Origin of the sequence: Micromonospora costi (genome assembly GCF_003626655.1) — a bacterium.
Taxonomy (GTDB): Bacteria; Actinomycetota; Actinomycetes; order Mycobacteriales; family Micromonosporaceae; genus Micromonospora; species Micromonospora costi.
In genome coordinates this window covers 571,164-627,028 of the sequence record NZ_RBAN01000004.1, presented here as the reverse complement: position 1 = coordinate 627,028, position 55,865 = coordinate 571,164, and the positions used below count along the sequence as shown (strand labels likewise).

The 55,865-nt window shown below is 70.6% G+C and carries 60 protein-coding genes (1 of these 60 only partly in view); 36 read left to right on the top strand and 24 right to left on the bottom strand.

Annotation, left to right across the window (positions count from 1 at the left end):
- Positions 1-862 carry the start of a heavy metal translocating P-type ATPase gene (locus tag D7193_RS24670; protein WP_120781897.1) on the bottom strand. Its footprint begins 1,121 nt before the window's first position, so the window shows 862 of its 1,983 coding nt (coding positions 1-862); its start codon is at positions 860-862; its stop codon lies off the left edge, out of view.
- A 65-nt stretch (positions 863-927) separates the two neighbouring features.
- On the opposite strand from D7193_RS24670, the gene D7193_RS24665 reads away from it, so the two are divergent.
- The 6 genes from D7193_RS24665 to D7193_RS24640 all read left to right on the top strand — a co-directional run bounded on the left by D7193_RS24665 (position 928) and on the right by D7193_RS24640 (position 5,340).
- Entirely contained in the window at positions 928-1,272 is a 345-nt protein-coding gene (locus D7193_RS24665) for an ArsR/SmtB family transcription factor (protein WP_120781896.1), read from the top strand.
- A 113-nt stretch (positions 1,273-1,385) separates the two neighbouring features.
- Positions 1,386-1,655 (top strand): metal-sensitive transcriptional regulator, encoded by a 270-nt coding sequence (locus D7193_RS24660; RefSeq protein WP_120781895.1) that lies wholly within the window; start codon positions 1,386-1,388, stop codon positions 1,653-1,655.
- Positions 1,656-1,789: 134 nt separating this feature from the next.
- The gene (locus D7193_RS24655; RefSeq protein ID WP_120781894.1) at positions 1,790-3,193 is read left to right on the top strand and encodes an MBL fold metallo-hydrolase; all 1,404 of its coding nucleotides are present in this window, start codon (positions 1,790-1,792) and stop codon (positions 3,191-3,193) included.
- A gap of 10 nt (positions 3,194-3,203) precedes the next feature.
- Positions 3,204-3,806: a rhodanese-like domain-containing protein gene (locus D7193_RS24650; RefSeq protein ID WP_120781893.1), complete on the top strand. Its 603-nt coding sequence runs from the start codon at positions 3,204-3,206 to the stop codon at positions 3,804-3,806.
- Positions 3,803-4,702, top strand: a complete 900-nt coding sequence (locus D7193_RS24645) for a sulfite exporter TauE/SafE family protein (protein WP_120781892.1) — start codon at positions 3,803-3,805, stop codon at positions 4,700-4,702. Before D7193_RS24650 ends, D7193_RS24645 begins: the two co-directional genes overlap by 4 nt.
- A 53-nt stretch (positions 4,703-4,755) precedes the next feature.
- Entirely contained in the window at positions 4,756-5,340 is a 585-nt protein-coding gene (locus D7193_RS24640; RefSeq protein ID WP_241563378.1) for a hypothetical protein, read from the top strand.
- Positions 5,341-5,412: 72 nt separating this feature from the next.
- On the opposite strand, the gene D7193_RS24635 is transcribed toward D7193_RS24640, so the two are convergent.
- On the bottom strand, positions 5,413-6,117 hold the full coding sequence (locus D7193_RS24635; RefSeq protein ID WP_120781890.1) for a DUF4386 domain-containing protein: 705 nt from the start codon (positions 6,115-6,117) through the stop codon (positions 5,413-5,415).
- Between the two features lie 179 nt (positions 6,118-6,296).
- Here D7193_RS24635 and D7193_RS24630 point away from each other — a divergent pair, with 179 nt between their 5' ends.
- The 3 genes from D7193_RS24630 (at position 6,297) to D7193_RS24620 (ending at position 9,119) form a co-directional block, all read left to right on the top strand.
- A complete protein-coding gene (locus D7193_RS24630; protein WP_120781889.1) occupies positions 6,297-6,800 on the top strand; it encodes a SigE family RNA polymerase sigma factor in 504 nt (167 codons plus the stop codon).
- Positions 6,793-7,932 carry a hypothetical protein gene (locus D7193_RS24625; protein ID WP_120781888.1) on the top strand — a complete coding sequence of 380 codons (1,140 nt, stop codon included), beginning with the start codon at positions 6,793-6,795 and terminating at the stop codon, positions 7,930-7,932. Before D7193_RS24630 ends, D7193_RS24625 begins: the two co-directional genes overlap by 8 nt.
- Before the next feature lie 227 nt (positions 7,933-8,159).
- Positions 8,160-9,119, top strand: a complete 960-nt coding sequence (locus D7193_RS24620; protein ID WP_120781887.1) for an SDR family NAD(P)-dependent oxidoreductase — start codon at positions 8,160-8,162, stop codon at positions 9,117-9,119.
- Between the two features lie 15 nt (positions 9,120-9,134).
- On the opposite strand, the gene D7193_RS24615 is transcribed toward D7193_RS24620, so the two are convergent.
- On the bottom strand, positions 9,135-9,995 hold the full coding sequence (locus D7193_RS24615) for a hypothetical protein (protein ID WP_120781886.1): 861 nt from the start codon (positions 9,993-9,995) through the stop codon (positions 9,135-9,137).
- Between the two features lie 58 nt (positions 9,996-10,053).
- Positions 10,054-11,250, bottom strand: a complete 1,197-nt coding sequence (locus D7193_RS24610) for an epoxide hydrolase family protein (RefSeq protein WP_120782207.1) — start codon at positions 11,248-11,250, stop codon at positions 10,054-10,056.
- Positions 11,251-11,502: 252 nt separating this feature from the next.
- On the opposite strand from D7193_RS24610, the gene D7193_RS24605 reads away from it, so the two are divergent.
- Positions 11,503-12,000, top strand: coding sequence for a YcxB family protein (locus D7193_RS24605; RefSeq protein WP_120781885.1), 498 nt, complete (start codon positions 11,503-11,505; stop codon positions 11,998-12,000).
- A 30-nt stretch (positions 12,001-12,030) separates the two neighbouring features.
- Here D7193_RS24605 and D7193_RS24600 read toward each other — a convergent pair whose 3' ends face one another.
- Together D7193_RS24600 and D7193_RS24595 are read right to left on the bottom strand one after the other, a co-directional pair.
- A complete protein-coding gene (locus D7193_RS24600) occupies positions 12,031-13,803 on the bottom strand; it encodes a SulP family inorganic anion transporter (RefSeq protein ID WP_377456337.1) in 1,773 nt (590 codons plus the stop codon).
- Positions 13,800-14,165 (bottom strand): ArsR/SmtB family transcription factor, encoded by a 366-nt coding sequence (locus D7193_RS24595; RefSeq protein ID WP_120781884.1) that lies wholly within the window; start codon positions 14,163-14,165, stop codon positions 13,800-13,802. The genes D7193_RS24600 and D7193_RS24595 overlap by 4 nt, the downstream gene beginning before the upstream one ends.
- 24 nt (positions 14,166-14,189) lie before the next feature.
- On the opposite strand from D7193_RS24595, the gene D7193_RS33290 reads away from it, so the two are divergent.
- The gene (locus tag D7193_RS33290; RefSeq protein WP_147434443.1) at positions 14,190-14,429 is read left to right on the top strand and encodes a hypothetical protein; all 240 of its coding nucleotides are present in this window, start codon (positions 14,190-14,192) and stop codon (positions 14,427-14,429) included.
- 84 nt (positions 14,430-14,513) lie between these two features.
- Here D7193_RS33290 and D7193_RS24590 read toward each other — a convergent pair whose 3' ends face one another.
- The gene (locus tag D7193_RS24590) at positions 14,514-15,728 is read right to left on the bottom strand and encodes an ROK family transcriptional regulator (protein WP_158674853.1); all 1,215 of its coding nucleotides are present in this window, start codon (positions 15,726-15,728) and stop codon (positions 14,514-14,516) included.
- Between the two features lie 354 nt (positions 15,729-16,082).
- Here D7193_RS24590 and D7193_RS24585 point away from each other — a divergent pair, with 354 nt between their 5' ends.
- From D7193_RS24585 to D7193_RS24545, 9 genes are all read left to right on the top strand, one after another.
- Positions 16,083-17,141 (top strand): substrate-binding domain-containing protein, encoded by a 1,059-nt coding sequence (locus D7193_RS24585; RefSeq protein ID WP_206611965.1) that lies wholly within the window; start codon positions 16,083-16,085, stop codon positions 17,139-17,141.
- A gap of 122 nt (positions 17,142-17,263) precedes the next feature.
- On the top strand, positions 17,264-18,289 hold the full coding sequence (locus D7193_RS24580; protein WP_241563376.1) for an ABC transporter permease: 1,026 nt from the start codon (positions 17,264-17,266) through the stop codon (positions 18,287-18,289).
- Positions 18,286-19,131, top strand: coding sequence for an ATP-binding cassette domain-containing protein (locus D7193_RS24575; RefSeq protein ID WP_120781881.1), 846 nt, complete (start codon positions 18,286-18,288; stop codon positions 19,129-19,131). Before D7193_RS24580 ends, D7193_RS24575 begins: the two co-directional genes overlap by 4 nt.
- Positions 19,128-19,802 carry a nucleoside/nucleotide kinase family protein gene (locus D7193_RS24570; RefSeq protein ID WP_120781880.1) on the top strand — a complete coding sequence of 225 codons (675 nt, stop codon included), beginning with the start codon at positions 19,128-19,130 and terminating at the stop codon, positions 19,800-19,802. The genes D7193_RS24575 and D7193_RS24570 overlap by 4 nt, the downstream gene beginning before the upstream one ends.
- A gap of 40 nt (positions 19,803-19,842) precedes the next feature.
- Positions 19,843-20,610 (top strand): SDR family NAD(P)-dependent oxidoreductase, encoded by a 768-nt coding sequence (locus D7193_RS24565; protein ID WP_120781879.1) that lies wholly within the window; start codon positions 19,843-19,845, stop codon positions 20,608-20,610.
- Positions 20,607-22,724 carry a transketolase gene (gene tkt, locus D7193_RS24560; protein ID WP_277749918.1) on the top strand — a complete coding sequence of 706 codons (2,118 nt, stop codon included), beginning with the start codon at positions 20,607-20,609 and terminating at the stop codon, positions 22,722-22,724. Before D7193_RS24565 ends, tkt begins: the two co-directional genes overlap by 4 nt.
- Positions 22,725-22,873: 149 nt before the next feature.
- The gene (locus tag D7193_RS24555) at positions 22,874-24,373 is read left to right on the top strand and encodes a SulP family inorganic anion transporter (protein ID WP_241563375.1); all 1,500 of its coding nucleotides are present in this window, start codon (positions 22,874-22,876) and stop codon (positions 24,371-24,373) included.
- Between the two features lie 192 nt (positions 24,374-24,565).
- Positions 24,566-26,005 carry an APC family permease gene (locus D7193_RS24550; RefSeq protein WP_241563373.1) on the top strand — a complete coding sequence of 480 codons (1,440 nt, stop codon included), beginning with the start codon at positions 24,566-24,568 and terminating at the stop codon, positions 26,003-26,005.
- On the top strand, positions 26,002-27,018 hold the full coding sequence (locus D7193_RS24545) for an acetamidase/formamidase family protein (RefSeq protein ID WP_206611964.1): 1,017 nt from the start codon (positions 26,002-26,004) through the stop codon (positions 27,016-27,018). The genes D7193_RS24550 and D7193_RS24545 overlap by 4 nt, the downstream gene beginning before the upstream one ends.
- A 57-nt stretch (positions 27,019-27,075) precedes the next feature.
- Here the strand turns inward: D7193_RS24545 and D7193_RS24540 are convergent, their stop codons facing one another.
- The gene (locus tag D7193_RS24540) at positions 27,076-27,759 is read right to left on the bottom strand and encodes a GNAT family N-acetyltransferase (RefSeq protein WP_147434441.1); all 684 of its coding nucleotides are present in this window, start codon (positions 27,757-27,759) and stop codon (positions 27,076-27,078) included.
- A 170-nt stretch (positions 27,760-27,929) separates the two neighbouring features.
- On the opposite strand from D7193_RS24540, the gene D7193_RS24535 reads away from it, so the two are divergent.
- Positions 27,930-28,553: an HIT family protein gene (locus tag D7193_RS24535; RefSeq protein WP_120781875.1), complete on the top strand. Its 624-nt coding sequence runs from the start codon at positions 27,930-27,932 to the stop codon at positions 28,551-28,553.
- 43 nt (positions 28,554-28,596) lie between these two features.
- Here the strand turns inward: D7193_RS24535 and D7193_RS24530 are convergent, their stop codons facing one another.
- A complete protein-coding gene (locus D7193_RS24530; protein ID WP_120781874.1) occupies positions 28,597-29,193 on the bottom strand; it encodes a TetR/AcrR family transcriptional regulator in 597 nt (198 codons plus the stop codon).
- Between the two features lie 184 nt (positions 29,194-29,377).
- Between D7193_RS24530 and D7193_RS24525 the strand changes: the two genes are divergently transcribed.
- The 6 genes from D7193_RS24525 to D7193_RS24500 all read left to right on the top strand — a co-directional run bounded on the left by D7193_RS24525 (position 29,378) and on the right by D7193_RS24500 (position 33,992).
- Entirely contained in the window at positions 29,378-29,935 is a 558-nt protein-coding gene (locus D7193_RS24525) for a hypothetical protein (RefSeq protein WP_120781873.1), read from the top strand.
- A 118-nt stretch (positions 29,936-30,053) separates the two neighbouring features.
- The gene (locus D7193_RS24520; RefSeq protein ID WP_120781872.1) at positions 30,054-30,668 is read left to right on the top strand and encodes an RNA polymerase sigma factor; all 615 of its coding nucleotides are present in this window, start codon (positions 30,054-30,056) and stop codon (positions 30,666-30,668) included.
- Entirely contained in the window at positions 30,665-31,558 is an 894-nt protein-coding gene (locus tag D7193_RS24515) for a zf-HC2 domain-containing protein (protein ID WP_120781871.1), read from the top strand. Before D7193_RS24520 ends, D7193_RS24515 begins: the two co-directional genes overlap by 4 nt.
- Before the next feature lie 11 nt (positions 31,559-31,569).
- Complete coding sequence (locus tag D7193_RS24510; RefSeq protein WP_147434440.1) at positions 31,570-32,295, top strand: hypothetical protein; 726 nt, start codon at positions 31,570-31,572, stop codon at positions 32,293-32,295.
- Positions 32,292-33,095 (top strand): hypothetical protein, encoded by an 804-nt coding sequence (locus D7193_RS24505; protein WP_120781869.1) that lies wholly within the window; start codon positions 32,292-32,294, stop codon positions 33,093-33,095. The genes D7193_RS24510 and D7193_RS24505 overlap by 4 nt, the downstream gene beginning before the upstream one ends.
- An 18-nt stretch (positions 33,096-33,113) precedes the next feature.
- On the top strand, positions 33,114-33,992 hold the full coding sequence (locus D7193_RS24500) for an ABC transporter ATP-binding protein (RefSeq protein WP_120781868.1): 879 nt from the start codon (positions 33,114-33,116) through the stop codon (positions 33,990-33,992).
- A 171-nt stretch (positions 33,993-34,163) separates the two neighbouring features.
- Here D7193_RS24500 and D7193_RS24495 read toward each other — a convergent pair whose 3' ends face one another.
- The 3 genes from D7193_RS24495 to D7193_RS24485 form a co-directional block, all read right to left on the bottom strand.
- Entirely contained in the window at positions 34,164-36,053 is a 1,890-nt protein-coding gene (locus D7193_RS24495; protein ID WP_120781867.1) for a CocE/NonD family hydrolase, read from the bottom strand.
- Between the two features lie 252 nt (positions 36,054-36,305).
- The gene (locus tag D7193_RS24490) at positions 36,306-36,941 is read right to left on the bottom strand and encodes a GyrI-like domain-containing protein (protein ID WP_120781866.1); all 636 of its coding nucleotides are present in this window, start codon (positions 36,939-36,941) and stop codon (positions 36,306-36,308) included.
- Positions 36,925-37,458, bottom strand: a complete 534-nt coding sequence (locus D7193_RS24485; RefSeq protein ID WP_120781865.1) for a PadR family transcriptional regulator — start codon at positions 37,456-37,458, stop codon at positions 36,925-36,927. Before D7193_RS24485 ends, D7193_RS24490 begins: the two co-directional genes overlap by 17 nt.
- Before the next feature lie 130 nt (positions 37,459-37,588).
- Here D7193_RS24485 and D7193_RS24480 point away from each other — a divergent pair, with 130 nt between their 5' ends.
- Positions 37,589-38,533 carry an acyltransferase domain-containing protein gene (locus D7193_RS24480; protein ID WP_120781864.1) on the top strand — a complete coding sequence of 315 codons (945 nt, stop codon included), beginning with the start codon at positions 37,589-37,591 and terminating at the stop codon, positions 38,531-38,533.
- Here D7193_RS24480 and D7193_RS24475 read toward each other — a convergent pair.
- From D7193_RS24475 to D7193_RS24455, 5 genes are all read right to left on the bottom strand, one after another.
- A complete protein-coding gene (locus tag D7193_RS24475) occupies positions 38,530-38,835 on the bottom strand; it encodes a winged helix-turn-helix domain-containing protein (RefSeq protein WP_206611963.1) in 306 nt (101 codons plus the stop codon). The genes D7193_RS24480 and D7193_RS24475 overlap by 4 nt on opposite strands.
- Positions 38,832-39,251, bottom strand: coding sequence for a hypothetical protein (locus D7193_RS24470; RefSeq protein ID WP_147434439.1), 420 nt, complete (start codon positions 39,249-39,251; stop codon positions 38,832-38,834). Before D7193_RS24470 ends, D7193_RS24475 begins: the two co-directional genes overlap by 4 nt.
- Before the next feature lie 21 nt (positions 39,252-39,272).
- Positions 39,273-40,220, bottom strand: coding sequence for a fructosamine kinase family protein (locus D7193_RS24465; protein ID WP_241563371.1), 948 nt, complete (start codon positions 40,218-40,220; stop codon positions 39,273-39,275).
- Positions 40,221-40,303: 83 nt separating this feature from the next.
- Entirely contained in the window at positions 40,304-41,491 is a 1,188-nt protein-coding gene (locus D7193_RS24460; protein ID WP_206611962.1) for a YbfB/YjiJ family MFS transporter, read from the bottom strand.
- Positions 41,488-42,330 (bottom strand): alpha/beta hydrolase family protein, encoded by an 843-nt coding sequence (locus D7193_RS24455; RefSeq protein ID WP_120781861.1) that lies wholly within the window; start codon positions 42,328-42,330, stop codon positions 41,488-41,490. Before D7193_RS24455 ends, D7193_RS24460 begins: the two co-directional genes overlap by 4 nt.
- A 77-nt stretch (positions 42,331-42,407) precedes the next feature.
- On the opposite strand from D7193_RS24455, the gene D7193_RS24450 reads away from it, so the two are divergent.
- Positions 42,408-43,007: a TetR/AcrR family transcriptional regulator gene (locus D7193_RS24450; RefSeq protein ID WP_120781860.1), complete on the top strand. Its 600-nt coding sequence runs from the start codon at positions 42,408-42,410 to the stop codon at positions 43,005-43,007.
- Positions 43,008-43,083: 76 nt separating this feature from the next.
- Here D7193_RS24450 and D7193_RS24445 read toward each other — a convergent pair whose 3' ends face one another.
- From D7193_RS24445 to D7193_RS24430, 4 genes are all read right to left on the bottom strand, one after another.
- The gene (locus D7193_RS24445) at positions 43,084-44,514 is read right to left on the bottom strand and encodes an MFS transporter (RefSeq protein WP_206611961.1); all 1,431 of its coding nucleotides are present in this window, start codon (positions 44,512-44,514) and stop codon (positions 43,084-43,086) included.
- Positions 44,515-44,622: 108 nt separating this feature from the next.
- Positions 44,623-45,228, bottom strand: coding sequence for a DedA family protein (locus tag D7193_RS24440; protein ID WP_120781859.1), 606 nt, complete (start codon positions 45,226-45,228; stop codon positions 44,623-44,625).
- 150 nt (positions 45,229-45,378) lie between these two features.
- Positions 45,379-46,350 carry a LysR family transcriptional regulator gene (locus D7193_RS24435; RefSeq protein ID WP_120781858.1) on the bottom strand — a complete coding sequence of 324 codons (972 nt, stop codon included), beginning with the start codon at positions 46,348-46,350 and terminating at the stop codon, positions 45,379-45,381.
- 161 nt (positions 46,351-46,511) lie between these two features.
- The gene (locus tag D7193_RS24430) at positions 46,512-46,778 is read right to left on the bottom strand and encodes a helix-turn-helix domain-containing protein (RefSeq protein ID WP_120781857.1); all 267 of its coding nucleotides are present in this window, start codon (positions 46,776-46,778) and stop codon (positions 46,512-46,514) included.
- Between the two features lie 73 nt (positions 46,779-46,851).
- Here D7193_RS24430 and map point away from each other — a divergent pair, with 73 nt between their 5' ends.
- Positions 46,852-47,670 carry a type I methionyl aminopeptidase gene (gene map / locus D7193_RS24425; RefSeq protein ID WP_120781856.1) on the top strand — a complete coding sequence of 273 codons (819 nt, stop codon included), beginning with the start codon at positions 46,852-46,854 and terminating at the stop codon, positions 47,668-47,670.
- Positions 47,671-47,897: 227 nt separating this feature from the next.
- On the opposite strand, the gene D7193_RS24420 is transcribed toward map, so the two are convergent.
- The 3 genes from D7193_RS24420 to D7193_RS24410 form a co-directional block, all read right to left on the bottom strand.
- Positions 47,898-48,503, bottom strand: coding sequence for a hypothetical protein (locus D7193_RS24420; RefSeq protein WP_187356268.1), 606 nt, complete (start codon positions 48,501-48,503; stop codon positions 47,898-47,900).
- Positions 48,504-48,658: 155 nt separating this feature from the next.
- Positions 48,659-49,876 (bottom strand): low temperature requirement protein A, encoded by a 1,218-nt coding sequence (locus D7193_RS24415; RefSeq protein WP_158674851.1) that lies wholly within the window; start codon positions 49,874-49,876, stop codon positions 48,659-48,661.
- A 139-nt stretch (positions 49,877-50,015) separates the two neighbouring features.
- Positions 50,016-50,486 carry a GNAT family N-acetyltransferase gene (locus tag D7193_RS24410; RefSeq protein ID WP_120781854.1) on the bottom strand — a complete coding sequence of 157 codons (471 nt, stop codon included), beginning with the start codon at positions 50,484-50,486 and terminating at the stop codon, positions 50,016-50,018.
- Positions 50,487-50,677: 191 nt separating this feature from the next.
- Between D7193_RS24410 and D7193_RS24405 the strand changes: the two genes are divergently transcribed.
- The 6 genes from D7193_RS24405 to sodN all read left to right on the top strand — a co-directional run bounded on the left by D7193_RS24405 (position 50,678) and on the right by sodN (position 55,786).
- Positions 50,678-51,106, top strand: coding sequence for a Fur family transcriptional regulator (locus D7193_RS24405; RefSeq protein ID WP_120782199.1), 429 nt, complete (start codon positions 50,678-50,680; stop codon positions 51,104-51,106).
- A 23-nt stretch (positions 51,107-51,129) separates the two neighbouring features.
- Positions 51,130-53,406: a catalase/peroxidase HPI gene (katG, locus tag D7193_RS24400; protein WP_120781853.1), complete on the top strand. Its 2,277-nt coding sequence runs from the start codon at positions 51,130-51,132 to the stop codon at positions 53,404-53,406.
- A gap of 138 nt (positions 53,407-53,544) precedes the next feature.
- Entirely contained in the window at positions 53,545-53,904 is a 360-nt protein-coding gene (locus D7193_RS24395) for a hypothetical protein (RefSeq protein WP_120781852.1), read from the top strand.
- Between the two features lie 29 nt (positions 53,905-53,933).
- Positions 53,934-54,761 carry a helix-turn-helix domain-containing protein gene (locus D7193_RS24390; RefSeq protein WP_120781851.1) on the top strand — a complete coding sequence of 276 codons (828 nt, stop codon included), beginning with the start codon at positions 53,934-53,936 and terminating at the stop codon, positions 54,759-54,761.
- Between the two features lie 8 nt (positions 54,762-54,769).
- Entirely contained in the window at positions 54,770-55,147 is a 378-nt protein-coding gene (locus D7193_RS24385; RefSeq protein ID WP_120781850.1) for a VOC family protein, read from the top strand.
- 234 nt (positions 55,148-55,381) lie between these two features.
- Positions 55,382-55,786 (top strand): superoxide dismutase, Ni, encoded by a 405-nt coding sequence (sodN, locus tag D7193_RS24380; RefSeq protein WP_120781849.1) that lies wholly within the window; start codon positions 55,382-55,384, stop codon positions 55,784-55,786.
- The last annotated feature ends 79 nt before the right edge of the window (positions 55,787-55,865 follow it).

The window sequence follows — 55,865 nt, the reverse complement described above, 5'->3', positions numbered from 1 at the left end:
GCGTCGGTTGCAGTTCGGCACCCAGCACCAGCGGGATCACGAACAGGGCGACGGTGGCGGCGACCATGCCGATTGAGTAGCGCTGTTCGACCTTCTCGATGAACAACTGCACCCGCGCCTTGGTGGCGCTGGCTTCGGCGACCATGGCGACGATCCGGGCGATGACCGTGTCGCCGGCAGGCCGGGTCACACGGATGCGGAGCGCACCGGTGCCGTTGAGGGTTCCCGCGAACACCTCGTCGCCGGGGTGCTTGTCGACGGGCAGCGGCTCGCCGGTGATGGTGGCCTGGTCGACCTCACTCGCGCCGCCGGTGACCTCTCCGTCGGCGCCGATCCGCTCTCCGGGACGGACCAGGATGACGTCTCCCACGTGCAGGTCGGCGGCGTCGACGGTCTCCTCGCCGGTCGCGGTGAGGCGGGTGGCCGTGTCGGGTGCGAGGTCCAGCAGACCGCTGACGGAGTCCTCGGTGCGTGTGGTGGCGACGGCTTCCAGTGCGCCCGAGGTGGCGAAGATGACGATGAGCAGCGCCCCGTCGAGGACCTGGCCGATGGACGCCGCGCCGATCGCCGCCAGGACCATCAGAAGGTCGACGTCGAGTTTGCGCTCGCGCAGCGCCCGCAACCCGGCCCAGCCCGGCTCCCACCCGCCCGCGGCGTAGCAGGCGAGGTACAACGCCCACCACACCCAGCTCGGCGCGGGGGACAGGTGGGCCAGCAGGCCGAGCACGAACAGGCCGGTCGCGGCGGCGGCCCAGCGGACCTCCGGCAGCGACCACAGGGCGGTCCGCCGCTGGCCGGCTCGACGGCTGGTGGCCGGCGCTGTGGGCTGGGCAGCGGAGGGGTTCTCGACGCTCGTCGTCACCCGGGCATCTTATATGCGCATACACGCAGATACGCAAGCAATGGAATGGTCGGTATGCTCGGCCCATGCACACGTCGCTGCCCGACTTCGACATGCCCAACGAGGAGCAGGTGCATCTCGCGGCCGAGACGTTCCGACTCCTGGCCGATCCCACCCGGGTCAAGGTCCTGTGGGCGCTCTTGCAGGGGGAGTCCTCCGTCGCCTGCCTCGCCGAGCTCGCCGGAGCCGCCCCCACCGCGGTCAGCCAGCATCTGGCCAAGCTGCGCCTCGCGGGCCTCGTCAAGGGGCGCCGCGAGGGAACATTCGTCTACTACTCCGCTGCTGACGACCACGTCCGGCGGCTCCTCCGGCAGGCTCTGTTCCACGCCGACCACATCGACCGCAACCTGTCCGAAGCGCCCACGGCGTGAGCGAGTAGCGGCTGGTCGCGTTCGCCTCGCCGACGTCGTTCGGCTCTGAGCGAGTCGCGCACCCGGCATACCCCCGGGGGTATGTGTTACCGTCGGAGGCGGAGGGTGATGAGATGAAGATGCGTCCGGAGATGACCGGCGAGGCGCTGACCCGGCTCAAGCGGGCCCGAGGGCAGCTCAACGCGGTCATCGAGATGATGGAGAACGGCGAGGACTGCCGCGAGGCGCTGACCCAGCTCGCCGCGGTGTCGAAGGCGATCGACCGGGCGGGTTTCAAGATCATCGCCTCCGGGATGCGGCACTGCTCCGCTGCCCGTGATCGCGGCGAGCAGCCGGAGATGACCGAAGCGGAACTGGAGAAGCTCTTCCTGGCCCTGGCGTGATCCGCCGAGCCTGACGCTCCGCGCCCGGACGGCGTGTCCGCCGCCCGGGTGGGTAAGCGCGTGTGCGATGTCGACCAGGGGTGACGACTATTCCCGGCATACCCCCCGGGGTATATGTGAGAAGGAGCAGACGGATGACGGTGCAGGTGTCGGTGATCGCGACCTCGTCCCTGGGTGACCGCAGCTACCTGGCGACGGACGGCCGTGTGGCGGTGGTGGTGGACCCACAGCGGGACATCGACCGGGTCGTGTATCTCGCGGGGGAGAAGGGCGTGCGCATCACCCACGTGGTGGAGACGCACATGCACAACGACTACGTCTCCGGCGGCCTGCAACTGGCCCGGCTGACCGGCGCCGAGTACCTCGTCGCGGCCGCGGACAGCGTGACGTTCCACCGGACTCCGGTCTCGGACGGCGACGTCGTCGACGTGTCCGACGCGCTGCGCCTCCGGGTCGTCGGCACGCCGGGCCACACGTTCCACCACCTGTCGTACGTGCTCGACGAGGCCGGCGACGGCGACGGCTGGGTCCCGGTCGGTGTGTTCACCGGCGGCTCGCTGCTGTTCGGCACCACCGGCCGCACCGATCTGCTCGGCCAGCAGCATGCGCACGAGCTGGCCCAGCATCAGCACGCCTCCGCCCAGCGGCTCGCCGACCTCCTGCCCGACGGCACACAGGTCTGGCCCACCCACGGATTCGGCAGCTTCTGCTCGGCCAGCCAGGCCGACGCGCCCGAGTCGACCATCGGGCGGGAGAAACAGGCCAACCCCGTGTTCCGACTCGCCGCGGACCGGTTCGTCACCGAGACCCTGGCCGGCTTGGACGCCTACCCGGCCTACTACGCCCACATGGGCGTCGCCAACGCGGCAGGCCCGGCGCCGGTCGACCTCACCCCGATCAACCGGGCCGACGCCGACGAACTGCGCCGACGGATCGCCGCCGGCGAGTGGGTGGTCGATCTGCGACACCGCAGGGCGTACGCCTCAGCGCACCTGGCCGGCACGGTCGGCCTCGGCCTCGACGGGCCGATGTCCACCTGGCTGGGCTGGCTCATCGACTGGGGTACGCCGATCACACTGCTCGCCGAGACACCGCAGCAGGTCGCCGCCGCGCAGCGTGAGCTGGTCCGGATCGGCATCGACCGACCCGCCGCCCAGTCCAGCGGCGACCCCGAGGACTGGGCGACCGACCGGTCGGATCTCCGCGAGCTGAGCGTCGCCGACTTCGCGGCCCTCGCGGCCGCGCAGGCCGGGGACACCCCGGTCGGCCTGCCTGACCCGCACGTCGTGCTGGACGTGCGGATGACCAACGAGTGGACCGCCGGCCACATCGACGGCGCCGTGCACATCCCGCTGCCCGACCTGCCCAAGCGCCTCCGCGACGTACCAGCCGGCACCGTCTGGGTGCACTGCGGCTCCGGCTACCGCGCCACCGCCGCCGCGTCGCTGCTGGCCAACACCGGCCGCGAGGTCGTCCTGATCGACGACATGTTCGGCCGGGCCGAACAGGCCGGCGTGCGGATGGCTCCCACCTCCTGAAAGGACGCACATGACCACGACCCCGACCAGCCCCGGCACGCTCGACACGGCGACCCTGCGCGAGCTGATCGCCGCCGGCCGGACACCCCGGCTGCTCGACGTCCGCACCCCCGGCGAGTTCGAGACCTCGCACATCCCGGGCTCCTACAACGTGCCGCTGGACCTGCTCACGGAACACCGCGAGGAACTGCGCCGCCACCTCGACGAGGACGTCGTCCTGATCTGCCGCTCCGGCGCCCGCGCCGCCCAGGCCCGGCGGGCCCTCGCCGACGTCGGCCTACCCAACCTCCGCGTACTCGACGGAGGCATCATGGCCTGGCAGGCGGGTCACGCGCCGATCAGCCAGGGCAGGCCCCGCTGGGACCTCGAGCGTCAGGTCCGCCTGGTCGCCGGTGCCATCGTCCTGGCCAGCGTCGTCGCCTCGGTGTTCGTACCCGGCCTGAAGTGGGTCGCCGGCTTCATCGGCGCCGGTCTCACCGTCGCGGCGCTGACCAACACCTGCGCCATGGGCATGCTGCTCGCCAAGCTTCCCTACAACCGTGGCGCCACCTGCGACCTGGGCACCGTCATCGGCCAGCTGGGTGGTGAGTCGGCGGCCCGTCGGCCGGCATGACCGGCAGTCTCGCCCTCACCGTCGGTCTGGCCGTCCTGATCGGAGTCAGCCTCGGCCTGCTCGGCGGCGGCGGTTCGATCCTGGCCGTACCGCTGCTCGTCTACGTCGCCGACCTGCCGGCCAAGGAAGCCATCGCCACCTCGCTGCTCGTCGTCGGCGTCACGAGTGCCGTCGGCGTCCTGCCGCACGCCCGGGCCGGACGCGTCCGGTGGCGCACCGGGCTGATCTTCGGCGTCGCCGGCATGGCCGGCGCCTACACCGGCGGCCGCCTGGCCGGGTTCATTCCCGCCGGTGTGCTGCTGACCGGCTTCGCCCTGATGATGCTCGCCACCGCCATCGCGATGATTCGCGGCCGCCGCGCCGCGGAGACCCGGCCGGTGCCGCACGAGCTGCCCATCCTGCGGGTCATCATCGACGGCGTCGTGGTCGGCCTGGTCACGGGCCTGGTCGGCGCCGGCGGCGGCTTCCTGGTGGTACCGGCACTGGCCCTGCTCGGCGGCCTGCCGATGCCCGTCGCCGTGGGCACCTCACTGGTCGTCATCGCGATGAAGTCCTTCGCCGGCCTCGCCGGCTACCTCTCCAGCGTCAGCATCGACTGGGGCCTGGCCGCCGCCGTCACCACGGCCGCCGTGATCGGCAGCCTGCTCGGTGGCCGGCTCGCCGGCCGGATTCCCGAGAACGCGCTGCGTACGGCGTTCGGCTGGTTCGTCGTGGTGATGGGCGTGTTCGTCCTCGCCCAGCAGTTGCCCCACCAGGTGAGCACCAGTCCCGTGCTGTGGGCCGCGGTCGGCGTGGCCGCGGTGGCGGCGCTCGGGGGCGCGTCGGTGTGCCTCGCGCGCCCGGGGTGCGTCGGTGTCCGCCTCGCGCGCCGGACGGACAGCCGACCGCGTTCGTGATAGACCGCCATGGTGAGGACGACGTCGTGAACCGCCGCTCGTAGGAGATGCACATGCCTGGACCGCGCGCCTTCTGGATCGATGAGCCCTTCGACCGTGAGCACGGCGCGGACGGGCGCGGTCGCTACGAGGCGGAGGTCGTGAGGCGCATCGACGAGTTCGCCGACACGTGGGGGCACATCGCGCCCGTCACCTTCGCGGCCACAGCGTGGCGACTGGCCTCCGAACTGTCACCTGGCTACGTACGCTGGCACCGGCGGATCATCTCCGCGACCTGCCTGGCGAGCCCGTGGGACGGGAGCATGACCTGCGCCGTGTCGATGATCTCCCGGTGGCCCGCCGAGCTCACGTGGACCAGGCAGTGGCAGCGCGACCGGGGTTGGCGGGACTGGCCGCAGCTGTTCGGCCAGTACACGACACCGTCGGACCAGGACGTGACGCGCAGCCCCCACCTGCGGGCGGTGTTGCAGGTCGAGGCGCCGCTTCCCCTCGATGATCTGCCTCCGGCCCCTGACGGCCCGGACGCGTCCGTAGCTCCCGCGGCGCGTCGAGCGGTCACGGTGCTGGCCCGCGAACTCAACGAGCTCCTCGCCCCGATGATCGGCCAGCTGGAAGCCGGTGTACCAGCGGATTCCTGAGTGTCACCGCTGACGCGGTCGGCGCCTTCCACCAACTCTCGGGCTACGCCAACCCGGCCGTGTCGTCGACGCTCAGACGCTGGCGCCCTCGGGGTGCCGGGCCCCGGCGGCCACCATTTCTGCGGTGACCGGGGAGGGCTTGAAGCCTTTGACGATCAGATAGACGCCCAGCGAGAACTCCCACACCGCGATCGGGACGGCCGCGATCGCCGCCACCGGGGACAGCCGATCCCAGAGCCCGAACAGAGTGCCGGCGTCGGCCACGACGAGCAGGGGCGCTCCGACGAGCCCGAGCACGGGGAGGACGCGCGGCACGAGCCGTGACTGGTACAGCAGGGAACCCAGCAACAGGGCGTTCACGGCCGGGATGAGGCTTTGGCTGAGTAGGAAGATCGAGTCGTAGAAGGCGACCAGCGCCTGTCCGGTGACCAGGGCGTCGGCTCCGGCTTCGGCTCGCCGCAGGGCCACGAGCGTCAGGAGGCTCGCGACGCCGACGAAGATGCCGGCCGCTTCGAGGACCCGGGCGCTCACGAAGCCCAGCGCTCGGGCTGCGCCCTGCCGCTTGACCACCGGGTACAGCACGACGGCGGTGCCGATGCAGGAGAGGGCAACGATCACCTCGAGGACGCCGCCGATGACGACGGGGGTCTCCGACGTCGTGCCGACGAGGTAGTCCGCGTCGTGCACCGGACCGTACAGGGCGACGGTCGGAATCGAGACGAAGGTGAGCACGTAGAACACGCCCGCGACCAGCGCGGTCCTCCTGAGTGAGCCCATCGGGGCTCCTTTCGTTGCGGCGTTCAGTCGACGATCGTCTTGCGGTCACCCTCCTGCGAATCGGTGCGATGGCGAATCGGCCGCTCGGGCAATCCTGTTGTGCCGTGCAACAGACGCCGGTACCCGAGTCGTGTATCCCGGTGTGAGCGTGCGGCGCGGCGGGGGAGGGTGGCAGAGGTTTGGATTTCGACGACTACGTACGAGCGCGAGGCGCGGCGCTGGTGCGGCTCGCGCGGCTGTTGACCGGCGACCGGCATCGCGGTGAGGACCTGGCACAGGAGGTGCTGGCGCGGGCGTTCGCGCGGTGGAACCGGATCTCGGCCGCGAACCCTGAGGCGTATCTGCGCCGGATGCTGGTCAACGCGTCGATCACCCGCTGGAGGCGACTGTCGAGCCGCGAGATCGTCGTAGCTGACACCGGCGATCCCGCTAGCCGCCGGGACCTCGAATCGGAGTTTGTGGAACGTGACGCCCTGTGGCGTCACGTGCGGCAGTTGCCCGCCAAGCAACGGGCGGCAATCGTGCTGCGCTATTACGAGGATCTTGACGATGCGTCGATAGCCGCCTTGCTCAGCTGCTCGACGGTGACCGTGCGTACGCAGGTGAAGCGCGCGCTTGCGACGTTGCGGGGCAAGGTGGGTGCTGATGTGGCGCTGACACCAACGGGAGGACGCGATGACTGACCTGGATCGGGCGCTGCACGAGACGTTGACCCGGGTTGCCGACGATGACGTACACGTCGACCGGCTCCTCGCCGGGGCCCGCACGGCGGGCGTCCGCTACCGCCGTCGGCGGCGGTGGGGTCTCGCTCTGGGCGCGACGGGCCTGTCGGCCGGCGCGGGCGCGGTGGTGCTGTCGCTGACCGCGGCGCTGAGCCCGGGTGCCGGGCCGGTGCCGGAGGCGGGGCTCGGGCCGGGCGTGGCGACGCCGTCGCCGCCGCCCTCGCCGTCATCGTCGCCGTCCCCGCGGTCACCGCGCCCTGCGCCGATGACGGTGTTGCCGACACCGCCGGTCGCACCCGGCGCCCCCACGGCCGTCGATTCGGCCGACGCGGTCGGCCAGCCGCTGATGCTGCACCTCGGCCTGGCCCGGTTGCCGTTCCCGATCATCGGTATGCAGTACCAGCAGCTGATCGACGAGCGGCAGGAGAGCCTCGTCATCGACGGTGTCGACGACGACGGTCAGTCCCGAACGCTCATCGTGCGGGTCGGGGCCGACACGAAGGACTTCGAACCGCTGACCGGTAAGCGCACAGCCGTCCGCGTCGCCGGGCGACCCGGCACGTTCGCCCTCGAGGAGGCGGGCGACCGCCGGGCCGCCGTGCTGCGCTGGAAGACCGCCAACGGCCTCTGGATGCAGGTCGCGGGAGCCCGGGGCCAGGACGATGCGTTGGCGGTCGCGGCCAGCGTCCGCCTGGATCGCACCTACCGCTGTGTCGCGCCCTACCGGTTGCGTTCACTGCCGGCCGCGATGACGCCCGAGAGCTGTTCGGTGGTGTTCCGGGACGCCAGGGCCACCAGCATGCTGAGCGTGAGCGACGGATCGTTCCATGTCCTGCTCACCACGGAATCCGGGGGGATCTCCGACGCCAACGACCAGATCGGCGGCCGGCCGGCCCGGGTCGTGGAGCACCGGGGCGACGGCGGCGCCCCCATCATGGAGGTGGCCGTCGACCAGGGGAGCGCCGTCCTGTCGCTGACCGCCTCCGGCCGCTACGACCCCACGTTGGTCCGCCGGATCGCCGCCGACTGCGACTGGACGGGCGGCCCGGACCCCGCGACGTGGCCCGTTGACCCGTTCACCGGCGATCGGTGACCGGAGCAGGCCGGCGCGTGTGCGGCGGTGGACGCGCGAGGCGTCCACCGCCGCACGAGGGGCACCCGCCGCGCTCCGCCGTTCCACCAGCGCGTTGACCGGAACGCGTCTCCCGTGCCTTCTCGACGGCCCCACCGCGGCTCGGCGGACGGCGTGATGAGCGCTGGGACTGATCGTCACGTCCGTGGGTAGATGCTTCATCTCGTTCTGCCGGTGCGGGAGGTGCGATGGTCAGGCGGAGAACGTTCCGCGACGCCGTGGTGCTGGTCACGGGGGCGTCGAGCGGAATCGGCCGCGCGACCGCGTTGGCGTTCGCTGCCGAAGGGGCCAGGTTGGTCCTCGCCTCGCGGAGCCCGGAAGCGCTTGCCGAGGTGGAACACGAGTGCCGGGCGCGGGGCGGGCAGGTGCTCGTCGTGCCGACCGACGTCACCGATCCCGCAGCCGTTGAGCGGTTGGCCCGGCTCGCGGTGCAGCGGTTCGGGCGGATAGACGTCTGGGTCGAAGCGGTGGCCGTCGGAATCGCCGGGCCGCTGGGCTCGGAGTCGGTGGACGAGATCCGTCGGCTGGTGGACACCAACGTCTTCGGCACCGTGCTGTGCGCACGCGCCGCGCTGACACGATTTCACACGCAGGACGATGGTGTCCTCGTGCTCATCGGATCCCTGCTGTCGGTGTTCCCGAACCCGATGGTCCCGCTCTACTCCATGACCAAGTTCGCCCTCAGAGGCCTGGCCCTGAACCTTCAGCAGGCGGTCGCCGGTCATCCTCGGATACGGGTCTGTCTCGTGTTGCCCGGGCCGGTCGACACGCCGTTCTTCGGGCGGGCCGCCAACCACTCGGGCCGCCAACTACGCGCCATCCCGCCCGCGTACGCGCCGGAACGCCTCGCGGCCACGATTCTCGCCTGCGCCCGCCGCCCCCGCCGGCAGGCGACTACCGGGTTGCTCTCACACCTGGCCCTCGCCGCCCACCGGATCGCGCCGCGTGTCAGCGAGTCGGTGGTCGCCCGGTGGGGCGCGACGTTCGTGACCAGGCCGGCCCCTGCCGCGCCCGGGTCGGGATCGCTGTTCGAGCCACCACCGGCCGGGGCGGCGCACGGCGGATATCGCCGCGGCCGGGCCCGCCGCCGGCTCGGCGAATGGCTGGGCGCCGCCCGCGTACGCAGGAATCGACCGGCCCAGCGCTGACCGCCGGTCTCACGGTCAGGGCCGGTTGTGCACGAACCACGCGTCACCGGCGGGCAGGGCGACGGCGACCTCCCACCGCCTCAGGTCGAGGTTCGACGCGAGCCCCTTGAGCTGGCCGGCCGCGATCCACGCCTCGTCACCCGGCGTCGGGCGGCGACCCACCTGGAACTGCAGCATGGTGCCCCACGACGCGACCAGGCGGGCGTCCCACCGGTCACGCCACTGCGCCAACACCTCCGCGAGCGCCTGCCGGTACTCCAGCGTGAGCGCACCGTAGAAGTCCACCCAGTACCCCGAGCTGCGGACGTCGCTGGTCGGCAGCAACATGAGCAGGACGCTGGCAGGCGTGTACCAGTAGGCGGTCTGCGTCACGAACCGCACCCTGCCGAGCACCCGGGCGTGCAGGTCGGCGTCGGCGAGCACCCGGTCGTACAGCGCCCGCTCCAGCGCCTGACGCGGAGCGGGCAGCGCCACATCCGACACCATGGCCCTCACGTCCAGGTCGATGCCGGCCAGGCCGCGCGCGTAGTACTCGGCCTCATCCTCGTCGACCACGTCGTCCTGCATGTAGTGGCGGTAGACCAGCCAGGGCTCGGAAGACTCGGCCTTCTCGGCGAACGCGCGCAGCGCCGACTCCGACGGACCCGGCTGCGGCTCGGGCCGGATCGTCAGCGTGTCACCAAAGTCGTCCGTGACCAGGACGGGCCGGCGTCCGGTGACCGGCACCAGTGCGTCGGCGGCCCGCCAGGCCTCGTGCAGGCGATGAGGGTCGATGCCGGCGACGATGACGGTGCCCGAGGGGCCGTGCCCGATTGGCAGGCCGGCCAGTGGTGTGCCGACGAACGCCGCTTCGATCTGGTCGAGGTCGTTTCGCACGGTGGAAGTGTCGCCGATGATCGACAGCGGCGACAGCCCGTGCCGTGTCGGCGCGGGCTCAGGCGTTTCGCAGCGGCCGGAACGCGGCCCGCACCTCGGTGGAGAAGAGCTCCGGCTCCTCCCAGGCGGCGAAGTGGCCACCCTTGTCGACCTCGTTGAAGTACGCGAGGCCGGGGTACACCGCCTCGGCCCAGCTGCGCGGGGCAGCCCAGAGCTCGTCGGGGAACGTCGTGAAGCCGACCGGAACTCGGACCGGCGGAGGAGCCTGGCCAGACGCAGCGGCTGCGGCTCGGAACCGTCCGAATTCCCAGTACCACCGGGCGGCCGAGGTGCCGGTGCCCGTCAGCCAGTACAGCGTGATGTTGTCGACGATGCTGTCCCGGGTGAGGCCGCCCGCGGGCTCGCCGTCGACCAACGCGCGGGACATCTTGTAGTAGCTGTCCGTGTCGTGGTCGAGCATCCAGGCCGCCAGCCCGACCGGTGAATCCAGCAGGGAGTAGCCGATCGTCTGCGGCCGGGTGGACTGCTCCAGGAAGTAGCCGAAGCCGTCCGTCATGAACGTGTTGAGCGCGTCGAGCGCCGCGCGTTCCTGCTCAGATTCCGCCGGCAGTTGGTCCTTGAGGGCGATCGCCCCGGAGAGCAGGTTGAGGTGGATGCCGAGCAGGCCTTCGGGTGCTTGGCGACCCATCGCGTCCGTGACGTTGGCGCCCACGTCGCCGCCCTGGGCGACGTAGCGCGGATAGCCGACGCGGCCCATCAGCTCCGCCCATGCGCGCGCCATGCGGTTGGAATCCCAACCGAGCTCGGTCGGCTCGCTTGAGAAGCCGTAGCCGGGCAAGGAAGGCAGCACCAGGTGGAAGGCGTCCTCGGCGCTTCCGCCGTGCGCGGTCGGATCGGTGAGCGGGCCGATGACCCCGAGCAGTTCGACGACCGAGCCGGGCCAACCGTGCGTCATGATCAGCGGCAGGGCGTTCTCGTGCCGCGACCGTACGTGGACGAAGTGGATCTCGACGCCGTCGATGGAGGTCGTGAACTGCGGCAGGGCGTTCAGCCTCGCCTCGAACGCGCGCCAGTCGTGGTCGGTCGTCCAGTAGCGGGCCAGCTCCTGGACCGTCGCCAGCTGCACGCCCTGAGAGCGATCGCCGACCAGCTCTCGGGTGGGCCAGCGCGTGGCCGCTATCCGGCGACGCAGGTCGGCAATCGCCTCTTCCGGCGTATCGAGTCGGAAGGGACGGATTTCGTTGTCGTCGGACATGTCCTCCACCTGCCGCGTCGGGTCGACCGGCGCCCGGGCACCGGCGGGGCTGACACTCGCCCAGTCTCGCACCGGCCCGACGACCGGCGGACCGGAACGCGCATTCGCCCTCGCATCCCGCCGGAACCGCCTGCCCGCGACGACCATCAGCTGTCCTCTCCTGCCGGCGGCACCGGGTGGCACCGATGATCCGACCAGCGGGGCGGGAGCCGGGCGCTGCCCGGAGGCGGGTGGGGGCACTATCGTTCTGGCGTGCACATCCGCTTCGACGTCCCCGCCGATCCCGCCTACCCGGGCCGGGTGGCCGCTGCGCTCAGCAGGGTTCGGCTGCGCAGGTACGGCTACATCGGCGCGGTGCTGGTGGCGGTCGGGGCGATCGGTCTCGCCGTCTCGCGGGGGTTCGCGCGGGGCGACCGGATCGTGCCGCTCTGCACGGCGTTGATCGTGGGCGGCCTGCTGTCGATGCTGTACTCGCCGTGGGTGCGATTGCGCGCCCGGCGCCGCTCCGGTCGCTACGCCGTCGAGGGCGCCTACGACATCACCGACGACAACATCATGATGCGTAGCGGCTCGGAGTCCGGCGGCATCGCCTGGGACGGGGTCGCCCAGGTAAGGGACACGCCCGAGTTCTGGATCGTGTACGTCGGCCGGATGCCGGCGACCGTGATCCCACGCAACCTGATGTCCGCCGAGGACGCCGAGACGTTACGAGGCTTCATGGTCAAGCGTGGGCTGCTCCCGCATCGGTGACCTCGTGATCAGGAGCCGAACACAGCAGCGTCATCGGACACTCGGGGACGGCGCGACATCCGCGAGCGGCGGGCCGGCGTCGCCGTCATGATCGCCCGGCCCGGTCGAGGCGTTCCCCGACGCGGTGGCCAGGACACCGGTGCGGTGCAGATGGGCTCGGGCCGCGGCGATCGCCTCTGGCGTACCGGGGAGAACGCGGCCCGCGAGGCGGAGCCTGTCGAGCACGCCGACCGCTTCGAGGGTCTTCTCGTGCCCCGCGGATACGCCGGAGACGTACACGGTGACGCCACGGTGTTCGAGACGTTCGATCGCGTCGCGCAGCACGAGCGCGCCGGTGCCGTCAATCGTCGAGACCCTCGACATGCGCAAGATCATCACCCGTACGTCCGCCGCCTCGGACAGTTCGAGCAGGAACCGGTGGGCGGCGGCGAAGAACAGCGGCCCGTCGAAGCGATAGGCCACGATGTGCTCGCGGAGTAGGGCGGCCTCCTCGGCGTGATGATCGGTGATGTCGAGCGGGACCTCCTCCAGCCGGGCCGCACCCGCGATCTTGCGGATGGCCAGAGCGGCGGCGAGGACGATGCCGATACCCACCGCGGCGATCAGGTCCAGGGCGACGGTGGCGATCGCGGTCAGGGCCATGACGAGGGCGTCGGACCGGGTCGAGCGGGCGAGCGCGGCCAGCGAACCCACCTCGACCATGCGTACGGCCGTGGCCAGCAGCACCCCGGCCAGCGCGGCGAGCGGAATGTGGGCCACCAGTGGGGCGGCCACCAGGATGATCACCGCCAGAGCGACCGCGTGCGTCAGCGCGGCAAGCCGCGACTGGGCTCCCGAGCGGACGTTGACCGCGGTGCGGGCGATCGCCGCCGTCGCCGGTACGCCGCCGAAGAGCGGGGTCACCACGTTCGCCACACCCTGGCCGAACAGTTCCCGATCAGGGTCGTGGCGCTGGTTGACGGTCATGCCGTCGGCGACGGTCGCCGACAGCAGGCTCTCCAACGCGGCCAGGGCGGCGACCGCCAACGCCGAGGTGAACAGCGTCGGCACCGCGGCCAGGTCCAGAAAGCCCAGCGAGGGGGCGGGAAGGGTGGCCGGAAGGGCGCCGATGCGGGTGACGTCGAGCGACAACAGGTGCCCGACCACGGTGGCGGCGGCCACCGCGATCAGCGAGAACGGCACCGTGGGACGCCAGCGCGCCCCGGACAGCATCACCGCCGCCACCCCGAGCGCGAGGATCAGCGCGGGCCAGTTCGGATGGCCCACGAACTCGACCAGCGCCCGCCAGGCCACGACGGTGACCTTCTCGCCGTCCGGGTTCGGCACTCCCAACGCGGCGGGCACCTGTTGCAGGAAGATCACCGCGGCGATTCCCACGGTGAAGCCTTCCACCACCGGCGCCGGCACGTAACGCACGTACCGGCCGGCGCGGAGCAGGGCCAGAGCCAGCAGAATCAGGCCCGCCAGCACACCGACGGTCAGTACGCCCCCGGGCCCGTAGCTCGCCACGATGGGCACCAGCACCACCGTCATCGCCCCGGTGGGCCCGGAGACCTGCAGATTGGACCCGCCGAACAGCGCCGCGAGGATCCCGGCCACGATCGCGGTGGCCAGACCGGCGGCCGCCCCCAGACCGGAAGACACGCCGAACCCCAGCGCCAAGGGCAGCGCGACCACCGCAACCGTGAGCCCGGCGATCAGGTCACGGCGGGGCTGCCGGCGCATCGCCGCGAGATCCGCCTTCGTCGGCAGCAGGACAACCACTCGACGCCAGGTCGAGCGGGTGAGCGCCCCGACGCTCACCGGGGAACCGGGAGCGACTGGTGGTCGGCGTCGTCCTGGTCCTCGCGGAGTGTCTCGAGCAGCTCGGCCTGACCTGTCAGCATGTCGGTGAGGAACCGGCGGGCCGCCCGCATCAGATCGGCCACGTCCGGGCCCGCGAGTGCGTAGATGACCGCCGACCCGTCGCGCCTGGACGTCACGATCCCGGCCCGCCGTAGCACCGACAGTTGCTGAGACAGGCTGGACGCCTCGATCGCCACATCAGCGAGCAGGTCCCGCACCGACATCGGCCCGTCGCCGAGCAGTTCCAGCACCCGGATACGCACCGGATGCCCGAGCGTGCGGAAGAACTCCGCCTTTCTCTCGTACAGCGGCAGCGCCACACGCCCTCCCCAACCTCCTGAGCAATGAGGCAATTGAAGACTTCTTCAAAAGGTCGGATGACGGCAGGCCCGCCCGAAGTGATCCCCGACACGCCAGATGACGGCCCTGCTGAACGACCACGGCGCCCCGCCGAAGAACTGCGGATCCAGGCGCCCTCGCGGTACAAGCACGTTGCCGGCAAGATCGAGATCGAAGCTGCACCGCGACAGCGAGCAGCGTTGTCGATCTACAATTGCGGACTCGTCACCAACGCACCTGGCTGACCGTTGGCCGGCCGCCGGACCACGGCTTGGGTGCCTGCATCTCGGTGCCACTGCGGCGTGCTACCGAGCGCGGTCCGAGACCGGTCAGTTCGTCACCTGGCCGAGTCTCTCGAGCATCCTTTCGATGTTGGTGGGCTCGAGTGCATTGTCGAGGACGAGCTGTGTCGCTCCGAGCACTCCGCCGCGTTCGTCAAGGTGTTCGCCCGTTATCTGCAGTTGCCTGGTCGCGAGCGGCAGGGTGCGTTGGTAGACAACCTCACGAACTCCGGCGAGCAGGTAGTCGCCAGCCAACGAGAGCACACCGCCGACCACGATGACCCCGGGATTCAAGAGGCTCGTCGCGTTGGCAATGGCTTCACCGAGGATGCGTCCGGCTTTGCGAAGTTCCCGGATCGCTTCGGGTTGCCCGCGCTCGGCTAGTGCGACGACATCAGCGGCGTTGTTGACGCCGAAGCCGGCGGCACGGAGGTCACGAACCAGGGCCCACCCGGCCGCGAGTGCCTCCACGCAGCCCGCGTTGCCGCACCGGCACAGTGGATCCCCGTGACCTCGCACCGCCGTGTGCCCGATGTCGCCGGCCGCGCCCTGGGCGCCCCGGTACATCAGGCCGCGCGTCACGATGCCGCTGCCGATGCCGTTGCCTGCCTTGACGTAGAACAGGTAGTCGCAGGTCGGCCAATTGCGCCGGTGCTCGGCGAGGGCCAGGAGATTCACGTCGTTGTCGGCGAGTACGGGCGCGTCGAAGTCCCGTGCGAACCAGCCGGCGATGTCGAATCCGTCCCAGCCGGTCAGCACGGAGAACCCGACGACACGGCTGGCGGCGAAGTCGACCGGTGCGGGCAGCCCGAGGCCGATGCCGAGCAGGTCGGTGGTGGGACGGTCGATCTCCGCGAACAGCGCCTTGATGTGACTGGTGATGGACTGGAGGACGGTCTCGGGTCCGGTGTGGATGTCGAGTTCGGCGGTCCGTTCCACGAGCACCGTCGGCGACATGTCGGTCAGGGCGACCCGGACATGCTGCTCTCCGATGTCCACCGCGGCGATCACGCCGAAGTCCTTGTTCAGGACCAGGGTCTTGGCCGGCCGGCCACCCGACTGGAGTGTCTCGGTGCTCTCGTGCACGAGGCCCGCGTTGAAGAGCACGTCGAGGCGCTGGCTGATGGTCGAGCGGGACAGGCCCATGATCTGCACGAGCGCGGCGCGGGTCCGCGCCCGACCGGATGCGATCAAGGCAACGACGTCCCCCACTCCGCTGGCCGCGCTGGCCGCTCGGTTGCGCGGCTGCTCGATCACGGTCACCTCGCGCTCTCCCTTCAGAGGTTCGAGATGACGGTACGGCATCAACGCGGAGAAGTCTTCGGCTGCCCACGTACCTAACTTCGGAAACTTTTGCTTGACTTTCGACTTAACGGCACCGAGACTCCGACGTAACAGGGTGTTGTCCGGCCCTGCTAGCCAGCAAAAGTGGGATGACGAGACCCGACAGGACCCGGGGCGCTCGGCCGCGACGGGCCGACGACCTCGGCCGGGAGCGTGGGCGTCCGACGTCAGTCGCGTGACGGCCGCGAACGGCATGCCGGTCCCTCCCGCAGGTCGCTGCGCGCCTTCGGAAGGCCAACTCCTCAAAGGACGGTGGATAGCATGATCGGTTCAGTGGCTGGAGCGACCGGTTCCGCGGTCGGCACGGCCAGGCGCGCGCGTTCCGGGGTTCGCCCAGTGGTGGCCCTTGCCGCAGGCGCGACGGCGGCGTTGATGGCCGTGGCGGGGTGCTCGGACTCGACGTCGTCGTCTTCGGCCGCCGGCGGCACGGACACGTTCACCATCGGCGTAGTCGAGCAGCAGCTGTCGAATCCTTTCTTCCTCACCATCCAGAACGCGGTGAAGGATGAGGCGAAGAAGCAGGGCATCAAGGTCATCACGGCGGAGTCGAAGACCGCCGGGGACTCGGCCACCCAGCTGACCGCGATCCAGGACATGATCAACCGGGGAGTCAAGGGCATCATCATCGACCCGGCCAACGCGACGGCGCTCGTCGACGTCATCAAGCAGGCCAGGTCGAAGGGCATCCTGGTTGTCGCGGTGAACACGGAGACCGATCCGGTTGACGCCGTCGACGCGACGTTCGAGACCGACAACCTGGCGGCCGGCAAGCTCATCGGCCAGTGGGCGAAGGCGCAGGTCGGGTCCGCTGCCCCGAAGGTCGCCATGCTCGACTACGACCTCACGGACCGTACGTCGAAGCAGCGCCACGACGGGTTCCTCCAGGGCTTCGGGCTGAGCGAGGGCGCCCCCGAGATCGTCGCCGAGAAGCAGACGGAAGCCAGTGTCAGCGGTGGCCAGGCCGCGATGGAGAACATGCTCCAGGCGCGCAAGGACATCAACGTGGTGTACGGCATCAACGAGCCGATGGCGCAGGGCGCGCACGCGGCGATCGCCGCCCAGAACCTGACCAACGTGACCATCGTCGGAATCGACGGCAGTTGCTCCGGCGTCGCTGCCGTGAAGAACGGCGAGATCGGCGCCACCGTGGCGCAGTTCCCTTCCAAGATGGGTGAGATGGCGCTGGACACCATCGTGCAGTACGTGAAGGACGGCACCAAGCCCTCCGGAGTGATCAACTCGGGCACCGTGCTGATCACGGACAAGGCCGTTCCCGGGATCGACTCGAAGGACACGGACTGGGGCCTGCAGAACTGCTGGGGCTCCAAGTGACCCGTGGCGACTGACGCCGCCACGCACGCGGTCGCCTCGCCGTCACGTGCGGGTCACCTCAATGACCCGCACGTGGCGGCCCGCGACGCCGTGACCGAACCACTACCCTCCGGAGTCACGTCATGACCATCAGCAAGCTGATGCCCACGCCTGACGCCGTCTCCGCGCAGAGCGCGGGCACGAGCCGATGGAGCGGGCTCGGGCAGCGGATCCTCGGAAGCCGGATCGCCGGCCCATCCCTGGCTCTCGCGATCTCCGTCGTCATCTTCTCCGCCACCACCTCAACGTTCCTGACGGCGAGCAACGTCTCGCTGATCCTGCAGCAGTCGGTAGTCGTCGGCATGCTGGCACTCGGCCAAACGATCATCGTGCTCACCGCCGGTATCGACCTCGCGAACGGAGCGATCGCCGTACTCGGCACCGTCGTCATGGGCAAGCTCGCCATGACGGGCCACCACGACACCACGGCACTCCTGTTGGGCTTCGCGGTCTGCCTGGCGCTCGGCACCCTGTCCGGCGGAGTCGTCACCAGACTCAACCTGCCACCGTTCATCGTGACGCTCGGCATGCTGACGATCGTCACCGCGGTCGCCCGTCTCTACACCGGCTCGCAGAGCTTCCCGGTCTCCTCCGGCCTGCTGACGTTCCTCGGACGGACGGTCAACCTGGGCGGGTTCGCGCTCACCTACGGCACACTGCTACTCCTCGCGGCGTTCGCGGTCGTCGGCTACATGCTCACCCAGACGGCGTGGGGCACCCACGTCTTCGCCGTCGGCAACGACCCCAACGCCGCCCGCCTGGTCGGCATCAAGGTGAAGCGGGTGCTGCTGAGCGCCTACCTGCTCGCCGGGCTCTGCTACGGCATCGCGGCGTGGCTGGCGCTCGGGCGCATCGCCGTGGCGGACCCGAGCGGATACCAGTCGGCGAATCTCGACAGCATCACCGCGGTCGTCATCGGTGGAACCAGCCTGTTCGGCGGTCGGGGCGGCGTGCTGGGCACGCTCATCGGCACCCTCATCGTCCTGGTGCTCCGAAACGGCCTCACCCAGGCGAACATCGACTCGCTCTACCAGGACGTCGCCACCGGCATCCTCGTCATCGCCGCGGTCGCGGTCGACCAACTGGCGAGGAGGCGACAGCAGCGATGAACGCACCGAACACGAACACCACCGGCCACGACGAGCGCACGCCGGTGCTGGCCGCGCGAGGTCTCGTGAAGCGGTACGGACACGTGACGGCCCTCAACGGTTCCGACTTCGACCTGTGGCCCGGGGAAGTTCTCGCCGTCGTCGGCGACAACGGCGCAGGTAAGTCGACGCTCATCAAGGCCCTGGCGGGTGCCATCGTCCCGGACTCCGGTCACCTGCTCATGGACGGCGAGCAAGTGTCCTTCAAGAGCCCGCTCGATGCCCGACGGCACGGAATCGAGACCGTGTTCCAGGACCTGGCCGTCGCTCCCGCTCTGGACATCACCACCAACATCTTCCTCGGGCGCGAGTCCCGGTCCCGCGGATTTCTCGGGGCCGTTCTGCGACGGCTCGACAAGAAGGCGATGCGGACGGAGGCGGCTGCCGCCCTCACCAACCTCGGCATCACCACCGCCCGATCGGTCACCCAGCCGGTCGAGACCCTGTCGGGCGGTCAGCGTCAGGCGGTGGCAGTCGCCCGGGCCGCGGCCTGGAGCAAGCGGGTCGTCATCCTGGACGAACCCACGGCGGCGCTCGGCGTCCGCGAGTCGGGCCAGGTGCTCGAGCTGATCCGGCGGGTGCGTGAGCAAGGTCTGGCGGTCGTGCTCATCAGCCACAACATGCCGCAGATCTTCGAAGTCGCCGACCGCATCCACATTCATCGCCTCGGCCGCCGCGTAGCGGTGGTCAGGCCACAAGAATCGACAATGGCGGAGGTTGTCTCAATCATGACCGGGGCGCTACCGGGAAACGATTCCTCAGTCGCGGAGGCTCCCTCAGCGCAGCAGGTGGCCCGCCCGTGAACGTCCGCACGTCAGATCAGGTCCGTACCGAACAACCGGCCCAACAGCGACTTGCCCGCAACGACGTCAACGCGTTGGTCGCCCGCGCGAGATCGCTCGCGACCGGCGGACGGCGTCTGCTCGGCATCACCGGCGCACCCGGTGCCGGCAAGTCGACGCTGGCCGAGCAGATCGTCGCGGCCCTCGCACCACACGCGGTGCTCGTCCCCATGGACGGGTTCCACCTCGCCGACGCGGAACTGAAGCGCCTGGGCATCCACGACCGCAAGGGCGCCATCGACACCTTCGACGCAGGCGGGTACCTGGCGCTGCTGCGCCGGCTCCGCGCCGCCGACGAGGCCGTCGTCTACGCCCCGACCTTCCGCCGCGACCTCGAGGAACCCATCGCGGGTGCGATTCGCGTCGACCGCGACGTCCCCCTCGTCGTCACCGAGGGCAACTACCTGCTGGCGACCCAGGGCGAGTGGGCGGCCGTGCGCGAGCTGCTCGACGACGCCTGGTACCTCGCCCCCGACGAAGAGGTCCGGCTCGGGCGGCTCGTCCAGAGGCACATCGACTTCGGCCGCGACCCCGCAACCGCCGACGCCCGCGCTCGAGGCACGGATCAGCGGAACGCAGACCTCATCGTGGCCACCCGAGGCCGCGCTGACGTCATCGTCAACGGTCACTGAGCGCCGCTGATCCGGCCAGCACACGTAGGAGGGACCCGCCATGTCCGTACTCGACACTTTCAACCTGAGCGGCAAAGTCGCCGTGGTCACCGGAGGGAACAGCGGCATCGGCAAGGCCATCGCCGTCGGACTCGCCCAGGTCGGAGCCGCGGTAGCCGTCGCGGCCCGCGACGAGGAGCGTAACGAGCAAACGGTCAAGGAGCTCCGTGGCCTGGGCGTGGACGCGATCGCGGTACGCACCGATGTCACGAGCCGCTCGGAGCTGACGAGCATGCGCGATCAGGTGACCTCGCAGCTCGGCCCCATCGACGTCCTCGTCAACAACGCGGGCATCGGCATCCACTCCGACGCGCTGGCCCTCAGCGACGAGGACTGGGACCGGGTGATGGCCACCAATCTGGACGCCGTCTGGAAGGCGAGCCAGATCGTGGGCGAGCAGATGGTGTCCCGCGGGCAGGGATCGATCATCAACATCGGGTCGATCTCGGGTTTCATCGTCAACCGCCCGCAGTGGCACGCGCCGTACGCCATCGCGAAGGCCGGCGTCCACCACCTCACCAAGTCCCTCGCCGCCGAGTGGGCCACCAAGAATGTCCGCGTCAACGCGATCGCGCCGGGCTACGTCAAGACCGGTATCGCCGACATCGACCTCCCCGAGTACCGGCACTACTGGGTCGACGAGGTGCCGATGCAGCGATACGCGGCTCCGGAGGAGATCGCCCCGACCGCCGTCTACCTCGCCAGCTCCGCGTCCTCGTTCATGACCGGCACCGTGTTGCTCATCGACGGTGGGTACACGCTGTGGTGAACCGGCAGATCGAACCAGCGCAGAATTCCGTTCCCTGGAGCGAGCTGGACGACCGGGCGGTCGCCACCGCGAGGGTCCTGGCCATGGACGCCGTGGAGCGTGCCGGCCACGGCCACCCCGGGACCGCGATGAGCCTCGCCCCGGTGGCACACCTGCTCTTCCGCGAATTCCTCCGCCACGACCCCGCCCACCCGGAGTGGACCGGACGAGACCGGTTCGTGCTCTCGTGCGGCCACTCCAGCCTCACGCTCTACACCCAGCTGTTTCTTTGCGGCTACCCCCTGACCCTGGACGACCTCAAGAACTACCGGGTGCTCGACAGCCGTACCCCTGCCCACCCTGAACGTGGCCACACGGTCGGCGTCGAGACGACCACCGGGCCGCTCGGACAGGGACTGGCCACCGCCGTCGGCATCGCGATGGGTGCCCGGCGCGAGCGGGGACTGTTCCACCCCGACGCGCCAGCCTCGGAAAGCCCGTTCGACTACCGGGTCTTCGTCCTCTGCTCTGACGGTGACATCCAGGAAGGCGTGACCGCCGAGGCGTCGTCGCTGGCGGGTCATCAACGGCTCGGCAACCTCGTCGTGATCTACGACGACAACAGGATCTCCATCGAGGGCGACACCGACCTGGCGTTCTCCGAGGATGTGTGCGCCCGCTACGAGTCCTACGGCTGGCACGTACAGCGGGTCGACCTGGGGCCCGGGGGTGACGTCAGCCTCGACGACCTCCGCGAAGCACTGCGCGAGGCGACCCGGCAGGACGCCCAGCCGTCGTTCATCGCGGTGCGGACGACGATCGCCTGGCCGGCGCCGAACGCCCGCAACACGTCGAAGTCGCACGGCTCGGCGCTCGGCGCCGCCGAGGTCAGGGCTACCAAGCAACTGCTCGGGTTCGATCCGGACACCGAGTTCGCCGTCGATCCTGAGATCCTGGCCCACACGCGGCAGCAGGCGGCCGCCCGCGGTGCCGTGCTGTACCGATCGTGGCTGCAGCGTGACGAGTCCTGGCGCGCGCGGCAGCCAGCCGAGGCCGCCCTGCTCGACCGGATCGACCACGGCGACGTCCCCGCAGAGCTCGGAGACGTGATGCCCGCCTTCCCGAGCGGCACACCCCTCTCGACCCGTAAAGCCTTCGGACGGTGCATCAACGCGGCAGCAGAGGTGCTGCCGGAGTTGTGGGGCGGGTCGGCAGACCTCGGCGACTCGAACAACACCACCATCAGCTCGGCGTCGTCGTTCCTCCCGTGGTCGTCCGCCGGCTCCGACCCGGCCGGTCGCAACATCCATTTCGGTATCCGCGAGCACGCCATGGCCGCGACGATGAACGGCATCGCGCTCAGCGGTCGTACGAGGATCTACGGCGGAACCTTCCTGGTCTTCAGCGACTACATGCGGCCGGCGGTGCGCCTTGCCGCCATCATGGGCCTACCCACGCTGTACGTCTGGACTCACGACTCGATCGGCCTCGGCGAGGACGGACCTACGCACCAGCCCATCGAGCACTTGGCCAACCTGCGCGCGCTGCCCGGCCTCGACGTCCTCCGGCCGGCCGACGCCAACGAGACGGCCGTCGTGCTGCGGACCTTCCTGGAAACCGCCCGACGTCCAGCCGGCCTGTGCCTGAGCCGTCAGGACGTGCCGACCTTCCCGCGAGGCGAGGCGGGATTCGCGTCCGCCGAGGGCGCCGTACGGGGCGGATATGTTCTATGGGAGGCGGACGACACGGACGGCCTGCCCGACGTGATCCTCATCGGCACCGGCTCCGAAGTCCAGCTCGCCGTCGACGCCGGCCGGGAACTCGCCGCCGACGGCGTGCGGGCTCGCGTGGTCTCGATGCCCTGTCACGAGTGGTTCGCGCGGCAGCCGCAGGACTACCGCGATCAGGTTCTGCCGCCCGCCGTACGCGCGCGTGTTTCCGTGGAGGCCGCGCTGGGTCAGGGTTGGAGAGACTACGTCGGCGACCGGGGACGGATCGTCTCCATCGAGGGCTACGGCGCCTCCGGCTCGGCCACGGCCTTGTACGAGAGATTCGACGTGACGGCGGAGGCTGTCGTCACGGCCGCGCGCGAGTCGCTGAGCTCCCTGCGCGAGGCCATGCCCCTGTCGTGCTGACACGCCACAGCCAACGGGCTGGCGAGCGTGTCGGTGACCACTGACACGAGCCGCCAACCCGCCGCGAGCCCGGTCGACCTCACAGCGTGATACGCGCCTGGAGAGAGGCCGACCGGGCTCGTCGCTGTGCGTTCGAATGAAAGGTCGGTTTGTCGCCTGTGCTGTCGACGGCCCTACGTCCGCGGATGTCCCGCCCGTCCTGGCTGTCTCCGAAGGTGTTCCGCACCGAGGCGCTGGCCGGTCTGGTCGTCGCCCTGGCGTTGATTCCGGAGGCGATCTCGTTCTCAATTCTGGCCGGGGTCGACCCCCGGGTCGGACTGTTCGCCTCCTTCACCATGGCGGTGACCATCGCCATCTGCGGTGGCAGGCCAGCCATGATCTCCGCCGCGACGGGCGCGGTCGCCCTGGTCGTGGCACCACTGGCCAAGGAACACGGGCTTGATCACCTGATCGCGGCGGTGATCCTCGGCGGCGTCTTCCAGGTGTTGCTCGCCCTGCTCGGAGTAGCGAAGCTGATGCGTTTCATCCCACGCAGCGTCATGGTGGGCTTCGTCAACGCGTTGGCCATCCTCATCTTCGCCGCGCAGATTCCCCACCTGATCGGCGTGCCGTGGCTGGTGTATCTCCTCGTGGCCCTCGCGCTGGCGATCATGATCGGCCTGCCGCGACTCACCCAGGCGGTTCCCGCACCGCTCGTCGCCATCGTCGTTCTCACCGTCGTCACCGTGGTCGCCCACGCGGCAGTACCGACGGTGGGGGACCAGGGGGCGCTGCCGGACAGCCTGCCCGCGTTCGGCCTGCCGAGGATCCCGTGGACGTGGGACACCCTCTCCATGATCGCTCCGTACGCCCTCGGGATCGCACTGGTCGGCCTGATGGAGTCGCTGATGACCGCGAAGCTGGTCGATGACATCACCGACACTCCGTCGAACAAGACCCGCGAGTCCTGGGGCCAGGGCGTGGCGAACATCGTCACCGGGTTGTTCGGCGGCATGGGCGGCTGCGCCATGATCGGCCAGACGATGATCAACGTGAAGGCTTCGGGGGCACGGACCCGACTGTCCACCTTCCTCGCCGGCGTCTTCCTGCTGATCCTTGTCGTCGCACTGGGCGACGTGGTCGCCGTCATCCCGATGGCCGCTCTGGTCGCGGTGATGGTGATGGTGTCCGTCTCGACGTTCGACTGGCACTCGATCGCCCCTGCCACGCTCAGGCGGATGCCGTACGGCGAGACCATCGTCATGCTGGCCACCGTCGTCACCACCCTGGGCACCCGTAACCTCGCCGCCGGCGTCGTCGTCGGCGTCCTGACCGCCATGGTCGTCTTCGCTCGCAGGGTCGCCCACCTCGTCGAGGTCACCAGCGCGCTGGACGCCGACGGGACGACGCGGACCTACCGTGTTCACGGCGAGCTCTTCTTCGCCTCCAGCAACGACCTGGTCGGACAGTTCGACTACGCTGGCGACCCCGACCGCGTCATCATCGACATGACCCACGCCCACGTGTGGGACGCCTCCTCGATCGCCGCCCTCGACGCCATCAGCGCCAAGTACCAGGCGCGAGGCAAGACTGTTCAGATCGTCGAGTTGAACCCGTCCAGCGCTCGCATCCACGACACACTCGCCGGCCAGCTCGGCGTCGGCCACTGAGGTGCCACGTCTGGACGTTGCGTCGGGGCGGCACCTCCCTCCTTCACCCGGCCGTCAGGCTCGCCGCCAAACAGTCGAGCCTGACTTTTTCCGGGTCGCGACTTCGCGATGTATACAATCCAGGCACGTAGATCTAGCTGTCCGTCGATACCTGAGCTAACGTGCGGCCTCACCAGATCAAGGAGGCGTGCCGTGACTCAACCTCCCGACCCATCCGAGACAGGTGCCCAGGTCGAACGGTTCGGCTACCGACAGGAGCTGAGCCGGACCCTCAGCTTCACCGACCTGCTCATCTACGGACTGATCTTCATGGTGCCGATCGCCCCGTTCGGCATCTTCGGCAGCGTGTACGCCGGCTCCGGCGGCATGGTCGCGCTGGCCTACATCATCGGCATGGTGGCGATGATGTTCACCGCCCTGTCGTATGCGCAGATGGTCCGTGCCTTCCCCATGGCCGGCTCCGTCTACAGCTACACCGGTCGCGGCATCGCGCCGCCCGTCGGCTTCCTCGCCGGCTGGGTGATCCTGCTCGACTACGTCCTCGTGCCCGGTCTGCTCTACCTGGTGGCCAGCGTGGCCATGCACTCCCTCGTGCCCGGCGTGCCGGTGTGGGTGTGGCTGGCGGCCTTCGTCGTGCTCAACACCGTTGTCAACTACTTCGGCATCCGGATGACCGCCCGGGTCAACCGGGTGATGCTCGCCGCGGAGCTGATCATCCTCGTCATCTTCCTGGTCGTCGGCGTGGTCGCCCTGGCACAGGGCAAGGGCGACGGCTTCTCGCTCCGGCCACTGTTCGACGCGGACACCTTCTCCTGGCCGCTGGTCTTCGGTGCGGTGTCGATCGCCGTGCTCTCCTTCCTCGGCTTTGACGGCATCTCCATGCTGGCCGAGGAGAGCCGCGAGGAGGCCCGGCAGATCGGCCGGGCGATGGTCGCGGCCCTGCTGCTGGCCGGTGCCCTGTTCGTCGTACAGACCTGGGTCGCGGCCCTGCTCGTGCCCGACGCGCCCGGCCTGCTCGACAACGGCGACCCGGAGGGCACCGCGTTCTACGACGCGGCCCGCGTCGCCGGCGGGGGCTGGCTGGCCGGGCTGACCGCCCTGGCCACCGCGATCGCCTGGGGCTTCGCGAACTCCCTGGTCGCCCAGGCCGCGACCTCCCGCCTGCTGTACGCGATGGCCCGCGACCGGCAGATGCCGCGCTTCCTCGCCCGGATCAACCCGAAACACAAGGTGCCCGCCAACGCCACCCTGCTGGTCGCCGCCATCTCCCTGGCGCTCGGCCTCTACATGGCCAGCCGGGACGACGGCATCTCCCTGCTGTCCACACTGGTCAACTTCGGCGCCATGACGGCGTTCCTGGCGCTGCACGTCTCCGTGGTGACCCACTACGTCGTGCGCAACGGCAGCCGGGACTGGTTGCGGCATCTGGTGGTGCCGGCCATCGGGTTCCTGATCCTGCTCTACGTCGTGATCAACGCCAAGGTCGCCGCCCAGGTGCTCGGTTTCGTCTGGTTGGGCGTCGGACTCCTGGTCCTCCTGGCCTTCTACCTCACGGGCCGGCGTCCCGAGCTCGCCGCGCTCGTCGACATCGCCCGTGACAGCACCGACGAGCCGGTGAAGGAGCCGCAGTGACGACCGACGTGGTGAAGTACCGTCCGGAGCCGGACGAGCTGTCCTACACCTTCGGGGGACGAGAGGCGGTGCTCCGGGTGACCCCGGGCACGATCCTCGAGCTGTACACCGAGGACTGCTTCGGCGGACGCGTCCGGAGTATCGACGACCTGCCGTCGCAGGTCTGCCAGTTCCCGTACCTCAATCCGGTGACGGGGCCGATCCACGTCGAGGGGGCCGAGCCGGGGGACACCCTCGCCGTTCACTTCATCTCCATCGAGCCGGCCCGGGACTGGGCCGTGTCCACCACGTTCCCCCACTTCGGCGCGCTCACCAGCACCCACACCACTCCGACCCTGCAACCCCCGCTCGACGAGCTGGTCTGGCGGTACGACGTCGACGTGGCCGCCGGCACGGCGACGTACCGGGCCCGCCGGGGCGACTACACCGTGGCGCTGCCGTTGGATCCCATGCACGGCACCGCCGGGGTGGCGCCGGGTGCCTTCGAGTCGCGGATGACGATCACCCCGGACGCGCACGGCGGCAACATGGACACCCCGGAGCTGCGGGCCGGCGTCACCGCGTACTTCGGCGTGAACGTGTCGGGAGCGCTCTTCGCCCTCGGCGACGGGCACTGCCGGCAGGGCCACGGCGAGGTCTGCGGCACCGGCATCGAGGCGGCCATGAACACCACGGTCGTGGTGGACGTCGTCAAGGGGGTCGGCACCCCGTGGCCCCGGCTGGAGTCGGATGACGCGCTGATGTCGACCGGCTCCGCCCGTCCGCTGGAGGACGCCTACCGGATCAGCCAGCACGACCTGGTCACCTGGACCGCCGAGCTGGTCGGGCTGGACCAGCTCGACGCGTACCAACTGATCAGCCAGGCCGGCGAGGCTCCGGTCGGCAACGTGTGCGACACGAACTACACGATGGTGGCGAAGGTGGACAAGCGCTACCTGGGCGGGGCCGGCGGGTACGACGGGGTGCACGCCCGGCTGCGCGAGACGGCCTCCCACTATCTGACCCACCGCTGACGAGGGCAGGGGTCCGGCCGGTCGGCCCGGCCGGCCCCGCCACATGTCTGCGCGGTTTCAGGACGGGTACGTGTTGCCGGGTGTCGTCGCTATCAGGACGTCGGCGACCGGCCGCCAGCCGAGCGTCCTGTACAGACGTTGACCGTCCTCGCTGGCGACGAGAATGCCGTGTTCGGCGCCTTCGTCGATCGCGGCGCCGGCCAGTGCACCCATGACCGTGCTGGCCAGGCCCCTGCGGCGATGAGCCGGTATGGTCTCGATCCGGTCCGCGACCGCATCCGTACCGGTCACCCCCATCGTCCCGCGCGCACCGACCTCTCCCGACTCGTGCCGCACGGTGGCCGTGACGACCCTGTCGCCGCCGTACGGGTCGACCTGGGTCAGGAGCCGGTACGGCGCCACGGGCGTGTTCTGCGGATGCCGGCGAAGGTCGGCCGTCATCAGCAGCTCCGAGTGCTTGAGCACGACGAGGCCCGCGGCCACCAGCGCCGAGGCCGCCTCCACGGGGTCGGTGGTGGGCACGGTCAGCCATGTGACGCTGTCCTCACCGGCGACCAGCCCAGCCAGCCTGGTGAGGGAGGCGAGGTCCTCACCGGCGTCGAGCGCGACGTATTCGACGTCGCGGCCGGGCTGCATGCATCGGACTCGTAACGCGCCGCCTACGTTTTCGGCGACGGGCAGCGCGCGGGCCACGGCCCAGCCGCGCTGCCAGCGGACGATGAGATCTCGCAGGTCGCTCACAGGTCGAGTAGATCAGCCGTACCTGAGTGGCGCACCGCGCCCGGGGGCGCGATGAGCCCGGGGTCACGTACGCGGATCTGCCGCTGTGGCAACGGTCGGGCCCTGGGGGAGCGGCCGATGGACCAGCGATGGGATGACGCTGCGATCTTGGTTGTACTAGCCTTCGCGCCATGGCCTTGCCTCCTGACGAGTTCTACGACCGCGCGGTGGCCGCCGCGGACAGCGAGCGGCGGCTCCCGTTGGCGCGCATGACCGGATGGGACATCAGCCCGTTCGAGCAGGAGGGATTGCGCGTCGCGCCGCTGCGCCCGCCGGTGCTGCCCGAGCCCGCTCGGTACGGCGAGGATCCGGCGGAGTGCCGGAACTGTCGGGAGCGCGACGAGGGGATCTGGTTCAACGACCACTGGCGGCTGGCCCGCGTGCCGGGAGTCGGTGTGCCGCTGGTGTTGATGCTCTACCCGCGCGATCACTACGACATGGCGGATCTTCCCGACGATCTCGCCGCGGAGCTGGGCCTGCTGGCCACGCGGATCGTCCGCCACGTGCAGGCTCTGCCGCACATCTCGCGAGCGCACGTCTACCGCGTCGGCGACGGCGGCGCTCACCTGCACGTCTGGTTCTTCGCCCGGCCGGAGGGCCAGGCGCAGTTGTACGGATCCTGGCTGCCGATCTGGGACGACCTCCTGCCGGAGTATCCCGCCGACGTCGCCGAGGCGGACGCGGCGACCGTGGCTGATGCCCTGGTCGCCTCGCATGGCGGCCGCCGATCGCCCGTCGCCGCACCGGGTGCCTGACCGGGGCGGTCCGTAGCAGCAACCGCTCCCGCCACGCCTCGGCTCAGGCTGGCTGGCGTGTGGCGTGGGCCCCGATGAGTCCCTCGACGCCCTGGAGGAAGGTCTCGCCGATCAGCCCCCGGTCGAAGAGGCAGCCGGCGGCCATGGCGCCATCGCGCAGCATGACGAAATGCCGCGCCGCGGGCTCTGCCTCGGTTTCCTGGATGTTCGCCATCAAGGTGCTGATCGTGTCGAGGAACCACTGCCGATGCGTGAGGACCGCCTGGTGTACGGGGTGGTCGGGATCGGGGTACTCGGCAACGGCGTTCAGGAAGGCGCAGCCGCGGAAGCCGGGGGACTGGATGTCTCGGACGATCCCCTCCGCAATCGCCCGGACGGCGTCGGGCGCCGGTAGGCCCGCGGTGACGGCCGCGGCCACCTGGTCGCGGATGGCTCTATCGGCCGCCTGCAGATAGGCGAGGACGAGATCCTCCTTGCCCGGGAAGTGCCGGTAGAACGTGGCCCGGGTCACTTTCGCCTCGGCGATGATCCGATCGACGCCGACCGAGTGGATTCCCTCCCCGTAGAAGATCCTGGTCGCCGTGGTGAGGAGGCGTTGTCGCGCCTCGGACGGCCGGACGCCGCTGCCGCTACCTGCCATGGGTCCATCGTAGCGACAGAACGTTCGGTCTTGGCGTCTGCGCGAGCGTAGGTAGAACGTTCTGTCTTGACAGCCGGGTGCGGGGTCGTCATCATTCCATCAGACAGAACGTTCGTTCTACATGGTGGTGGTTCCGGCCGCCGTGCTCGGCGGTTCCCCCTCAGTAGCAACCGAAAGGATCACCATGGCCACCGTTACCGCACCCGGTATCTCGACGACGGCGTCCACCCTGCGGCGGCTGTACTTCGTCCGCTTCGCGTTCGCCATCGCCTGGGCCCTCGTGATGTTCACGACCGCCACACACCTCGGCCCGCTCGCCGTCACGCTGCTCGTGCTCTACCCGCTGTTCGACGTGGCCGCCGCGGTCATCGACGCCCGCGCGTCACGTGCCACCGGATCGGCCACCCTGCTGTACGTGAACGTGGCGGTCAGCCTGCTCGCCGCGGTCGGCCTGGCCGTCGCCGGCGCGTCCGGCATTCCGGCGGTCCTGCGCGTGTGGGGTGCCTGGGCGGTCGTGGCCGGGCTGGTCCAGCTGGTCGTGGGTGTCACCCGCCGGGGGATGGGCGGCCAGTGGCCGATGATCATCAGCGGCGGCATCTCCGTACTCGCCGGCGGTTCGTTCATCGCCAGTGCCTCCGCGGGCAACCCGGTGCTGACCAACGCGATCGGCTACGCCATCCCCGGCGGCATCTTCTTCCTCCTCTCGGCCATCCGCCTCGGCCGCACCGCCAAGGCGAACTGACCCGGGGTTCGCAAACCGACGACGGTGCCGCGCAGCGCGACCCGCCCGCTCGAGTGGCTCGCGTCACATCCGGCTCCCCGCGGTGAACGTTTCCGGGCGGGGCCGCTACCCAGGTGGGATGGGCGCGACGGTCGAGGGGCAGCAGGATGCCGACCGGCGGCTGCTGTGCGCGGTGGCCGCCGGCGACGAGTCTGCGCTCGAAGGGCTGTACGTCCGGCACGGGCCCGCGTTGTTGGCCTACGCCGAAGGGCTGCTGACCGATCGGCACCGCGCCGAGGAGACGGTCCAGGACACACTGCTGGCGGTCTGGCGGGGGGCTGACTCGTTCCAGGGTCGGTCCACCGTCCGGACCTGGTTGTTCGGCATCTGCCGGAGGCAGGCCCTGCGCCGTATGGGGGTCCGTGGCGGCCCCGTGCACGTCCCGATCGACGCCGCGGTCGAGGTGGCCGCGGACGAGCCCGGCCCGGAGGCGGTGACGCTCGCCCGCGCGGACGCGCGGACGGTCGCGGCGGCGATGCGCACGTTGCCGGCGATCCATCGGGAGGTGTTGGACCTCGCCTTCGGCGCCGGGCTCACCCGCGACGAGATCGCCGTCGTGCTCGACGTACCGGTCGGCACGGTCAAGAGCCGCCTGTTCCACGCCCGAGCCGTCCTGGCTCGGGCGCTGGCGGACGGCACCGAGGACGCGCCCGCGGCCGCCCAGCAGGCGGCCGGGCGGGGAGGACGGCGATGAGACATCCGACCGGGCAACTCGCCGAGTACGTGGCCGGCACGCTCCCCGCCCGGGACGCGGCGGCCGTCGCGGCGCACCTTCCCCGGTGCCCGGCCTGCCGGCAGGAGGTCGCGGGTTGGCAACACCTGGCCGACGGCGTCCGGGCCCGGATGGCGCCCGCGCCCGCCGCCGTCCTCGCTGCGGTACGCCGCCGCCTCGCAGCTCCGAACGCCGCTGGTTCCGTCGCCGCGCCACCGGTGTACCGCGCCGTGCCCGGTGCGCGTCCGCTGGCACGGGCGGCCGGACTGCTCGCCCACCAGTGGCGGTTGGTGGGCTGGCGGGTGTGGGCGGTGTCCGCCGTGGTGCTCGTCGCCGGTATGGCGCTGGCCGGTTGGGTGTCGGTCCCGGCGCAGCCGGTGCTCGCGGTGGTCGTCCCGCTGGTCGGGGCGCTCGCGGTCGCGAGCGCGTGCGGGGGAGACGCGCTGAACGACGAACTGATCCGGGCCACGCCGACGTCGGTGCGTACCGTCCTGCTCGCCCGGTTGACGCTCGTGCTCGCTGCGGTCTTCGTGGCTGCGCTGGCCGGCTCCCTGGTGCTGAGCCTGGCCGGGGCGGGTGGTCCGGGCAGACTGCTGGCCGCCTGGCTCGGTCCGATGGTCCTGCTGTCCGCGGTGAGCTTCGCCTTCTCGGTGATCTGGCGTCCGGCGGTCGGCCTGTCGGCTGCTCTGGCCGTGTGGGCGCTGCGGGCGCTGATGGCCGCCGGCCACGCCGATCCGGCCGTTGCCGGCGCGGTCGAGGCGATGTGGCGCACGTCGTGGCCCCCGCTTGTCACCGCCGGCGCCCTGGTCGCTGGAGTGCTCGCGATCGTGCCCCGGCTGGCGTCGATGCGTACCGTCCAGATCCGATCGTGAGCTGGATCACGATGACGACGGGTGAACCCGGGTGGGCCGCGGGCGTACCCAACGACGTGGAGATGTGGAGACACGAGCTACGAAGGCTCGGCTGGGCCGCCGGCTGCGCACCGGCGCTGGCCCTGGTGGCGGCGGTGGCGGTGGTCGCCCTCACCGCCGGCGAGGGCCTGGAGCGTCCGCAGGCGTCGCTGGTGCTGCTCACCGGTCTGGAGGCGTTGCTGCCGCTGGCAGTGGCGATGGCGGCGACGTCCGTCGTCGCCGCCGGCCGCGCACGCGAGCTGCACCTCTCGCTGCCGACCCCGTACGCGATGGTCCTGGGCCGCCGACTCGGGTTGCTGGCCGCCGCCACCTCTGCGGTCGCGGTCGTCTTCACCGGAGCGATCTGGGCCGCGGGTCTCTGGTCGGGACCATCGCTCGTCGCGTCGCCGCTGCTCTGGGCGCCGGCCGTGGCCTGGTTGGGAGGCCTGGCGGTCCTCGTCGCGCTGGTTACCCGCAGCCTGCTGCTGGCCACCACCGTCGCCGCCGGCGTATGGCTGGCCCACCAGCTCTTCGCCGCGAGCTTCGCGGCACACGCCTGGTCCCGCCCGCTGTACCTGTTCCCGGTCAGCCGGCTCGACGCCTACCCGGGCTGGATGACCGACCGGCTCGTTCTCACCGCCACGGTCGCGCCTCTCGCCGCCGGGGTCCTGCTCCTGCTCCGGCGACCGGAGCGGATGCTGACCGAGGAGGAAGCATGAGCGGCGTGCGGGAGACGCTGGCCGTCTGCCGGTACGAGTTCCGGATGCAGATCCGCAAACGATCCCTGTGGATCACGATCGCGCTGCTGGCGGGCTCACTCGCCGCCGGTCGGTTCGGCATGGGTCCCCGGTACGCGCCAGCCTCGCCCGGCGCTCCGGCCCGGGAGGTGATGACCCGCTGGGCGTTCCTGTTCTCCGTGATCCTGCCGATCGCGTTCGGGATGGCACTGGCCGACCGGCTGCTGCGTGACCGCCGGTTGCGCACCGCCGAGCTGCTGGCGAGCATGCCGCCCGGGTCGGGGGGCCGGCTCACCGGCACGTTCCTCGGCAGCGTCACGGCGACCGGCGCACCGGCGCTGGCCGCGATGCTCGTCGCCGCCGGCTACGAGACGGTGCGCCGGGGAGACCCGATGATGATTCCCTGGGGCCTCGCGGCGTTCGCCGCGGTCCTCGCCCCGGCGTTGGTCTTCGTCGCCGGATACGCGCTGGTCTGCCCCTTGGTCCTGACCGCGCCGCTGTTCCGGGTGCTGTTCGTCGGCTACTGGTTCTGGGGCAACCTGCTCCTCCCGGCGACCCTGCCCACGCCCACCGGGTCCCTGCTGACGCCGATCGGCAGCTACGCCGCGAGCTGGCTGTTGGGAACGCCGGTCCTGCATGCCGGCATACCCGGCCCGCTGTCGTTCCTGCGGCCGGAGCCGACCGGGTCCGCCGCGGCGGGAAGCATCGCCCTGCTCGTCGTCGCCGGCCTGATCCCGCTCCTCGCGGCTGGCCTGCTGCGTGGCCGTTGGCGTACGGCCTGACCACCGGAAGGTATGCGAATGGACATCGCGATCACGGGACTGCGTCGCTCGTTCGGCCGGGTCACCGCCCTACGCGGCGTCGACCTGACCGTCCGGGGCGGAATGTACGGCCTGCTCGGCGGCAACGGTGCCGGCAAGACCACCCTGATGCGGATCATGGCCGGTGTCATCGCCCCCGGAGCAGGGCAGGTGCGCATCGGCGGATACGACCTGACGACCCGATCCGGGCGGCGTCAGGTCCAACGCCGGCTCGGCTACGTACCCCAGGATCTGGGGCTCTACCCGGACCTGTCACCCCGTGAGTTCCTCGACTACGTGGCCCTGCTCAAAGGCCTGGACGACTCTGCGGCCCGCCGGCGGCAGGTCGAGGAACTCCTCGACGTGGTGGGGTTGACCGGCGTCGCCGGCCGCCGGATGAAGGGCTTTTCCGGCGGCCAGCGCCGCCGCGTGGGCATCGCCCAGGCCCTGCTCGGCGACCCGGCCCTGCTGATCGTCGACGAACCGACCGCCGGCCTCGACCCGGAGGAACGTATCCGGTTCCGGACCCTGCTGGCCGGGCTCGCCGGGCAACGGACCGTGCTGCTCAGCACCCACATCGTGGAGGACGTCGCACAGACCTGCCACGAGACGGCGGTGCTCGCCGCCGGCCAGGTCATCTACAGCGGCTCAGTGGCCGACTTGACCCGGGCCGCCGAGGGAACCACCTGGCAGATGAGCAGCGCCGGGGCGCCACCCATCGAGGGCGTCGTCGTGTCGGCGGTGGCCCGCGAAACCGGCACCCAGTTCCGCGTCATCAGCCCGGCACGTCCGAGCCCTGATGCGACGTCCGTCGCGCCGACCCTGGAGGACGGGTACCTCGCCCTGATGCAGCGACACTCCTCGACGGCCGTCGGGTAACCACCGGCCGGAGCCTGCGCTCGTGGTCGGCTGCGGCACGTCGATCCGGCCGTGGTCTCCGACATCGCCGACTGGCTCCTGCGTCACTGAGCATTAGCCTGCACGGAAGGGTCCTCGCCCGGCCCGGCCGGGCCGGGCGAGGACCCGATGGCCTGTCGTGTCAGCGGACCGTCAGCGAAGCGGGATTCCCGCTCGGCGAGCGGCCTGCTGACCCCCGGACACCGGCAGTGAGAGGTGGCTGACCTTCGTGTCGACGGTGACCGTCGGGCGCGAGGTGAGCGTTTCGGCCGAGTAGCTGCGGTAGCTGCCGACGATGATGACGCCGATCCGGTTGCCGGCGGAGAAGACGTAGTCCTCCGGCAGCAACGGGATGCTGATGTCGTACATCTGGCCGGGCGTCATGGGCTCCGGGGCCGCGACCGAATCGCGGTTCTGGCCGTCGCGGATCCCCTTGGTCACCCGCCACTGCGTGACGTTCGTCGGCCGGTACGCGACGGGCCGGTAGCACCCGTCGTCGGATGGGCTCGACTCGCCGTAGCACTCCTCGGGCAGCGTCGTCTGGAGCACACCGTCGCCGGACCGGTTGTTCTGCGTGCTCGGCCCGTACTCGACGAGGATGGCGCCGAAGTAGGCCTGATCGAGACTGGACGACGCCACGAGGTTGACCACGGGGGTACCGGAGATGCGCAGGTCCTCGGTCAGCGGCGCCGACAGGAAGGCCAGGCGGTTCCCGTTCGCCTGGTCCGGATTGTTGATCATCGTGGCTTCGGTCTGGCTCGGGTTGTCGACGAACGACCGGGTCGTCGGGGCGGCCGTGGCCGGGGTGAGCGCGAGCCCGCCTGCGCTGTCGGCCCCGGGACGCAGCCAGATGTTGACGTTCCCCGTGCCGGGGATCGGCCAGTCCGCGTGCTGCTCCCAGACGCCGACGGACGGTTCCACATCGACCTTCGGCTCGCCCGTGATCCCGTTGTCGATGCCCTGGAGCCAGTAGTCGAACCAGCGGTGCAGCGTGTCGACCCACACGTCCCGGCGGAAGTCGAACGGATCGATGTGTCCGACGCGGCCGACCCACAGCTTGCGCGGGACGTCGTACGTCTTCAGCGCCTGCCAGAACTTGCTGAAGTGGTCGGCTCGGACGTTGTCGTCCTGGATGCCGTGCACGAGGAACACGCTGGCCTTGATCTTCGCGGCGTCGTCGAGGTAGTTCCGCTCGTACCAGAACGGCGTGTAGTCGCCGTGCTCGTCGCCGTCGTCGGCCGCGATCTCGTTCCAGACCGGCGCGCACCTGGATTGACGGGCCGGATCGTCAGCCGTGATGGTCCGGGCGAGAGACCCGAGGTAGTTGTTTCCACGCGTGACGATGCCGTTGCCCCGGGTGTAGTCGTAGTAGTTGTAAGGGCCAGAGATGGGCACGACGGTGGACAGGCCCTCCACGCCGGACACCGCGGCGGCCATGGCCAGGGCCCCGTCGTACGACTTTCCGATCATCCCCGACTTGCCGTTGTGCCAGTCGACCACCACCGGATCGCCGTTGGCGTCGTGCGCGTCCCGCCGGCCGTTGAGCCAGTCGACCACCAGCGGCCCGGTGGCGTTCTCGTTCGCACCCTGGATCGTCGGGCAGCCGGTGGAGCCGGCCGTGCCGACCATGTCGACGAGCGCGACCGCGTAGCCGCGAGGCACGAAGTAGTTGTCGTAGAACAGCGGCCAGCGGTCCAGGAGTCCGTCACCATCGGTGTCCGCCTTGAGTTCGGACTCGTTGCCGCGCCCCAGGGTCGTGTAGTACGGGCTGTTGTCGATGATGACGGGGGCCTTCAGGCCGTGCTCGGTGGCGGCCGGCCGGATGAGGTCGACACGGATGACGTCCTTGACGCCGTCCCGGTCGCTGTCGGCCTCGGTGTCGATCCAGACCCGCTCGCGGATCGCATCGGCGTATCCGAACACCGGCTGGGTCACGCCGTCCGCCACGGTGACCGTCGGCGCGTCGACCCGCTCGGCGGCGACCGCCGGTGTCGTCACGGCCAGCATCGCCACCACTGCCCCGACCGGAATGATCGATCTCATGCCTGCCCTCCTCCTCCGGCCTGCGGCAACGCTCTCCTGAGACGCCGGCGCGACCATCACCGCACGCTACGAAAGGGCCGATTGATCGTCATCAGGCAGATGCACGAAGTCCGCTGCGTGGCGCATAGACATCTGCTGAGGGGCCAGCGCTGTCCGTCGCCTGCACTGACGGACAGCAGCAGTGCCCTTCGGAGCGCGTGACCTCCGGTGTCGGGGTGGAGCGAGGAGCAACGGCGGCGGCCCCGGGTGCTCCTAAACGCCGGGTGCGCCTTCGATGGTGACCGGCTGTCGGAGGATGGTCCGGTGCTTCGCGGGCGCGACCCTGCGGAAGTCGCTGAGGTAGATCTCGTGGTGCGTGCCGACCATGCGAAACCCGTGGCCGGGGATGACCTCGTGGTGCAGGTGCGCGAGCACGTTCGCTTCGTCGTCGAAGGAACCGACGTGCAGCGTCTGCACGCACCGCCCCTCGGACAGCGTCTCCAGACGGACCTCGTCCAGACGGGCCGGCCGGTTCCTGGCCCGGGTCTGCTCGACAGCGGTGCTGACCATGGTCTGGTCGATCCAGTCCGGGACCATGAGCATCAGCGTCCAGTCCCACCGCGACTTGTCGCGTGCCACCGTGAAGGCAGCCATGTCCTCGGCCCACCACAGGCCTTCCAGGGGCGGCACGACATAGTCGCGCCCGAGGTCTCGCTTGCTCGCGAACTTCAGTTTGTACGCCACCGGGTAGAGCGCTTCGACCGCCTCGCTGAAGGCGGACGAGGTGTTGGGGTCGCCGTGGCCGTCGATCATGAGGTATCGCATGTCGGGCACGTCCACGACCCGGAACCGGCCCTGCCGTGCCTGGTAGGCGTCGAGGGTCTTCTTGAAGTCAGTCCTGCTCGTCATCGGGCACCTGGGCTCGGGCGGCGAGCCACCGCTTTTCCGCTTGCAAGAGGCTCAATGAGTACGAGAACACCTCACGTGCCGCCGGCGTGAGGGGAGGCTGTGCCCGTCGCGCCGCCTGGATCGCGGCGATCCGGGTTTCGATCTGCGTCAGGCGGGTGCGCAGCGCCCGCGTGTATTGCCGCTCCGAGAGTAGGGGCAGGTTGGCGAGGCCGACCAGCAGCGGTTGCGCGATCGGCCGTGGCTCGGCGACGAGGTCGAGGGCGGTGCGTGCCGCGACCTCGCGGCCGGCGGTGGTGGCGTGGAAGACGCGGCGCGATTTCGCGGCGGTGGGAGCCTCCGGGACGTGGAGCAGGCCGCGTTTCTCCAGCTTGGTGAGCAGGTAGTAGATCGAGGAGAACCCGATGTCGGTCCACTGCCGGATCCCGCGTTGCTCGATCACCTGCTCGAGGTCGTAGCCGTGCTGCGGGCGTTCGATGACGAGGCCCAGCACGGTCAGCTCGGCGGGAGTCAGCTCCACGCCGTATTCTAGCACTAGAATAGGTGTCCATGATCGGTGGCGAGCCTCGGTCGCGGACCGGGTCGCGTGGCGGGATGCGCCCGGGCGGTAGGGGCGGTGCCGGTCGCCGGGCGGCCGGTAGGGTCGTCGCGTGGATCTGGACGACATTGCCGCCCGGCTCGGGGTGCCCGTCGAGGACGTCCACCGCGTTCACCGGCTCGCCGGCGACCGGCCGTCGGCTCCGCTGCCCGACAAGGCCGACGCGCCCGCGATCCTCGACCGGCTCGCGGTGCGGGCGGACGACGCGGCCGAGATCATGGCGGGCTGGCCCGACCCCGACTCTCCTCTCTGGACTCCGGAGCTGCGCTGGCTGCTCGACCGCTCGATCGCCCTGGTCCGCGCCGACCTGGGAGGCCACGGCTGGCTGCCGCCCGGTCCGGAGCTGCCGCGCGAACGGGGGCTCGCCTGGCGACATCTCTACGTCTACGCGTACCTGGCGCTGGTCGACGTCGTCAGGGCGTACCACCGCGACCACGGCATCGACGATGCCGTGTCCTGGGCGACGCTCGCGGACCTGGGCCGCAACCTCGCGATCGACCGGCGGATGCGGCGCGAGGGCTGGCCGGTCATGCAGGCCTGGCTGACGCTGCACGTGCGCGGTGGCATCTACGAGCTGGGCCGGTTGCAGCACCAGCGCGGCGACAGCACCATCGACCTGCACATCCCCGAGTCCGGGCCGATGACCCCGGAGGCGGTCGCGGCGTCGCTCCACGAGGCCCGCGCGTTCTTCCCTCGCCACTTTCCCGACGAGCACTACACGGCGTTCTCCTGCGGCTCGTGGCTGCTCGACCCGCAACTGCTGGAATACCTGCCCGAGGACTCCAACATCGTCCGGTTCCAGCGGATGTTCGAGCTGGAGCCCTACGAGGAGCCGGAAGGGCTGGACGCCGACGTCGAGGTGCTGCGGTTCGTGTTCCGCACCCTCACCACGCCGCTCGACCAGCTGCCGCGCCGCACCGTGCTCCAGCGTGCGATCGTCGATCACCTCAAGGCGGGCCGCCACTGGCAGATCCGCCGCGGCCGCTTCCCGATCTAGTCGCCGATGAGTAGCTGCAGCGTCTCGCGGTAGCGCTGGAAGGCGGCCCGCCCCTGCTCGGTGAGGGAGAACCAGGTGCGTGGTCGTTTCCCCTCGTAACCCTTGACCACGGTGATGTATCCGGCGGCATCGAGGGTGGCGATGTGTTTGGACAGGAGCGAGTCGCTGACCTCGACCGTGTCCCGCAGGAAGCCGAAGGTGATGCGCTCGGCGCCGGCCAGCGCCGCCATCACCGAGAGGCGCACCGGCGCGTGGATCACCTCATCGAGTTGGTGTCGGGGATGGACGTGGCTGTTGGTCATCGGCGCGTGATCCGCCATGCCAGTAGCAGGAACGGCGCTGCGGGGAGCAGGCCGACCAGCACGACCCATGGCGTGAGACCGTCCGGTAGCACGAATCGGTTCAGGAGGATGGTCACCAGGGCCAGCCCGACGCTGGCCCAGACGGTCAGTTCTTCCCGGCGGGTGTCGCCGCGGTCGACCACGCGCCGACGGAACGCGATGAGGCCCAGGAGGGCCATCACCAGCAGCACACCGGGCAGCACGAAATCGTCGACGGTCTCCGGGAACGCCTTGAGACCCGTGTAGAACGCGGCCGTGAAGACCGCCATGATCAGGGCCGCGGCGACGGGCCACCAGCGGTCACGTCGCACACGTGTTTCGACGCGGTGGATCTCGCTCAGTGCCCTCCGCGGATCGATGCCTGAAGGATCCGTCACGGGCTCATGGTGGCACTTACTTCACTCCCGTTCAAGTACTGTCGCGCGAGTGGGATCGGCCGGGTTCGGACCCGGGGCCTCTGGTCGGGCGCGTGTGCGGAACGGGGCGAGGGTGGCGCGGATCTGCTCGCCCGCGCCCCAGTCGTCGTCGAACTGGGCCAGCACGGCGAGGTGCTGTCGCAGTTGGACGATCGGCATGCGAGCCCGCCAGTCGCGGTCGAGGGAGGTCAGCTCCGCATAGACCTCGAAGAACCGTTGCGCCTCGGGCGGGGGCGAGGTGGACCACACGTGGGCGAGGTCGACCTCCGCCCACATGTAGGACACCGCCGGGTCGATCAGCGCCGGCTGCCCGTCCGGCGTTGCCAGGAGGTTCTGCGTCCACAGGTCGCCGTGCGTGAGGCATGCCGGCCGGTTCGGCAGCAAATCCGCCAGCCGGTGACACAGCCGCTCCAGCGCGGCACGGTCTTCGCGGTCGAGTGCCGCGTCGACGCGCGGTTCCCCGAGCCACCGAAGCAGCCGGTGCTGTGCGAAGAAAGCGAAGCCGTCGTCGTCCCACGTGTTGATCTGCCTGCGGCGACCCAGCCAGTTGTCGCGGTGCCACCCGAAACGGGGATGGGTCGTGCCCAGGTGCAGGCGGGCGAGCGCGTGCGCGAGCTGCTCCCAGAAGGTCTCGTCGCGCGGCCTCGGTCGCAGCACCGACAGCACGAGCAGGTCCCGGTCCGCGAGGATCACGTCGGGGGTCGCCACGCCGCCGAGCTCACGCAGGGCGGCCAGCCCCTCGGCCTCCGCGACGAAGACATCGTCGGCCGGCGCGTCGGCGAAGGCCTTGACGAACACCGGCGGTGCGTCCCGACGGGCCGCTATGCCCGCGAGCGCCGCGAGGCCACCCGTCGCCGGCTCGACCGCGACGACATCGGGCATCCCGGCTCGGAGCAGACGCTCCTGGAGGAACGGTGCGGAGAGCGCCACGACAGGCTCCTCCCTGTCCGGGTGCACGTGCGCAAGATCCTACGTGGGCAGCGGATGCGAGGAGCCGGACCACGGGCTCGGGTTCAGATGCGCCGATCCGCTCGTCGTGGGTACGCCGCGACGAGTGCGGCGGAGGCACACAGGGCAGCGGTCCAGGCCAGCGTGGCGGCGGCCGAGGTGCGGTCGGCGATGGCCCCGGCCGCCCAGGGGCCGATGGTCTGGCCGGCGGCGAAGACCGTGGTGAAGGCGGAAAGGGTGGGTGTCCAGTCCTCGGGAGGCGTTGCGCCGCGGATGGTCGCGGTGACGGCGGCCGGAACAGTCATGAAGGTGGCGCCGTAGGTCAGGACCGAGACGGCGAGGACGGCGTGTGACGAACTGACGAGGGGAAGGGCGCTCGCGGCGGCGAGGAGAGCCAGCAGGGTGGTGAGGACGCGGGCCGGTGGCCATCTGCCCATCAGGGGGTCCCACACGCGCGGTGCGGCGACGGCGCTGATTCCCAGGACGGTCCACAGCGTGCTGATCTGCCACACGGGCGTGTGTTCCTGAGCCAGGGCGGCGGACAGGAAGGTGACGTAGGCGATGTATCCGCCTGCGAAGAGCAGGTAGGCAACGGCGGTGCGCCACAGCGGCCGTATCCGGCGTCGACCCGTGGCCGACCGGAGCTCGGGTCCGTCGACGCGTGCGGCGGTCCAACTGGCGACGGTGGCCAGGAGGGCGAAGGCGGCCAGGCCGAGCCAGGCCATCGGCCAGTCGTGCGGGGCGTACGCCATCATGCCTGGAAGCGATGCGCCGCTGATGGCGATGCCCAGCCCGGCCCCGGCGAAGTAGATCGTGATCGGAGCGGGTGAGCGTACGGCGGCGGCGCTGCGCGACGCGATCACGCCTCCCGCGACGAAGACCAGGGCGCCACCGATGCCGGCGGCCGCGCGTGCGGTGAGCAGCGCCAGGTAAGCGCCGCTCACCGCGGTGGCGGCCAGGGCCAGGGCGGTGAGCACCATGCCGAGGCGGAAGGTGGCCGTCGGCCCCCGTCGCCGCGCCGCGATGCCCGCGAGCACGGCTCCCAGAAGGTATCCGAGGCTGTTGGCGGTGGTCAGCGCACCGGCTTGGGCGAGGCTCCAGTGCAGATCGGTTCGCATGGCCGGGAGGAGCAGGCCGTAGGCGAAGCGGGAGATCCCCAGGGCCGACGCGGTTCCGAGTGCCAGCCGTGCGGCGCTCCACCGATAGTCGGGAGCTTGCCGGGGGAGCGAGCCCGCCGTGGGGGTCAGGTTCACCGGGGGCTGTCCTTCAGGTGCCTGTCGAGGAAGGCGATGACCGTGCGGGCGAGGGCGACCCGGTGGTCGGACAGGGCGTGGTCGGTGTGGAAGACGTGGTGTTCGAGGCCGGGCACCGGGTGGGCGAGGTAGGCGTCCACCAGTGGCTCGTGGTGGACGCCGGCGGGGGTGACGGTGTCACGGTCGGTGCCGATCAGCAGCACGGGCCGGGTGGCCAGCCGCGGCGCGAGACGAGCGAGGCTCCACGAGTCCCCTGCCGCCTCCATCTCGGTGACCAGCGCCCCCGCGCTGGTGCCGCGGAGGGGGAGCAGTTCGCCCGCCCAGTCTTCGAGGTAGGCAGCTCGCACGGCCGGGTCGCTCCGGCAGGCGGCCGCGGCCGTCCCGAAGTCGAACCCGGCCACCGAACCGGCTGCGGCCACGCCGGGGTCGGCGGCCGCGGTCATCAACGCGGCGAAACCGCCCGCGCTGTGACCGATGACGGCCAGCCGGCGCGGGTCGAGAGCGTGGACGGTGGCTGTCTCCGGCTCGCGCAGGTGGGCGACCACGCGAGCGGAGTCCTCCAGCACGTGTGCCCAGGACCAGGAGCCGTCGACCCCCCACGAGCCGCGGTAGTGGAACACCAGCGCCGCGTAGCCCGCCCGACGCAACGCCTGCGCGAGGTCGAAGTTCCGCTCGTGTCCGGGGAAGCCGTGCAGCAGGACGACGACGGGGTGCGGGCCGGGGCCCGGCGGCAGGTGCAGGACGCCCAGCAGCGTTGCGCCCGCGCTCGGGATGGTGACGGGCACGGTGCGCGCGGCAGGCTGCCCAGGGATGGGATCGGTGACGAGGGGGTCCGGCACAGCGTACTCCTTAGATAGAACCGACCGGTTCGATCAGGACGCTAACAGAAGATCGAACCGACTGGTACCATCTATTCGTGCCCGTTCCCAAAGGCAGCAGCCTGGACCCTGACCGCACCCGCGCGGCGGTCCTTCGCACCGCGGAGGGCATCCTCTACGCGCGCGGGCTCGATGGCGTGGGCATCGCGGAGTTGTGCGCCGAGGCGGGCATCTCCAAGGAGACGCTGTACCGCCACTTCGGGTCCAAGGACGGGCTCGTCCGCGCCGTCCTGGAAGCCCGCAGCGACCGCGTCACGCGCTGGCTGGCCCGAGCCGCCGAAGACGCGGGCGACGAGCCGGCGGCCCAGCTCGCCGCGGTATTCGACGCCATCGGCGTCTGGTTCGACGAACCCGGCTTCCGCGGCTGCGCGATCGTCAACGCCGCCACCCAACACCACACCGCCCCGGCCAGCACCATCGCGGCCCGCCATCTCGGGCGCCACCTGGACCTGCTCACCGCGATCGCCACTCGAGCCGGAGCGGCGAATCCCGCCGCTCTGGGACGGCAGCTCCTCCTGCTTCTGGAGGGCGCGATCGTGGTCGCCGACCACCGGGAAGGCCCGGGCACCGCGAACGACGCCCGGGACGCGGCCCTCGCCCTTCTTCACCACGCGACCAGACGTCGCACCGACAGGTAAGAGGGACCAGGCGCTGCGGGTGAAGACCTCGGCGCCGTGAGCGCGGATCGTCGGACGGCCGTCCCGCGTGAACCGGTCAGGACGCGGGTGAGCCGTGCCGGATCGCGGCCGCCTCCTGCTCGGTCGCGACCACCGGCGGCGCGGCCGGCATGGGTTGGCGGGCGGTCTCCGGCGCGAAGTACACCGCGATGCCGCCGATCAGCCCGGCCGCGACCAGCATGAAACCCGGAGCGATGAGGCTGTGGGTGCTGTCGACCAGCGCCGCGGCGACCAGAGGCGTCGTGCCGCCGAACAGCGAGGTCGAAATGTTGTACGTGATGGACAGCGCGCCGGCCCGAACCCGGGTCGGGAACAGGGTCGGCAGCGTGCCTGGCTCGGTGCTGTCGAAGCAGAGGTACATGAGGCCGACGAGCAGCGTGCCGAAGAAGACGGCAACCACCGTACGCTGCTGAATGATCAAGAAGGCCGGCACGGAGAGGACGAAGAGCAGGACGCAACCGGTCATCATGACGGGCCGGCGCCCGATGCGGTCGGACAGGCGCCCCGCGAACTGGAGCAGCACCATGAGGATCACCAGAACGACCACCACCACGATCAGTGACGTGTTCTGGGAGAAACCGAGCTGCGCCGACAGATAGCTGGGCAGGTACGCGGTGAGCATGTAGCTGGGCACGTTCAGCACGAGGACGAGGCCGAGGCAGACCAGCAGCGGGCGGCGCTGGTGGCGCACGAGGTCGCCCACCTCCTTGCGCAGCCCGGTGGAGCGCGCCGGCGCCCGGCTCTCCAGGTGTTCGAAGGCCGGCGTCTCGGCCAGCCGCAGGCGCAGGTACAGGCCGACGAGACCGAGCGGGCCGGCGACGAGGAACGGGATACGCCAACCCCAGGAGTCGAGGTCGGCGCGGGACAGCACCGAGGTCAAGACGGTCACCAGCGAGGCACCCAGCACGAAGCCGGTCAGCGTGCCGAACTCGAGCCAGCTGGCCACGAAGCCGCGTCGGCGGTCAGGCGAGTGCTCGGTGATGAACGTCATCGCCGAGCCGTACTCGCCGCCCGTGGAGAAGCCCTGGACGAGTCGGGCCAGCAGGAGCAGTATCGGGGCCCACACGCCGATCTGGGCGAATCCGGGCAGCAGCCCGACGGCGAACGTACCGAACGCCATCGTGATCACGGTCAGCACGAGGACCCGCTTGCGACCGATGCGGTCGCTCAGCGGGCCGAAGAAGATGCCGCCCAGGGGGCGGACGATGAAGGCCGCGGCGAAGGTCGCGAACGACGAGAGGAGCTGCGCTGACCCGCTGGCCTCGGGAAAGAACACCCGCCCGATCGTCACGGCGGTGAAGCTGTACACCCCGAAGTCGAACCACTCGATCATGTTGCCGACCGCGGTCGCCGCGACCGTACGCCGGAGATCGCCGAGGCGGACGACCGTCACCGCGCCCGGGGCGGGCGTCGCCGTCTCGCCGTCGTCGGCCGGTGTCGCGCCGTCCGGACCGGCGTCGTCGCTCATCTCGTACGCCCTCCTGGCCCGTGAGCCGACCGCGGCGAGCGATCATGGCGGACGGCCGTCACCTCCGAGAGGGCGCGCATTCCCGGTCATGCGTGGACGAAACGCACCTCAGCGACGCCGTCGGCGTCGCGCCAACCGCCACCCCACGTAGGCGAACACGGCACAGGCCGCGGCGGCGACCACGAACCACTGGAGGCGGTGCACGTCCGCCACGATGGCCTGGATGTGGTTCCCGGCGAGGTAGCCGATAGTGGCCCACACGCCGACCCAGACCGCGGCGCCGAGGGCGTTGTAGAGGACGAACAGTCGCCACGGCATGCCGCTGGCCCCGGCGATGAGCCCGTTGAACTGCCGCAGGCCCTCGACGAACCGGGCGCCCGCGACGAGCTTCGGACCGTGGCGGGTCATCACCGCCTCCAGCCGCGCGAACCGCTGCGGAGTCAGGCGCACGTGCCGGCCGTAGCGCAGGATGAGCCGCCGCCCGCCGGTGCGACCGATCAGGAAGGCGATGCTGTCGCCGATCACCGCGGCGAGGAACGCCGTCACCGCGACCCCGACGATGGCCAGTCGGCCCTGGGCGGCGTACCCGGCGCCGAGGACGATCGCCGTCTCGCCCGGAGCGGGGACGCCGAAGCTCTCCACCCCCACCAACAGGGCGAGGCCCAGGTAGCCGTAGTGCGCCACCAGGTTGGTGAGGAAGTCGACGACGTTCACCGCCGTGCCGGCTCGGTGGGAGCCGGCACGGCGCCGGACGGCGGACGGGCGCCGGGCAGCCTGGTGCGGCGGTGGGGCTCGCGCACGGCGGACACACTCAGCCTGTTCCCGCTGCCGAAAGCAGCATGCCGCGCGGCGCGCACACCAGCGTCAGGGGCGGTGGGTGCGCACGGTGTCGTCGTCGCTGCGGCGTCGTGTCGTGGCCCAGGACGGGAGCCAGGCCCTCTCGGGCAGCGGTGCGAGGCTCGCGAGGTGGTTGATGATCGCGTGGAGTCCCGGGTGCGGGTTCGTCCTGGGCAACATGAGGGAGAGCGGGTAGGCGAGCGTCGGGTTCACGATCGGGATGCGGCGCAGGTCGTGGCTCGTCGGCCAGATGTACCGGTCGCGCGCGCCGACGAGGGTGGCCACGTCGGTGGAGTCCGCGAGGGCGTCGAGGAGAACCTCGTTGCCGAAGTTCGGGCCCGCCGCGTCGATGCGCAGGTCGAAGGCGGTGGCGAGCTCGTCGTAGAACTCGGCCCATTCGCTCCGGGGCGCGATCCCCGGCACCCAGATCCGACGGTCGCGCAGCTGGGGTGGGGTGAGCGTCCGGGCGGAGGCGAGCGGATGCCTGGGGCCGACGAGGAGTTCCAGCGGAGAGTCGAAGGCGTGGATCATCTGTACGTCGTGCGGCAGCGTGGCCGCATCGGTGACGGTGCGGAACGAGGCGTCGATCTCGCCCGTCTGGACGGCGACGGCCGCCACATGGGGGTCGTTGACCCTGAGGGTCACGACGTCGAGGTCGGTTTCGGGGTGCGATCGCCAGTAGTCGTGCAGAACGACGGCCTGCGCGCTCCGTAGGCCCAGTACGTCGATCCGAAGGGCCCGCGAGCCGGGCCGGACGGCGTTGACGGCGCGGTCGACACCCGTCACGACGGTCCGTGCGTGCGGGAGGAAGGCCTGACCGTCGAGTGTCAGCTCGACCCCTCGGGCGGTACGGGTGAACAGGCGGACGCCCAGCTCGCGCTCCAGGGCGGCGATCCGCTTCGAGACCGCCTGCTGTGTGACGCCCAGCTCGTCGGCCGCGTGCTGCAGCTGCCCCACCTCGGCCGCCCGGACGAACGACCGCACCGCCTCGGTATCCATCGGCACAGCCTAGGCCGTACAACTGACCGTTGTGGCCCCCCGCAGGAGCCGGTCGGTTCGTCCTGCGGATGAGGGTTCGGGGACACAAACAACGGTTGTCGCGAGGGACTCGTGTCCGATGTCGGCCGGCAGTGCTGCGCCGGGTGATGACGCGCCGGTCGCTAGGACGCCTGGTGGACGCGCATGTCGGCCAGCCAGACGTCGGCCAGGTCGCTGAGGGGGACGTCGAGGGCCTGGCTGAGGCAGACCACGGTGCCGAACGCCGGTGCGGGCAGGCGGCCCGCTTCGATCTTGCGCAGCGTCTCGGGGGAGATGCCGGCCGCCAGGGCCACCTCGACGAGGCTGCGGCCGGCCCGCGCGGCCCGGAGGGCGACTCCGAGGCGCTGGCCCGCCGCGATCTGTTCGGCGGTGAGTGGTTGGCGAACCATGCCAGCAGGATACCCCCGGAGCAGCACCCATCCGGCGTGGTATAAAAATACCGCAGACGAGAGGGAGGCTGTCGTGATCGAGCTCAAGTCCGCCGAGGAGATCGGCCGGATGGCGGTGACCGGCCAGTTCGTCGGCGAGCTGCTCGCCGAGCTGAGCACCGTCGCCGCAGTCGGCGTCAACCTGATGGACCTCGAACACCACGCCCGCCGCCGGATCTCCGAACGCGGCGCCGAATCCTGCTACTGGGACTACGCCCCGTCGTTCGGCCGCGGCCCGTTCCGCAACGTGTTGTGCCTGTCGGTGAACGACGCGGTGCTGCACGGCCTGCCGCACGACTACGTCCTGCGCGACGGTGACCTGCTCAGCATCGACATGGCGGCCGGTATCGACGGCTGGGTCGCTGACTCCGCGCTCTCCGTCATCGTCGGCACCCCTGACCCGGAAGACCTGAAGCTGATCGAGGCCACCGAGGTCGCACTGGAGGCCGGCATCGCCGCCGCCCAGCCCGGCGGACGCCTCGGCGACATCTCCGCAGCGATCGGCGAGGTCGCCCGTTCCTACGGCTACGGCGTCAACGGCGAGTTCGGCGGCCACGGCATCGGCCGCACCATGCACGAGGCCCCGCACGTCTCCAACGACGGCCGTGCCCGCCGCGGCCTCAAACTCCACCCCGGACTCACCATCGCCATCGAACCCTGGTTCTGCCGCACCACGGACAAGATCAAATTCGACCGCGACGGCTGGACGATCCGCTCCGCCGACGGCTCCCGCACCGCCCACTCCGAACACACCGTCGCCATCACGGCCTCCGGCCCCCAGGTCCTGACCCGCCGTCCCGGTCAGGGTGCCACCTCGGCCGATTCCACCGAGAAGTCGGCCGCGGCCTCCTGAGCCACACCCTGCCGCGGGGTGCGACCCGGGCGTCCCGGGGATGGGCCGGCCGCGAACTCCTGAGCAATCCCAGCCGCACTCTGCCCGATCGGCCCAAGATCGCACAAGATCCTGGAAGTAGTGGCCTCAACGGCCGGCGGAGGCCACTACTTCCAGGATGTCGCTCGATCCACCGGGCTGACCACGACCGCACAGTAGAGGACGCGGTGACGCGGAACGAACATCATTTAGCGGTTGACGCGTTTCCGGAAACGTAGGCTCCCCCGTCTTGCCTGGGACAACTCGGCTTCGCGGTGCCCCCAAGGCTGACGCCGTGGACGCGATTGAAGGCCGCGCTGAAGCAACCTTTTCCGTCCACAGCCGACCCGCTGCCGGCGCTGCCACATGGCGATCTCCGACGGCGTCTCCGGCGTCGACAGCGTCGCGTCGCGTACCTCGACCTTGTCGCCGCGTTGGTGCGCCTCCTCGGCGAGCCGCGCGATCCTGCTGCCGCAGTAGGCGGCGTAGACGGAGGCCCCGGCGCCCGCGACCGCGAGCCCGGCCTTCACCGCGCCGACCGTGCCGAAGCCCTTCTGCAACAGCATGCGCCGCCCACCCACGCGGGCCAGCTGCGCGCCGGCGAGCAGGGTGGCGCCGATGCCGAGCCACTGCACCGGGCCGAACCGGCCCCAGGCCGACTCGGCGACGCGGATGCGGTCGATGCCGTCCCGCAGGTCACTGCCCGACTTGTTCACTCCGGCGACACCCATCACCGTCCCGCCGAACCAGAGAGCGGATCCGATGTCGTGCACCGCCTGGGCGACGGCGTGGTTGTCGGTGGCGGTCATCTGCATCGCGGGCTCCTCGGCGGGCGGACTTTGTCGGTGTCCCTGACATTCGTTCGCTTTGGCCCGATTGAAGCATCTTCACTGTCCCCGTACCCGCCGAATGCCCGGGACGGCCACGCGTCCGTTCCGGCGCATGGCCGGGCGCTGCGGCGACGCCGTGCCTAGTGCGCCGGCGAGGGGGCCTCCGGCGGGCGGCCGGCGGCATGGCGGGCGTCGGCGAGGGCGAGGGCGAGCAGGACGCCCCCGGCCACGGCCGACGCCGCCAGGGGCGGGGCGAAGTACAGGGGGACGGCGGTCAACGCGAGAGCGGCGACGGCGACGACCCGGCGCAGCGACAGCCGGTTGAACACGGCGCGTTCCAGGCGGATCCGGCCGTAGATGAACAGTGCCGGTCCGCCGAGGCTCGCGGCGAGCCACGCCGGCTCGGGACGGCCGTCCGGGTGGTTCAGCACGATCTCGAAGCCGACCGCGGTCGCCATGATGCCGAGCACCATGACGATGTGGGCGAGGCCGAGGGCGCGGCCCGCTTCGTACTTCCCCCGGGCCGCGGCGAAGGCTTCGGCGAGGATCTGGCCGGAACGGTAGAAGTAGATGCGCCACAGCAGCACCGTGGACAGGAACGCCACTGCCAGCCCCGTCGCGGTCAGCGGAGTGATCGGGTTTGCGGTGAACGTGGTGCCGACGGCGAGCACGGTCTCCCCGAGGGCGATCATCAGGAACTGCTGGTAGCGCTCGGGCAGGTGGTGCTTGCTGTCCATGGCCCAGGCACTGACCCGAGGGCGGGCCATGCCCGGCACCGGCCAGCGCAGCTGCGCGGCCACGATGTCCACGGTCACGGCGGCGCCCCACACCGCGGCGCGGGCGCCGCCACTGACGGCCGCACCGGCGAACCAGATCACCGCCGAAGCCACGCACCACAGCACGGTCCGCCGGTAGAGCTGCCCCAGGGGGTGGCCGCGCAGCGCGGGCATGAGGATGAGCGGCCGGCCGCACTGGAGGAGCACGTACGGCACGACGAACGCCAGCCCACGGCCGACGAACGCGTGCGGGACCGACGAGGCCATGACCAGCATCCCGAAGGCGCTGGCGAGGACGATCCACTGGATCTTGCGGCGGCGGGGGTCGAACCAGCTGGTGATGTGCGCGGTCGTGATCCACAACCAGATCAGCGGCAGCGCCAGGACGAGCAGGAAGGCCATCGACCGCCACCGCACGACCACGTCCTCGCTGATGATGTCCCGCGCGACCCGGGTGACGACCCCGGCCAGGGCGAACACCAGCACCAGGTCGACGAACAGTTCCAGGAAGTTGGCCTGCCGCACGTCCTCGCGACGCAGCAGCAGGTCCTCACCCTGTCCACCGCCGTCCCGACGCCCCATACCGCTCATCCTCGTCGGGTGTGATCGCGGTCACAGCGAGTTGGGCGCCGTACACCCGGAGGAATGCGCCCGTGCCGGGAGGATCTGACCCGGCGGTGAGGGTGGGGCAGCAGACCCGCACGCTCGCCGGTGTCCCCCCTCAGTGAAAGGGGCTCGTCATGGTCATGAACACGCTGTTCGGGTCGTCGGTGTAGGAACCGAACGGCGGGCAGGGGACGAATCCCGCCTTGGCGTACAGGGCTCTGGCCGGGGCGAAGAACTCCATGCTGCCGGTCTCCAAGGAGATCCGGTGAACGTGGCGTGCCCGCGCGTCGCCCAACAGATGGTCGAGGACACGGCTCGCGATGCCCTGGCCCCGGCGCGCCGGATCGGTCCGCATGCTCTTGAGCTCCTCGTGACCCGGCTCCAGGGCGGCCAGTGCGCCGGTTCCGGCGATCTCGCCGCCGATCGAGGCGACCCACAGGCGGACGTCCGGCCTGCGCAGTCCGTCGAGGTGCAGCGCGTGCCGACTCTCGGGAGGGGCGGTGGGCGCGAGGTCGTCGAGATGCGCCTGGAGGAACGCCGCCAGTCGGGGATCGTCGAAGTCGGCGCGTTCGATGCTCAGGTGCATGGTGCGATGGTGTCGGTACCGTGTTGCGGTTCCATTTCGGCGGCGGGGTGACGGTCACCACGTCGGCGCCGTGTCGCCCCGCCTGCCCGTGCACCCGATATGGTCGCAATCCACCGCTCCGTCGACATGCGCCGGATTGAAGCCGAACCAAAACTTGAACAATTCCAGACGAGTGGACTATGGTCGTTCGCATGGCGTCCGACCTCGAGGCGCAGCTGCGGGCGGTCTCGTTGCGCGTGACCCAGCCCCGGTTGGCGGTGCTCGCCGCCCTCCGCGACCACCCGCACGTCGACACCGCCACGGTGATCGCACTGGTGCGCGCGAACCAGCCCACGGTCTCCCACCAGGCCGTCTACGACGTGCTGCGCACCCTCACCGACGCCGGTCTGGTGCGGCGCATCCAACCCGCCGGCGCCACCGCACGGTACGAAGCGCGTGTGGGGGACAACCACCACCATGTCGTGTGCCGCTCCTGCGGCGCGATCGCCGACGTCGACTGCGCCGTCGGCGAGGCTCCCTGTCTCACCGCCTCCGACGACCACGGCTTCGTGGTCGACGAGGCGGAGGTCGTCTACTGGGGCACCTGCCCCGGCTGCGCGACCGACCGCATCGCCCAGTGATCCGCCAGTTCGGAAGGAACCAGATGAGCGACACCCAGGACAACGCGCCCGTCAGCGCCCAGGGCGTGGACAAGAAGGAGGCGGCCGGCTGCCCGGTCGCGCACGACTCCGTGACCGCGCACGGCAGCGAGAGCGAGAACCCGGCGATCGACTCGCCGACCCCGAAGACCGGCGGTCGTCCGCGCAGCAACCGGGACTGGTGGCCCAACCAGCTCGACCTCTCGGTGCTGCACGCTCAGTCGCCCAAGGGCAACCCGCTGGGAGCGAACTTCAACTACGCCAAGGAGTTCGCGAAGCTCGACGTCGAGGCCCTCAAGCAGGACATCATCCAGGTTCTCACCACCTCGCAGGACTGGTGGCCGGCCGACTTCGGCCACTACGGCGGCCTCATGATCCGGATGAGCTGGCACGCCGCCGGCACCTACCGCATCCACGACGGCCGCGGCGGCGCCGGTGATGGCGGCCAGCGGTTCGCCCCGCTCAACAGCTGGCCCGACAACGCCAACCTCGACAAGGCCCGCCGGCTGCTCTGGCCGGTCAAGCAGAAGTACGGCCAGAAGATCTCCTGGGCCGACCTGCTCGTGCTCGCCGGCAACGTCGCCCTGGAGTCGATGGGCTTCAAGACCTTCGGCTTCGCCTTCGGCCGCGAGGACGTCTGGGAGCCGGAGGAGATCTTCTGGGGTCCGGAGGACACCTGGCTCGGCGACGAGCGCTACGTCTCCGAGAAGGAGATGGCGGCCGGCGTCGGGGCCACCGAGATGGGCCTCATCTACGTCAACCCGGAGGGCCCCCGCGGCAACGCGGACCCGGCCGCGGCGGCGCACTTCATCCGCGAGACCTTCGCCCGCATGGCGATGAACGACGAGGAGACCGTCGCCCTCATCGCCGGCGGCCACACCTTCGGCAAGACCCACGGCGCCGCCGTCGCCGACAACCACGTGGGCCCCGAGCCCGAGGCCGCCCCGCTGGAGGCGCAGGGCCTGGGCTGGCTGAGCACCCACGGCAGCGGCAAGGGCCCGGACACGATCACCAGCGGCCTCGAGGTGACGTGGACCGACCGGCCGACCGAGTGGAGCAACCGGTTCTTCGAGATCCTCTTCGCCTACGAGTGGGAGCTCACCACCAGCCCCGGCGGCGCGAAGCAGTGGGTCGCCAAGGACGCCCCGGAGATCATCCCGGACCCGTTCGACGCGTCGAAGAAGTACAAGCCGACGATGCTCACGACCGACCTGGCCCTGCGCGTCGACCCGACGTACGAGAAGATCTCGCGCCGCTTCCTGGAGAACCCGGACGAGTTCGCGCTGGCGTTCGCCAAGGCCTGGTACAAGCTGCTGCACCGTGACATGGGCCCGGTCAGCCGCTTCCTCGGCCCGTGGGTTCCGGAGGTCCAGCTGTGGCAGGACCCGGTGCCGGCCGTCGACCACGAGCTCGTGGGCGACGCCGACGTCGCGGCCCTCAAGGCGAAGGTCCTGGAGTCCGGCCTCACGACCGCCCAGCTGGTCTCCACCGCCTGGGCCTCGGCCGCCAGCTACCGGTCCACGGACAAGCGCGGTGGCGCCAACGGCGCCCGGATCCGTCTCGAGCCGCAGCGCAGCTGGGAGGTCAACCAGCCCGAGCAGCTCGCGACGGTCCTGGAGACCCTCGAGGGCATCCAGCGCGAGTTCAACTCCACCGGCGGGGCGAAGATCTCCCTCGCGGACCTCATCGTGCTGGCCGGTTCGGCCGCGGTCGAGAAGGCGGCGCGCGACGCCGGCGTCGACGTGACCGTGCCGTTCCACCCGGGCCGCACCGACGCCTCGCAGGAGCAGACCGACGTCGAGTCCTTCCGGGTCCTCGAGCCGCGCGCCGACGGGTTCCGCAACTACCTGCGTCCCGGCGAGAAGACCCAGCCGGAGGTGCTGCTCGTCGACCGCGCCTACATGCTCAACCTGACCGCGCCCGAGATGACCGTCCTCGTCGGCGGCCTGCGCTCCCTCGGCGCGAACGTCGGTGGCTCGCAGCACGGTGTCCTCACCGACAAGCCCGGCGTGCTCACCAACGACTTCTTCACCAACCTGCTCTCCCCGGGCACCCGGTGGAAGGCGTCGGAGTCCGAGGAGCACGTGTACGAGATCCGCGACCTGGCCACCGACCAGGTGAAGTGGACCGCCACCGCGGTCGACCTCATCTTCGGTTCCAACTCGCAGCTCCGGGCCCTGGCCGAGGTGTACGCCAGCCAGGACGCCCGCGAGAAGTTCGTGACCGACTTCGTCGCGGCCTGGACCAAGGTGATGGAGCTGGACCGGTTCGACCTGGTCTGATCCGGCGCCACCCGACGAGCCCCGGCCGATCCACCCGATCGGCCGGGGCTCGCGCGTCGAAGCCGACCCTGGGCACGACCGGCGCCGCCTGTGGCAGCATCGGCCACAGTGCCCGTCCAGAGACCGCCGGGAGGATCCATGGCAGCCGGACCCGTACTGGTGATCGGCCTGGATCCCGTTCGGATCCCGGGCTGGGATCCGCAGCCGGTCGTAGCGGCGATCGCGCGCGGTCAGGCGGCGCTCCGCGATCGTGATGTCGAGGCCGACTGGTGCCTGGTGGCACCCGACGAGAACCCCGAAGAAGCGATCGTCGACGCACTGACCCGGAGGCGGTACGCCTGCGTGGTGGTGGGCGGCGGCATCCGCACGTACGAGCCGTTGCTTGCGCTCTTCGAGACCGTGGTCAACCTTGTCCGGCAGCACAATCCCGGCGCCGCGATCGCCTTCAACAGCAGCCCCGAGGACACCGTCGACGCCGCTCTGCGGTGGCTGCGGTAGGCCGGCCGGCACGGTAGCGTCGGGCCGGCATGAACGTGGTCCGGTTCCGCCCGCGCTCACCCGCGCTGGCGCCCTTCATCTCCTCCATGGGCTACCTGGAGGGGGAGTTTCCGCACCGCCGGGAGCGGGTGCTCCCGACCGGCACCGCCCAGCTGCTCGTCAACCTCGGCCGGGACGCGCTCCACTCCGCCCCGGAAGGCCTGCCCCCGACCCGCACGGGCGGCGCCGCGCTGCAGGGGCCGCGCACCCGCTCCGCCGTGGCCGACACCGCCGACCAGCGGGCCATCCTGTGGGTGGCCTTCCGGCCGGGTGGCGCAGCGCCGTTCTTCCCCGGCCTCGTGGAGACGAGCGACCTGCTCGTACCGCTGGACGCCGTGTGGGGCGGGCGGGGCGCCGTCCTGCGCGAGCGGCTGCTGGCGGCCAGGACGCCGGAGGCCATGCGGGAGGCCGTGGAGTCCGCGTTGCTCTCGGCGGGCGAGCCACCGCGCCCGGACCCGGCGCTCGCGGTGGCCGTGGCCGCGCTCCACCACGGCGCCACCGTGGCCGAGGCAGCGGACCGGCTGGGCTGGACCACGAAGAGGCTGGTGCGTCTGTTCCACGCCCGGGTGGGGCTGGCCCCCAAGACATTCGCCCGGGTGCGTCGCTTCCAACGCCTGCTGGCCGCCGCCGCGACGTCCCGCACCGGCGGGGACTGGGCGCGGCTCGCCGCGGAGTGCGGTTACCACGACCAGGCCCACATGATCCACGACTTCCACGCGTTCGCCGCGCAGCGTCCCGGCACGTACGCCCCGCGGTCGGCGGCCGAGCGCAACCACGTCCCGTTTCTACAATCCGAGGGCTCCGCCTCCGCCCGATGATCGTGGGCATGAACCGTATGTATCCGCGCCTCGTGGTGATCGGCGCCGACCGGGCGATCGCGTACTACACGATCGCGCTCGGCGCCACGGAGCTGAACCGACACACCGACGACAGCACCGGACGCATCGTCCACGCCGAACTGGAACTGGCCGGCGTCACGTTCGCCGTGAAGGACGAGGGAGACGGCGACCCGGCTCCGCCCACGCTCGGCGGCACCCCGGTGGTTCTCGCCCTGTACGTGGACGACGCCGACGCGGTCGGCCGCCGCATGGAAGAACACGGCGCCACCGTGGTCTTCCCGATCAGTGACCAGCCGTACGGCGAGCGGGCCGGTCGGCTCGCCGACCCGTTCGGCCACCTCTGGATGATCGCCCGGCGGGGGTAGGGCGTACGGTGCCGCGAGACCGGGCGGGTGAGGTACGTCGCACACCCTGCCGGAGTGGCGTCGCCGCCTTGACATGAAGTGGGGTCGAGGTCCTAGCGTCGAGGTGTTGTGGATCAAGGAGCGGCGCGGGGATCGGACGACCAGGTCGCGCCGGGGCAACCGACGGTTCGGCTGTCACCGGGCAGTCGTCCCCGCGCCGCCCCGAGAGACGGCATCGTCAACGGAAGGAATCCGATGCGACTGGCGCACCTTCTTCGCCCACGCACCGTCGTGAGCGCCCACTGCGATCTTCCGTGTGGGGTCTACGACCCGGCGCAGGCCCGGATCGAGGCGGAGTCGATCAAGGCGATCGCCGAGAAGTACCAGGCCAACACCGACGCGGAGTTCCGCACCCGGGCGCTCATCATCAAGGAGCAGCGGGCCGAGCTGGTCAAGCACCACCTCTGGGTGCTGTGGACCGACTACTTCAAGGCGCCGCACTTCGAGAAGTACCCCGAGCTGCACACCCTGTTCAACGAGGCCACCAAGCTGGCCGGGGCCAGCGGCGCGAAGGGGTCCGCGGACCCGGCGGTTGCCGACCAGCTCCTCGCCAAGATCGAGGAGATCTCGAAGATCTTCTGGGAGACCAAGCAGAGCTGAGTCTCGACCACCCCGTGGTGCCTGGCCCGCGTACCGCCGGCCAGGCACCACCCGGTGCCAGAGCCGCCGTCCCGAGGCC

Coding starts and splice junctions, on each gene's coding strand:
- D7193_RS24665 (WP_120781896.1), top strand. CDS start 928: ATGCACACGTCGCTGCCCGACTTCGACATGCCCAACGAGGAGCAGGTG.
- D7193_RS24660 (WP_120781895.1), top strand. CDS start 1,386: ATGAAGATGCGTCCGGAGATGACCGGCGAGGCGCTGACCCGGCTCAAG.
- D7193_RS24655 (WP_120781894.1), top strand. CDS start 1,790: ATGACGGTGCAGGTGTCGGTGATCGCGACCTCGTCCCTGGGTGACCGC.
- D7193_RS24650 (WP_120781893.1), top strand. CDS start 3,204: ATGACCACGACCCCGACCAGCCCCGGCACGCTCGACACGGCGACCCTG.
- D7193_RS24645 (WP_120781892.1), top strand. CDS start 3,803: ATGACCGGCAGTCTCGCCCTCACCGTCGGTCTGGCCGTCCTGATCGGA.
- D7193_RS24640 (WP_241563378.1), top strand. CDS start 4,756: ATGCCTGGACCGCGCGCCTTCTGGATCGATGAGCCCTTCGACCGTGAG.
- D7193_RS24635 (WP_120781890.1), bottom strand. CDS start 6,117: ATGGGCTCACTCAGGAGGACCGCGCTGGTCGCGGGCGTGTTCTACGTG.
- D7193_RS24625 (WP_120781888.1), top strand. CDS start 6,793: ATGACTGACCTGGATCGGGCGCTGCACGAGACGTTGACCCGGGTTGCC.
- D7193_RS24620 (WP_120781887.1), top strand. CDS start 8,160: ATGGTCAGGCGGAGAACGTTCCGCGACGCCGTGGTGCTGGTCACGGGG.
- D7193_RS24610 (WP_120782207.1), bottom strand. CDS start 11,250: ATGTCCGACGACAACGAAATCCGTCCCTTCCGACTCGATACGCCGGAA.
- D7193_RS33290 (WP_147434443.1), top strand. CDS start 14,190: ATGAGGCAATTGAAGACTTCTTCAAAAGGTCGGATGACGGCAGGCCCG.
- D7193_RS24580 (WP_241563376.1), top strand. CDS start 17,264: ATGACCATCAGCAAGCTGATGCCCACGCCTGACGCCGTCTCCGCGCAG.
- D7193_RS24575 (WP_120781881.1), top strand. CDS start 18,286: ATGAACGCACCGAACACGAACACCACCGGCCACGACGAGCGCACGCCG.
- D7193_RS24565 (WP_120781879.1), top strand. CDS start 19,843: ATGTCCGTACTCGACACTTTCAACCTGAGCGGCAAAGTCGCCGTGGTC.
- D7193_RS24535 (WP_120781875.1), top strand. CDS start 27,930: ATGGCCTTGCCTCCTGACGAGTTCTACGACCGCGCGGTGGCCGCCGCG.
- D7193_RS24530 (WP_120781874.1), bottom strand. CDS start 29,193: ATGGCAGGTAGCGGCAGCGGCGTCCGGCCGTCCGAGGCGCGACAACGC.
- D7193_RS24525 (WP_120781873.1), top strand. CDS start 29,378: ATGGCCACCGTTACCGCACCCGGTATCTCGACGACGGCGTCCACCCTG.
- D7193_RS24520 (WP_120781872.1), top strand. CDS start 30,054: ATGGGCGCGACGGTCGAGGGGCAGCAGGATGCCGACCGGCGGCTGCTG.
- D7193_RS24515 (WP_120781871.1), top strand. CDS start 30,665: ATGAGACATCCGACCGGGCAACTCGCCGAGTACGTGGCCGGCACGCTC.
- D7193_RS24510 (WP_147434440.1), top strand. CDS start 31,570: ATGACGACGGGTGAACCCGGGTGGGCCGCGGGCGTACCCAACGACGTG.
- D7193_RS24505 (WP_120781869.1), top strand. CDS start 32,292: ATGAGCGGCGTGCGGGAGACGCTGGCCGTCTGCCGGTACGAGTTCCGG.
- D7193_RS24500 (WP_120781868.1), top strand. CDS start 33,114: ATGGACATCGCGATCACGGGACTGCGTCGCTCGTTCGGCCGGGTCACC.
- D7193_RS24495 (WP_120781867.1), bottom strand. CDS start 36,053: ATGAGATCGATCATTCCGGTCGGGGCAGTGGTGGCGATGCTGGCCGTG.
- D7193_RS24490 (WP_120781866.1), bottom strand. CDS start 36,941: ATGACGAGCAGGACTGACTTCAAGAAGACCCTCGACGCCTACCAGGCA.
- D7193_RS24475 (WP_206611963.1), bottom strand. CDS start 38,835: ATGACCAACAGCCACGTCCATCCCCGACACCAACTCGATGAGGTGATC.
- D7193_RS24445 (WP_206611961.1), bottom strand. CDS start 44,514: ATGAGCGACGACGCCGGTCCGGACGGCGCGACACCGGCCGACGACGGC.
- D7193_RS24435 (WP_120781858.1), bottom strand. CDS start 46,350: ATGGATACCGAGGCGGTGCGGTCGTTCGTCCGGGCGGCCGAGGTGGGG.
- D7193_RS24430 (WP_120781857.1), bottom strand. CDS start 46,778: ATGGTTCGCCAACCACTCACCGCCGAACAGATCGCGGCGGGCCAGCGC.
- D7193_RS24420 (WP_187356268.1), bottom strand. CDS start 48,503: ATGCAGATGACCGCCACCGACAACCACGCCGTCGCCCAGGCGGTGCAC.
- D7193_RS24415 (WP_158674851.1), bottom strand. CDS start 49,876: ATGGGGCGTCGGGACGGCGGTGGACAGGGTGAGGACCTGCTGCTGCGT.
- D7193_RS24410 (WP_120781854.1), bottom strand. CDS start 50,486: ATGCACCTGAGCATCGAACGCGCCGACTTCGACGATCCCCGACTGGCG.
- D7193_RS24405 (WP_120782199.1), top strand. CDS start 50,678: ATGGCGTCCGACCTCGAGGCGCAGCTGCGGGCGGTCTCGTTGCGCGTG.
- katG (WP_120781853.1), top strand. CDS start 51,130: ATGAGCGACACCCAGGACAACGCGCCCGTCAGCGCCCAGGGCGTGGAC.
- D7193_RS24395 (WP_120781852.1), top strand. CDS start 53,545: ATGGCAGCCGGACCCGTACTGGTGATCGGCCTGGATCCCGTTCGGATC.
- D7193_RS24390 (WP_120781851.1), top strand. CDS start 53,934: ATGAACGTGGTCCGGTTCCGCCCGCGCTCACCCGCGCTGGCGCCCTTC.
- D7193_RS24385 (WP_120781850.1), top strand. CDS start 54,770: ATGAACCGTATGTATCCGCGCCTCGTGGTGATCGGCGCCGACCGGGCG.
- sodN (WP_120781849.1), top strand. CDS start 55,382: ATGCGACTGGCGCACCTTCTTCGCCCACGCACCGTCGTGAGCGCCCAC.